General features: G+C 44.1%; 50 protein-coding genes and 4 pseudogenes (2 of these 54 cut by a window edge). 27 read left to right on the forward strand and 27 right to left on the reverse strand.

What is annotated here, in order from left to right; all coding sequences use genetic code 11:
- Positions 1-925 carry the 3' portion of an ABC transporter ATP-binding protein gene (locus ONZ52_RS15030; RefSeq protein ID WP_265219546.1) on the forward strand. Its footprint begins 185 nt before the window's first position, so 925 of the gene's 1110 nt are visible here — the last part of the coding sequence; its start codon lies beyond the left edge, outside the window; the stop codon is at positions 923-925.
- 251 nt (positions 926-1176) lie between these two features.
- Positions 1177-2784 carry a bifunctional UDP-sugar hydrolase/5'-nucleotidase UshA gene (ushA, locus tag ONZ52_RS15035; RefSeq protein ID WP_265219548.1) on the forward strand — a complete coding sequence of 536 codons (1608 nt, stop codon included), beginning with the start codon at positions 1177-1179 and terminating at the stop codon, positions 2782-2784.
- A gap of 111 nt (positions 2785-2895) precedes the next feature.
- Here ushA and ONZ52_RS15040 read toward each other — a convergent pair whose 3' ends face one another.
- The 5 genes from ONZ52_RS15040 to rph all read right to left on the reverse strand — a co-directional run bounded on the left by ONZ52_RS15040 (position 2896) and on the right by rph (position 7729).
- Entirely contained in the window at positions 2896-3405 is a 510-nt protein-coding gene (locus tag ONZ52_RS15040; protein ID WP_265219549.1) for a hypothetical protein, read from the reverse strand.
- A gap of 109 nt (positions 3406-3514) precedes the next feature.
- Positions 3515-5251, reverse strand: coding sequence for a sensor domain-containing protein (locus ONZ52_RS15045; RefSeq protein WP_265219550.1), 1737 nt, complete (start codon positions 5249-5251; stop codon positions 3515-3517).
- Positions 5218-5850, reverse strand: a complete 633-nt coding sequence (locus ONZ52_RS15050) for a hypothetical protein (protein ID WP_265219551.1) — start codon at positions 5848-5850, stop codon at positions 5218-5220. Before ONZ52_RS15050 ends, ONZ52_RS15045 begins: the two co-directional genes overlap by 34 nt.
- 105 nt (positions 5851-5955) lie before the next feature.
- A complete protein-coding gene (locus tag ONZ52_RS15055) occupies positions 5956-6747 on the reverse strand; it encodes a substrate-binding periplasmic protein (protein ID WP_265219552.1) in 792 nt (263 codons plus the stop codon).
- Positions 6748-7009: 262 nt separating this feature from the next.
- Complete coding sequence (gene rph / locus ONZ52_RS15060) at positions 7010-7729, reverse strand: ribonuclease PH (RefSeq protein ID WP_265219553.1); 720 nt, start codon at positions 7727-7729, stop codon at positions 7010-7012.
- A gap of 167 nt (positions 7730-7896) precedes the next feature.
- On the opposite strand from rph, the gene ONZ52_RS15065 reads away from it, so the two are divergent.
- Positions 7897-8763 carry a YicC/YloC family endoribonuclease gene (locus ONZ52_RS15065; RefSeq protein ID WP_265219555.1) on the forward strand — a complete coding sequence of 289 codons (867 nt, stop codon included), beginning with the start codon at positions 7897-7899 and terminating at the stop codon, positions 8761-8763.
- An 86-nt stretch (positions 8764-8849) separates the two neighbouring features.
- On the opposite strand, the gene ONZ52_RS15070 is transcribed toward ONZ52_RS15065, so the two are convergent.
- The 3 genes from ONZ52_RS15070 to ONZ52_RS15080 all read right to left on the reverse strand — a co-directional run bounded on the left by ONZ52_RS15070 (position 8850) and on the right by ONZ52_RS15080 (position 11579).
- Positions 8850-10064: a type II toxin-antitoxin system HipA family toxin gene (locus ONZ52_RS15070; RefSeq protein ID WP_265219556.1), complete on the reverse strand. Its 1215-nt coding sequence runs from the start codon at positions 10062-10064 to the stop codon at positions 8850-8852.
- The gene (locus ONZ52_RS15075) at positions 10057-10398 is read right to left on the reverse strand and encodes a helix-turn-helix domain-containing protein (RefSeq protein WP_265219557.1); all 342 of its coding nucleotides are present in this window, start codon (positions 10396-10398) and stop codon (positions 10057-10059) included. The genes ONZ52_RS15070 and ONZ52_RS15075 overlap by 8 nt, the downstream gene beginning before the upstream one ends.
- 347 nt (positions 10399-10745) lie before the next feature.
- Positions 10746-11579 (reverse strand): ion transporter, encoded by an 834-nt coding sequence (locus ONZ52_RS15080; RefSeq protein WP_265219558.1) that lies wholly within the window; start codon positions 11577-11579, stop codon positions 10746-10748.
- 253 nt (positions 11580-11832) lie between these two features.
- On the opposite strand from ONZ52_RS15080, the gene ONZ52_RS15085 reads away from it, so the two are divergent.
- Positions 11833-11967 carry an entericidin EcnAB gene (locus ONZ52_RS15085; RefSeq protein ID WP_111605904.1) on the forward strand — a complete coding sequence of 45 codons (135 nt, stop codon included), beginning with the start codon at positions 11833-11835 and terminating at the stop codon, positions 11965-11967.
- A gap of 100 nt (positions 11968-12067) precedes the next feature.
- Here the strand turns inward: ONZ52_RS15085 and ONZ52_RS15090 are convergent, their stop codons facing one another.
- The 11 genes from ONZ52_RS15090 to ONZ52_RS15140 all read right to left on the reverse strand — a co-directional run bounded on the left by ONZ52_RS15090 (position 12068) and on the right by ONZ52_RS15140 (position 25474).
- Positions 12068-13624 (reverse strand): RNA/DNA-binding domain-containing protein, encoded by a 1557-nt coding sequence (locus tag ONZ52_RS15090; RefSeq protein ID WP_265219559.1) that lies wholly within the window; start codon positions 13622-13624, stop codon positions 12068-12070.
- Positions 13625-13627: 3 nt separating this feature from the next.
- Entirely contained in the window at positions 13628-14650 is a 1023-nt protein-coding gene (locus ONZ52_RS15095; RefSeq protein WP_265219561.1) for a virulence RhuM family protein, read from the reverse strand.
- A 25-nt stretch (positions 14651-14675) separates the two neighbouring features.
- Complete coding sequence (locus tag ONZ52_RS15100) at positions 14676-17030, reverse strand: restriction endonuclease-like protein (protein WP_265219562.1); 2355 nt, start codon at positions 17028-17030, stop codon at positions 14676-14678.
- A gap of 37 nt (positions 17031-17067) precedes the next feature.
- A complete protein-coding gene (locus tag ONZ52_RS15105; protein ID WP_265219563.1) occupies positions 17068-18984 on the reverse strand; it encodes an McrB family protein in 1917 nt (638 codons plus the stop codon).
- A 9-nt stretch (positions 18985-18993) separates the two neighbouring features.
- Positions 18994-20247, reverse strand: a complete 1254-nt coding sequence (locus tag ONZ52_RS15110; protein WP_265219564.1) for a DNA cytosine methyltransferase — start codon at positions 20245-20247, stop codon at positions 18994-18996.
- A 388-nt stretch (positions 20248-20635) separates the two neighbouring features.
- Positions 20636-20941 (reverse strand): hypothetical protein, encoded by a 306-nt coding sequence (locus ONZ52_RS15115; protein WP_265219565.1) that lies wholly within the window; start codon positions 20939-20941, stop codon positions 20636-20638.
- A gap of 196 nt (positions 20942-21137) precedes the next feature.
- Positions 21138-22388 (reverse strand): type II toxin-antitoxin system HipA family toxin, encoded by a 1251-nt coding sequence (locus tag ONZ52_RS15120; RefSeq protein WP_265219566.1) that lies wholly within the window; start codon positions 22386-22388, stop codon positions 21138-21140.
- Positions 22385-22690, reverse strand: a complete 306-nt coding sequence (locus tag ONZ52_RS15125; RefSeq protein ID WP_265219567.1) for a transcriptional regulator — start codon at positions 22688-22690, stop codon at positions 22385-22387. Before ONZ52_RS15125 ends, ONZ52_RS15120 begins: the two co-directional genes overlap by 4 nt.
- Before the next feature lie 206 nt (positions 22691-22896).
- The gene (locus ONZ52_RS15130) at positions 22897-24189 is read right to left on the reverse strand and encodes a type II toxin-antitoxin system HipA family toxin (protein WP_265219568.1); all 1293 of its coding nucleotides are present in this window, start codon (positions 24187-24189) and stop codon (positions 22897-22899) included.
- Complete coding sequence (locus ONZ52_RS15135) at positions 24179-24475, reverse strand: helix-turn-helix domain-containing protein (RefSeq protein WP_265219569.1); 297 nt, start codon at positions 24473-24475, stop codon at positions 24179-24181. The genes ONZ52_RS15130 and ONZ52_RS15135 overlap by 11 nt, the downstream gene beginning before the upstream one ends.
- Positions 24476-24586: 111 nt before the next feature.
- A complete protein-coding gene (locus ONZ52_RS15140; RefSeq protein WP_265219570.1) occupies positions 24587-25474 on the reverse strand; it encodes a LysR family transcriptional regulator in 888 nt (295 codons plus the stop codon).
- Between the two features lie 96 nt (positions 25475-25570).
- Here ONZ52_RS15140 and ONZ52_RS15145 point away from each other — a divergent pair, with 96 nt between their 5' ends.
- From ONZ52_RS15145 to ONZ52_RS15155, 3 genes are all read left to right on the forward strand, one after another.
- Positions 25571-25888: a DMT family transporter gene (locus tag ONZ52_RS15145; RefSeq protein WP_265219571.1), complete on the forward strand. Its 318-nt coding sequence runs from the start codon at positions 25571-25573 to the stop codon at positions 25886-25888.
- Positions 25889-25968: 80 nt separating this feature from the next.
- Positions 25969-26898 (forward strand): LysR family transcriptional regulator, encoded by a 930-nt coding sequence (locus ONZ52_RS15150; protein WP_265219572.1) that lies wholly within the window; start codon positions 25969-25971, stop codon positions 26896-26898.
- Positions 26899-26972: 74 nt separating this feature from the next.
- On the forward strand, positions 26973-27590 hold the full coding sequence (locus ONZ52_RS15155; RefSeq protein ID WP_265219573.1) for a LysE family translocator: 618 nt from the start codon (positions 26973-26975) through the stop codon (positions 27588-27590).
- Positions 27591-27613: 23 nt separating this feature from the next.
- Here the strand turns inward: ONZ52_RS15155 and ONZ52_RS15160 are convergent, their stop codons facing one another.
- Positions 27614-28423 (reverse strand): AraC family transcriptional regulator, encoded by an 810-nt coding sequence (locus tag ONZ52_RS15160; RefSeq protein ID WP_229676470.1) that lies wholly within the window; start codon positions 28421-28423, stop codon positions 27614-27616.
- A gap of 98 nt (positions 28424-28521) precedes the next feature.
- Between ONZ52_RS15160 and ONZ52_RS15165 the strand changes: the two genes are divergently transcribed.
- Entirely contained in the window at positions 28522-28725 is a 204-nt protein-coding gene (locus ONZ52_RS15165) for a hypothetical protein (protein WP_265219574.1), read from the forward strand.
- Between the two features lie 35 nt (positions 28726-28760).
- The gene (locus tag ONZ52_RS15170; protein WP_346433250.1) at positions 28761-29726 is read left to right on the forward strand and encodes an MFS transporter; all 966 of its coding nucleotides are present in this window, start codon (positions 28761-28763) and stop codon (positions 29724-29726) included.
- Between the two features lie 32 nt (positions 29727-29758).
- On the opposite strand, the gene ONZ52_RS15175 is transcribed toward ONZ52_RS15170, so the two are convergent.
- The 3 genes from ONZ52_RS15175 to ONZ52_RS15185 all read right to left on the reverse strand — a co-directional run bounded on the left by ONZ52_RS15175 (position 29759) and on the right by ONZ52_RS15185 (position 34428).
- Entirely contained in the window at positions 29759-29974 is a 216-nt protein-coding gene (locus ONZ52_RS15175; RefSeq protein ID WP_265219575.1) for a hypothetical protein, read from the reverse strand.
- 315 nt (positions 29975-30289) lie between these two features.
- On the reverse strand, positions 30290-32074 hold the full coding sequence (locus tag ONZ52_RS15180) for a sensor histidine kinase (RefSeq protein WP_265219576.1): 1785 nt from the start codon (positions 32072-32074) through the stop codon (positions 30290-30292).
- A 152-nt stretch (positions 32075-32226) separates the two neighbouring features.
- Complete coding sequence (locus tag ONZ52_RS15185) at positions 32227-34428, reverse strand: GGDEF/EAL domain-containing response regulator (RefSeq protein ID WP_265219577.1); 2202 nt, start codon at positions 34426-34428, stop codon at positions 32227-32229.
- 288 nt (positions 34429-34716) lie between these two features.
- On the opposite strand from ONZ52_RS15185, the gene gmk reads away from it, so the two are divergent.
- The 4 genes and pseudogenes from gmk (at position 34717) to ONZ52_RS15205 (ending at position 38239) form a co-directional block, all read left to right on the forward strand.
- On the forward strand, positions 34717-35340 hold the full coding sequence (gmk, locus tag ONZ52_RS15190) for a guanylate kinase (protein WP_265219578.1): 624 nt from the start codon (positions 34717-34719) through the stop codon (positions 35338-35340).
- A gap of 57 nt (positions 35341-35397) precedes the next feature.
- On the forward strand, positions 35398-35622 hold the full coding sequence (gene rpoZ, locus ONZ52_RS15195) for a DNA-directed RNA polymerase subunit omega (protein ID WP_012072045.1): 225 nt from the start codon (positions 35398-35400) through the stop codon (positions 35620-35622).
- A 61-nt stretch (positions 35623-35683) separates the two neighbouring features.
- A pseudogene (locus tag ONZ52_RS15200) lies at positions 35684-37803 on the forward strand (RelA/SpoT family protein).
- A gap of 49 nt (positions 37804-37852) precedes the next feature.
- Positions 37853-38239 carry a RidA family protein gene (locus ONZ52_RS15205; RefSeq protein WP_265219579.1) on the forward strand — a complete coding sequence of 129 codons (387 nt, stop codon included), beginning with the start codon at positions 37853-37855 and terminating at the stop codon, positions 38237-38239.
- Between the two features lie 95 nt (positions 38240-38334).
- Here ONZ52_RS15205 and ONZ52_RS15210 read toward each other — a convergent pair whose 3' ends face one another.
- Positions 38335-39177: an NAD-dependent epimerase/dehydratase family protein gene (locus ONZ52_RS15210; RefSeq protein ID WP_265219580.1), complete on the reverse strand. Its 843-nt coding sequence runs from the start codon at positions 39175-39177 to the stop codon at positions 38335-38337.
- A 182-nt stretch (positions 39178-39359) separates the two neighbouring features.
- Between ONZ52_RS15210 and ONZ52_RS15215 the strand changes: the two genes are divergently transcribed.
- The 3 genes and pseudogenes from ONZ52_RS15215 (at position 39360) to ONZ52_RS15225 (ending at position 43234) form a co-directional block, all read left to right on the forward strand.
- Positions 39360-40265 carry a hydrogen peroxide-inducible genes activator gene (locus ONZ52_RS15215; protein ID WP_265219581.1) on the forward strand — a complete coding sequence of 302 codons (906 nt, stop codon included), beginning with the start codon at positions 39360-39362 and terminating at the stop codon, positions 40263-40265.
- A gap of 26 nt (positions 40266-40291) precedes the next feature.
- Positions 40292-42373, forward strand: a pseudogene (recG, locus tag ONZ52_RS15220) (ATP-dependent DNA helicase RecG).
- 183 nt (positions 42374-42556) lie between these two features.
- Positions 42557-43234, forward strand: a complete 678-nt coding sequence (locus ONZ52_RS15225; protein WP_265219582.1) for a helix-hairpin-helix domain-containing protein — start codon at positions 42557-42559, stop codon at positions 43232-43234.
- On the opposite strand, the gene ONZ52_RS15230 is transcribed toward ONZ52_RS15225, so the two are convergent.
- Positions 43231-43707, reverse strand: coding sequence for an Lrp/AsnC ligand binding domain-containing protein (locus ONZ52_RS15230; protein WP_265219583.1), 477 nt, complete (start codon positions 43705-43707; stop codon positions 43231-43233). The two genes, ONZ52_RS15225 and ONZ52_RS15230, sit on opposite strands and share 4 nt — an antisense overlap.
- Before the next feature lie 614 nt (positions 43708-44321).
- On the opposite strand from ONZ52_RS15230, the pseudogene ONZ52_RS15235 reads away from it, so the two are divergent.
- The 9 genes and pseudogenes from ONZ52_RS15235 (at position 44322) to phoR (ending at position 53446) form a co-directional block, all read left to right on the forward strand.
- Positions 44322-45345, forward strand: a pseudogene (locus ONZ52_RS15235) (amino acid ABC transporter substrate-binding protein).
- 106 nt (positions 45346-45451) lie between these two features.
- On the forward strand, positions 45452-46624 hold the full coding sequence (locus ONZ52_RS15240; protein ID WP_265219584.1) for an amino acid ABC transporter permease: 1173 nt from the start codon (positions 45452-45454) through the stop codon (positions 46622-46624).
- A gap of 10 nt (positions 46625-46634) precedes the next feature.
- On the forward strand, positions 46635-47735 hold the full coding sequence (locus ONZ52_RS15245) for an amino acid ABC transporter permease (protein WP_265219585.1): 1101 nt from the start codon (positions 46635-46637) through the stop codon (positions 47733-47735).
- Positions 47736-47757: 22 nt separating this feature from the next.
- The gene (locus ONZ52_RS15250) at positions 47758-48537 is read left to right on the forward strand and encodes an amino acid ABC transporter ATP-binding protein (protein ID WP_321160345.1); all 780 of its coding nucleotides are present in this window, start codon (positions 47758-47760) and stop codon (positions 48535-48537) included.
- A gap of 85 nt (positions 48538-48622) precedes the next feature.
- A complete protein-coding gene (locus ONZ52_RS15255) occupies positions 48623-49891 on the forward strand; it encodes an HDOD domain-containing protein (protein WP_265219586.1) in 1269 nt (422 codons plus the stop codon).
- Between the two features lie 6 nt (positions 49892-49897).
- Positions 49898-50458, forward strand: coding sequence for a chorismate--pyruvate lyase family protein (locus tag ONZ52_RS15260; protein ID WP_265219587.1), 561 nt, complete (start codon positions 49898-49900; stop codon positions 50456-50458).
- Positions 50455-51309, forward strand: coding sequence for a 4-hydroxybenzoate octaprenyltransferase (ubiA, locus tag ONZ52_RS15265; protein ID WP_265219588.1), 855 nt, complete (start codon positions 50455-50457; stop codon positions 51307-51309). The genes ONZ52_RS15260 and ubiA overlap by 4 nt, the downstream gene beginning before the upstream one ends.
- A gap of 84 nt (positions 51310-51393) precedes the next feature.
- Positions 51394-52088 (forward strand): annotated as a pseudogene (phoB, locus tag ONZ52_RS15270) (phosphate regulon transcriptional regulator PhoB).
- Complete coding sequence (gene phoR / locus ONZ52_RS15275) at positions 52085-53446, forward strand: phosphate regulon sensor histidine kinase PhoR (RefSeq protein ID WP_265219589.1); 1362 nt, start codon at positions 52085-52087, stop codon at positions 53444-53446. Before phoB ends, phoR begins: the two are co-directional and overlap by 4 nt.
- A gap of 78 nt (positions 53447-53524) precedes the next feature.
- Here the strand turns inward: phoR and ONZ52_RS15280 are convergent, their stop codons facing one another.
- Both ONZ52_RS15280 and cysZ read right to left on the reverse strand, forming a co-directional pair.
- Entirely contained in the window at positions 53525-54367 is an 843-nt protein-coding gene (locus tag ONZ52_RS15280; protein WP_265219590.1) for a response regulator, read from the reverse strand.
- Positions 54367-55146 carry a sulfate transporter CysZ gene (gene cysZ, locus ONZ52_RS15285; RefSeq protein ID WP_265219591.1) on the reverse strand — a complete coding sequence of 260 codons (780 nt, stop codon included), beginning with the start codon at positions 55144-55146 and terminating at the stop codon, positions 54367-54369. The genes ONZ52_RS15280 and cysZ overlap by 1 nt, the downstream gene beginning before the upstream one ends.
- 333 nt (positions 55147-55479) lie before the next feature.
- Here cysZ and ONZ52_RS15290 point away from each other — a divergent pair, with 333 nt between their 5' ends.
- Together ONZ52_RS15290 and oppB are read left to right on the forward strand one after the other, a co-directional pair.
- The gene (locus tag ONZ52_RS15290; RefSeq protein WP_265219592.1) at positions 55480-57090 is read left to right on the forward strand and encodes a peptide ABC transporter substrate-binding protein; all 1611 of its coding nucleotides are present in this window, start codon (positions 55480-55482) and stop codon (positions 57088-57090) included.
- Positions 57091-57210: 120 nt separating this feature from the next.
- Positions 57211-57671, forward strand: the 5' portion of a protein-coding gene (gene oppB, locus ONZ52_RS15295; protein ID WP_265219593.1) for an oligopeptide ABC transporter permease OppB. Its footprint extends 460 nt past the window's final position; only the first 461 of its 921 coding nucleotides appear in the window; it begins with the start codon at positions 57211-57213; its stop codon lies beyond the right edge, outside the window.

Genomic DNA, 57671 nt, shown 5'->3' on the forward strand with positions numbered 1-57671 from the left:
TGCCGACAAAGACGTGACTTATACCAGCCCAAAAGATCGTGATATTGCGATGGTGTTTCAGTCCTATGCGTTGTACCCCAACATGACCGTAGAACAAAACATCTCTTTCGGTTTGGAAATGCGCAAAGTACCAAAAGCGGAGCGTGACGTTGAAGTTCAACGCGTAGCAGAACTGTTGCAAATTAGTCACCTACTTGACCGTAAACCAGCGCAATTGTCTGGTGGTCAACGTCAGCGTGTCGCCATGGGGCGTGCCTTAGCGCGTCGCCCTCAGCTTTACTTGTTTGATGAGCCACTGTCTAACCTAGACGCTAAATTGCGTGTAGAGATGCGTACAGAGATCAAAAAGCTGCATAAAAAGCTTGGAACCACCATCGTTTATGTAACCCACGATCAGATCGAAGCCATGACCTTGGCCGATCGCATCGCCGTCATGAAAGATGGACAAGTGCAGCAGCTTGGTACACCACAAGAAATCTACGATAACCCTGCCAATTTGTTTGTGGCGGGATTCATGGGTTCACCAGCGATGAACTTCATTCCTGCAAAAGTAATCGAACAAAATGGCACGCCAATGTTGGAGCTGGCCACCAGTACCACCGTTGCTCTACCATTTCCTAAACCAGAATCATTAAAAGGTCATGTTGGTAAAACCATCTTACTTGGCCTACGCCCTGAGATGATTACCGAGCCTCAACCACACAAAGAAGGCCAACCTTTTGTGACAACCACGGATGTAGAAGTGGAAGTGACTGAGCCGATGGGTGCCGACACCATGATTCTGACTCGTGTTAATGATGCCGAAATCAACTGCCGTTCTAACCCAATGTACCCAGCTGCTGCAGGGTCCATTATCAAAATGATGTTCGATACGTCAAAAGCCGTGGTATTTGATAAGGAATCGGGCAAACGCCTTGATGCCTAAAAACAGATTGATGTAACTATTTTGCCGTTAAGCAAGCCTGTGGTGGAGTCTATCTCCTAACCACAGGCTTTTTTTTGCCTAAAACCCCCTGTTATTGCACAAATGGTCAAAATTACTGCACAGTCTCTCGAACTTGTCATAAATATGAGATACATTTTAAAAACTGTAATCAAAAAAGCGACATACTAAGTGGCATTTGATTATCTCGAATCAAAGTAATATCGACTTATATCATGTAAAGGAATCAAACCATGAAATTAAACCAGCGTTTTATCACGCATATTGCGGTAACTGGCGTCGCCCTATCTTTGACGGCCTGCTCTATGATGGGACCGCAAAAGCCCGACTGGAAAGAAGACAAAGAATACAAAGTCACCATATTACACACCAATGACCATCATGGTCGTTTTTGGCAAAACAGTAACGGCGAATACGGCATGGCCGCTCGCAAAACTTTGATCGATAATATTCGTGAAGAAGTCGTATTAGACAATGGTAATTCCTTACTGCTGTCTGGTGGTGATATCAATACTGGCGTTCCTGAATCTGACTTACAAGACGCTGAGCCTGACTTCCGCGGCATGAATATGTTGAAATACGATGCCATGGCATTGGGTAATCATGAATTCGATAACCCACTTTCTGTCTTGAAAAAGCAACAAGAATGGGCGGGCTTTCCTTTCCTTTCAGCCAATATTTTAGATGCAAAAACAGGCAAACCACTGTTTGACGCCTATAAAATATTTCAAGTTGACGATTTAAAAATTGCGGTTGTGGGCTTCACCACGGACGATACCGTGAAACTGGGCAACCCTGAGTTCCTTGAAGGCATCAAAATTGAGTCGCCAATTAGCGTTGCCAAAACCCTGATTCCTGAACTGCGCAAGAAAGCAGATCTCGTTGTTGCAGTGACCCACATGGGGCATTACCAAGACGGCAACTACGGTGGTAACGCACCAGGTGATGTCACTCTAGCTCGCACTGTTCCAGGGATCGATGTCATTGTCGGTGGTCACTCTCAAAATCCTTTGTTCCAACCAGACGAACAAAATGGCACCCTTATTTTACAAGCCCACGAATGGGGTAAATACGTAGGCCGTCTAGACTTTGTCTACAAAAATGGCGCCATCGTTTGGTCTGAATACAAACTGATCCCTGTGAACTTGAAGAAAAAAGTCACCACAGCAGATGGCAAATCTGAGCGTGTTTTCATTGAACAAGAAATCCCTCAAGACCCAACGATGCTGGCGATGCTAACGCCTTTCCAAGAAAAAGGGGAGAAAGGGATCAACGTGGAAGTCGGTTCCTCTAATGCAGACTTCGTCGGTGATCGAGATAAAGTGCGTAGTCAAGAAACCAACCTAGGTAACTTGATCGCCTTGGCAATGAAACAAAAAGTGAACGCTGACATTGGTATCATGAACTCTGGTGGTATTCGCGACAACCTAGAAAAAGGCATTGTTACCTACAAGAGCGTATTGAAAGTACAACCTTTCGGTAACATGGTGTCTTATGTTGATTTCAGCGCCACTGAACTAACTGATTACCTTTCTGCTGCCGCAGCAAAAGAAGCAGGTACTGGGGCATTTGCTCAATTTGACGGTGTTTCTTTGACACTAAAAGACGGTAAAGCAACCAACATCATGGTGGCAGGCAAAGCACTGGATATGAATAAGACTTATCGCGTTGCTGTAAACAACTACACAGCTTCAGGTGGTGATGGTTACCCTAAAATTTCTGATCATCCAAACTACGTAAACTCAGGTTATGTGGATGCCGATGTGTTAGTAGAATACATCCAAAAGAATTCACCATTGGATGGCGCGAAATTTGCTCCAACAGGCGCGGTGAAACGTTAATTGCAATGATTTAGTCACCTCACTTAGGTGACTAAAAAGCCCAATAGACAGTAGGCTACTGTCTATTGGGGCTTTTTTATTGGTCATTCTCAGTCAACTGCCGGATTTCCACTACTGCTTTTGATAAGACAAAGACCAAGTTAAAGGTGTTGGTAGTTTTTCAGACTCTAATTTGACAGTAAATAATAGCTCGTTGTCGCTGACTTGTTGCCATGTGTTCGTTCGCTTACCACGCTCAGACTCAAGTACTAGAATCACCGCATCGGTGGTTTGCTGGTAAGTACCTGATATCTCGACACCCTCTTCGTCTTTCTTAATCACTTCGCCACTGGCATTCACTGGTATCGTATCCGCATCAAGCGCATCACACTGCCACTGAAACCGCTCGGTTTGCCAACCTAATACCCATTGCTGACACACCTGCGTCTGTTTCTGTAATACAGGCCGCGCTAAGGCACGAATGAAGAAATTCATTTCCTGTGCTACGTTTTCCACCGCTTCATCCAGTTTCGCTTGCGTATTATCTGCGTCTTGCAACCGCCAGGTTCCCTCCAAACTCAATGCTTGCACACCAGAACTGACTACTATGCTCAATACACTAACACCGATCAATTTATTCACCTTGCTTCTCCTTATTTTTATTGTGAATAGATCATCGCAGAGTGTAAGAGACTTGTAAGGCGCAAAAACGCTCACAATAACTAACATTTAGCGCCAAAAATCAGCACAACTAAGCATCTTGGCACTCAAGGGGAAACACCTCGTTATCTTTTAGGTATAAGGTAGCCAGATCGACTTTGACAGGCTTCGAAAAATAATACCCTTGGTAACGCGTACAATCTATGCGCTCTAAAATCTGTTTCTCAACAAGACTTTCAACCCCTTCTGCTAATACAGACAAATTCATATGCTCGGCCATAGACACTATGGTGTTAACGATCACATGGCTATTAGGGTCAGTCGATAAATCGCGTATAAACGTCTGATCAATCTTCAGTTGATTGAGCGGAAAATGCTGTAAATATCGTAAAGAAGAATACCCCGTGCCAAAGTCATCAACAGAAAAACGAATGCCATATTCTTTCAAACGCCACATTTTTTCTGCCACCGAGGCAATGTTTTCCACCAGCATCCCCTCTGTGATTTCCAGATCGAGCAGGCTCGGATCCACTTGCGTCGTTTCTATTACCGCTACCACTGTACTTACAAAGTCTTCTTGCGCAAACTGATAAGGACTAATATTCACCGCCACACCTTCAAATGACGAAGGAAGCCCCATATCTTGCCAAACTTTCAGTTGGCGACAAGCATTTTCAAGCACCCAACGCCCAATTTCATAGATCAAACCAATTTCTTCTGCCACAGGAATGAAACGCGCCGGTGACACAAAACCAAGCTCAGGATGATACCAACGTAACAAGGCTTCATAACCGATTAACTCACCAAGTTTATTCACTTGGGGCTGATAAACTAAATAGAACTCTTCGTTATGAATGGCGCCATGTAAGGCTTTTTCTAATATAGCAAGATCCGTAATTTGCTGGAGCATTTCTTGGCGGTAAAAACGAAAACCATTGCGGCCCTTTTTCTTCGCCTCGTACATAGCGGTATCCGCTTGTCGAAGAATCTGAGAATCACAGGCATCCCCGAAGGGAAACAAACTGATGCCAATACTCGCAGAGATAAATATATCGGTCTGTTCTAAGCGAAACACTTTAGACAACTGTAACAGTAAGACTTCTGCAAGAATCGTTGCCCTGTGCTGCGCCTCATCATGGTCATTAGCGAGCACAGGCAATAAGAGTACAAACTCATCACCACCAATCCGTACAGCAATATCCGACTCGGATAAACAAGACACTATACGCCTAGCAGCTTCGATCAGAAGGGCATCACCAACATGATGTCCCATTGAATCATTCACATTTTTAAAGCGATCTAAATCAATAAACACTAAACCGCCAACTTGGCCGGTACTACGCGCCTCCGAAATCACCTTATCCAAATGCTGATTCAAAAAGCGTCTATTAGGCAAATTAGTCAAAGCGTCGTAATACGCTAAAAACTTGACCTGTTCTTGATCCTTTTTACGCTGCGTAATGTCACGGAAAGACGCTAAAAAGCGCGCTTCTTCATCCAAATAGATGATGTTTGCACACACTTCGACGGGAAAATGCTCCCCATTGCTACGATGATATTCTGCTTCAAATATCTTAGGGTCGCCTTGAGCACTTTTGGCCCAGTCTTGCAACAAACTGGGCGTTTGTTCTGGATCTATGTCTTGGATATTTAACGTAAGTAATTTAGGCGCGTCATACATCAACAAACGACAGGTTTCATGGTTACAATCGAGTATTTCGCCCTTCAAATTTGTCAGCAACATACACTCACTGGATTGATGCAAAACCGCTTTAAAATACGCTTCTCGTTTGGCTAATTCACTTTCAACTTTTTTCGTTTGTGCCAAAGTGCGGTGATGGTACGAGCCAATATCCCCAGCTCATCTTCCCGAGACGTTTGTTTGAATTGCAATTGCGCAGGGTCGTTTTCTGCTTTTTCTAATAGGCTAAGCTGCCCAATTAATCGTGACAGAGGATGGGAGATCTGTACATAAAACAGCATAAACATCGCCGCACCAAGCAACATAGCCGACAATAACGATGTGCCGATTAAGCGAAAACTACGGCGAATAAAGCCATTGGTCACAGTGCCACTGTCTATGGTGACAACAATGGTTCCGACCTCTAAATCATTATTACGCCTTAAATTTAAACGAAAAAATTTCGGTAAATCGCTAAAAATGTGTTCCGACAACCAGCGAGATGATAAAGGCTCCAGGGGGCGATAAGTACTTGCCAACTCATAGCCCAAATCGTCTTCTAAGCGCGCCGTATGAAAACTATTCGAACGCATTAGACCAGTCAGCACTTTTTTCGCCAAGGTTTCATCCAATGAATACGCGGCTTCCGTTGCCGCATTTTCAACAATTTGCAGCGTTGACATCACCTGCTTCTGAATGGTGGACTTTTCATCCTGCCAATCAAAAAACACTTGAAAGGAACTCATCAACAAACTCAACAATAACAAAAGCACCAGAAGCCCACTTGGCTTGCTGATAAGAAAGGCGTTTACGCAAAGCTAACATAATCCCTCACCGTTTATAGCGCGAACTTAAGGCGCAAAAAATAGCCCGTATTGCTTAAAAATTTCTTCCCTTTTGCCGCTTCGATCGAGTTCTTTCAAACCTTCATTTAATGTATCACGCCACTTTTGAGCATCAGGATAACGTTTACTAAAACAGACTGTATAGTGATCCAATCCCAACCCCTTCACGTCATAAAAACTTAGCCTATCAGCAACGCCCATTTGCTGAGCTTCAAACAGGACGCTGTCACGCTCCGTCATGAAAATATCTTGATTACGCCGTAAGATCAGATTAATCCCTTGCTCTAACCCAGTAACAGAAGAATACGGAATGTTCGCATCCTGCAATATATTAGTTTGTGACCAACCATTCACCGCCGCCACATCAAACCTTGTCAGTATATCTAGACTGGTATTTTCAACATCTAGATACCCTAAACGAGTGACAAATGCGCTCATAGATTCACTCAAAGGCATAGAGAAATAGGCAAATTTCTCTCGCACAGGCACCTTACGGCAAGACACAGCACCTAATACTAGGCCTTCCTCAACATCGCGCATTACCCGTTTCCATGGTCGCAACTCAATACGAACAGAAACACCTTGCGTCGCATAAGCGGCTCGCAATATATCAACGTCCGAACCATAAACAGCGCCAGCATCTGGAAAGTTAGCGGACGGCGGTAAAATAGAAGCGTCAATAATACGTGGCGGCAAGTGGACGGTGTGCAATACAATCTCTTCTGCGTAGCTACGCAACGAAAATGCCGCCAAAACAATAGATGCGCTATAAATCAGAATCCGAGAAATTCTTCTCAAGCCCCCTCCTATCATGCAATTTCGGTCAAAAATCGTCCTAACTTTGGTCAAATATCACCTATAACGCTGTATCACTCAAGCAGTATCCATAATTCATGCTCAGTTTATTGGCAAAAAATAAACCAACATGCATAAAAAGTCACAAAGAGCGTATTAAGAGTCTCTGGCAGAAATACAGATAGAAAATCTATAGGCAAAAAAAATCTAGCCGAAGCTAGATTTTTAGAAATACAGAGAGCCAAGCTTGGCTTAGCCTCTCGACTTATTTATCAAACAAAGCAGCACGCTGAATTTCCATGATTTCAGCGATGCCTTTTCGCGCCACGGCCAACATGCCCATCATGTGCTCATCACTAAAGGCTTCCCCTTCTGCCGTACCTTGGATCTCGATGAACCCACCTTTATCGTTCATGATTACATTCATATCGGTTTCGGCATTGGAGTCTTCTGGGTAATCCAAATCCAATACAGGCACACCTTGATAAACCCCCACAGAGATCGCAGCAATTTGTGACACAATCGGGTTTTGTTTCACCTTCTTATTTTCCACTAAATAGCGCATCGCATCCGCCAACGCCACAAAACCACCAGTAATAGACGCCGTACGAGTACCGCCGTCAGCCTGAATCACATCACAGTCAATCGTGATGGTGTTCTCGCCCAATTTTTTAAGATCCACCGCCGCACGCAAAGAGCGACCAATAAGACGCTGAATTTCTACCGTGCGACCACCTTGTTTACCACGTGCCGCTTCACGATCCATGCGGCTATGAGTAGAACGAGGCAACATACCGTATTCAGCCGTAATCCAACCTTGACCCTTGCCTTTCAAAAAACGCGGCACACCAGAAACCACCGTGGCAGTACAAATCACTTTCGTGTCACCACACTCAATCAGCACAGAACCTTCCGCATGCTTCGTAAAATTACGAGTAATTTTAAGGGGACGTAACTGATCGGCTTGTCTTCCACTTGGACGCATACTTCTCTCTCTGTCGATTAACTAGGATAAAAGCGCAATTATAATGATCTCGGATAAAATTTCGCCCCCAGCGTCGGCAAAACATGACATTTCGCAAGCCTGTTGAAGCCCAGCCCATTGCGCTACAATGTTGCCTTTCATAATTCATCACCATCAAAGGACTCAACATGACAGCAAGCATGACTGCTTTCTCACGCCAAGAAGCCGTATACGATTGGGGGACCATCAGCTGGGAAGTGCGCTCCGTTAACCAGCGCTACCTAGAGCCAAGCTTTCGTCTACCAGAAAACTTTCGTGAGCTTGAGTTTTCTTTCCGTGATGTGCTGCGTAAAAAAATCAACCGCGGAAAACTAGAATGCCAACTGCGCTTCCAAGGCGTCGACAAAGCGGCCACCAACCTGACGATTAACCCAAGTAACGCCCAAGCCTTGGCAAACGCCATCGAAACCCTAGGCACTTGGTTCAAAGACCTCGACCCAGCGAACCCACTCGATATCTTAAAATGGCCTGGTATTCTCAGTGACGAAGGCAATGATTTTGAGATGATGAAAAAAGCCGTCGTCGAACTCTTTAATCAGTCTGTTGACGAACTGATTCAAGTACGACTACGCGAAGGGGCACAGCTAAAAGACATCATCGAACAGCGCCTAGACGCCATCGATGCCATCGTTGTCGAAGTACAAGCCAAACTGCCCACCATCATCGCCGCGCAGAAACAAAACCTACTCGACAAACTGGAAGCGGCTAAAGTCGACCTCGACCCCATGCGTGTCGAAGCGGAAATCGTCCTACTGGCACAAAAAGCCGACGTGGCCGAAGAGCTTGACCGTCTCGCGACTCACACCAAAGAAGTGCGCCGTCAGCTGCAACAAAAAGGCCCCATCGGCCGCCGCCTCGACTTCCTAATGCAAGAACTCAACCGCGAAGCCAACACCCTATCGTCAAAATCCATTGTGGTAGAAACAACGAATAGCGCCGTGGAATTGAAGGTTTTGATTGAGCAAATGAGAGAACAGATCCAAAACATAGAATAAGCTCTTGGGTAAAAATTACCCGTCCAAGAATGTCTTAACCCAATATGACCGATGCCCCTACATTTCTGTACGGGTCGATTCCCATTTTAGCGCAGTGGTATACTTCGTAAGTGCAGCTCAATGGCTTCGATCATCGATTTAGTCAGCGGTAAATGCGCTTTTTCTTTCGCCCATATTTCATGGAAACCTGCCACGGTTTGCTTGGCGGTATCCAACACCAATTTCTCTGGCAACATGGCTTTAGCGGCTAAGTGTGATAATTCATCCAGCGTGAAGTCACTGAACTTTTTGCTACGGCTCACCTTCAACGAGGCGCTATCGTCAGGGATATAGGGAATGGTCGAGACAAAGTCATAGGCAGGCGCAATGGATGCTGTGCGCTTGTCTTTATAAATCACAGACCAATTCTTCAAATGCATATCGGCATTGCCAATGAGGGTATTGAACACCAATCTGCGCGTAAATTCGGCAATGTCTTCGTCTTGACCTTCGATGCCGATAACCTGAGCAATATTCCGCATACTGGCTTTTTTGTATTTATCTTGAGGATAGACACCAAACACTTGTGCAAAGTCCTCAATATGTATCGCTTGGCCATCAACACGATCAAAGCGCTTAATCACAAACGCACTGTCACCATATTTGCCAATCCCATTCGGAATATTCGCTATCTGCTCAATGGGGAGTAGCTGAGTCTCTGGCACATCCATGCCCAGCATTCTAGCCAATTCCATCATCGAATATTCATTTTCTGGCACAGCGTCAAATCGAGACGACGGTAATTTCACTATCCAAGAACCACCTTTACCCGTAGCTGGGATGGTCAAACCGCCGTTTGCCTGTTGTACGGCTGAAAACTTCAACTGTACACCCGCTAATGAAAAACGCATTGGAACATCTATTTTCGTTTCATCGTCAATGTCTTGCTGTACATTAGGCGGCAGCGCTTCGCCATCAGCAGGTTCAATCGTGATCGCACCTGCTAAATCTTGTCCTAACACCCACAATAGAAAAAATTCCCGCGCTGGATTTACACCGGCACGCTCTGCCAAGTAATAACGCATGGTTTCTTCTGGCAAAAGGTTAGAGAAAAACGGAGTTAACTTGGTTTGGGTCGGTTTAAAGTGAGTCAGCAAGCCGCCTAGCGAATCTTTAAAGCCAAGCCCTAACACTGGCCGCGATTCCTCATAAATGTACGAATCCATAAAAGCAAAAAGCGTTCTGTCATTGCCCACGTTGGTGATCGTCGCGATGGGTTCACCGTAGAGCAACACGTTAAGCGTAGAGACATTGTTAGTCATCGTCGTCTTCCTCTAGCTGATATGCAGGCGGTATTGACTCAGCTTCATCGTTGATGCCGTTATTGTTTGGCCCGTTATGATAAGTATCTTGGCTACTTCGAATGATCGACTTGATCGCAGGAATAGACTTTTTAGGCGCGACAAATAGCTCTAAGTCTAGTACACGGGCAAGCGCAATCAGACTCGACATTCTTAGATCAACGCCACCAGACTCGATTTTCGAAATATGGCTTTGCGGTACACCCGAACGCGCGCTCAGCTCTCTCTGGCTAAAGCCCTTACGCTCCCGAGCGTCTCGAAGGCTTTGCAGTATTTGCTCTGTTACATAGCTCACATTGATATGCCTTAATGCATCACTGAAGAAAATTTATATATAAAAACATATCAATTCACGCCACAGAGCACAAGACAATTATCCATAATGATAGATCAAACAATAAGTTTTGATATGTCAATATAGATCAACAGTAACCGTCTTGCCCACTTATCCTAGGCTACCAACAAACTGGTACCCGCATAGAAGAAAGAGACCTATTGAAGAAGTGATTTATACTCGGCAGGAAGGTTGCAACACTTTTATGCGCGTAAAAATGCGATATTTCACACTTTTACGCGCATAAAAGTGTGAAATGAGAATGGATGCTCGCCTGTATTCCATTGCTCACTATCGAGACTTCGTCATTATTCCCTTGGTTTGTTCATGTCTTGGCGCAGAGCTTGTAATTCCTGTTGAAGCTGCTGCATTTGCTCTAGTAACTGTTGCTGGGTAGCCTTTTCCGCGTCTATCTCGTCTTTGATTTCATCGTCGTGCATGGTTTGCACGGCGTTGACGATGACGGCGATAAAGAGGTTCAGCATGGTGAAGGTGGCGATCAGGATAAAAGGCACAAAGAATGCCCAAGCATAGGGGAATTCTTCCATCACTGGCCGCGCGATGCCCATGGACCAGCTTTCTAAGGTCATCACTTGGAACAAGGTATACAGGGAAGCGCCTAAGCTGCCAAACCAGTCAGGAAAGGCCTCACCAAACAACTTGGTGACCATCACCGCCGCCACGTAATACACCAGCCCCAACACCATGGCGATGGACAACATGCCATTTAGAGATTTGATTAACGCTCCGACAATTTTTCGCATCGACGGAACAAACGTTAATACGCGCAACACACGCAAGACTCGAAGTGCACGCAATACCGCAAACGGCCCACTGGCAGGGACTAAGGCGATACCCACAACAATGAAGTCGAACACATTCCAACCATCTTTAAAGAATGCGAAACGATGCACCACCAAACGAATCCCCAGCTCAATCACAAACACCACCAGAATCGCCTTGTCTAAGGCCATTAAAAATGGGCCAACGTTTGCCATTACCTCTGCCGAGGTTTCTAATCCGAGTATCACCGCATTGATTAGAATTAACGCCAACAAACTACGCTGTATCGTCGAATTTTCAATAAACGTCTTGAGACGCTGACGAAGAGAATTCGTTGGAACCACCGATGTACTGGGCATGCGCCACCTCAATGCTAGATTATCCCAAGAGTGGGTTAAATTGACGCCATTCTATGCCAGAGCTAGGATAGGTCAATCTCTTTTGATGTAAATACATGGGGCTGTTTAAGGATTTTTCCATAAGATTTTCAGTCAGAAAGAAAGCGCAAAAATCGGTAAAACCCTTTATCCTAAGTTAAATCAAAATAGTGAGTCGTTCTTTACAAAACTTTTTGGTAGTGTGTAAAGACTCCAAACAAAAAGAGGTTTGAACATGAAGTTTCCATTATTAGTCATTGCCGTAACACTGGCGTTAGCTGGCTGCGCAAATACTTGGGAAGGCGTGAAAGAAGACTCATCAAAAGCCTACGAGAGCACAAAAGAAACGATTCATAAAGCAACGGAATAAACCGTTCTTTTAAGTAATAGCCGCATTTTAAATGCCCGCTTCTACGCATGGCAGAAGCGGGCATTTTTCACATACAAAGCCTTTCAGTAAAGCGTTTTCTCTATTTAGAAACAAGCTTCTTACCTAGCTCAGTTAAGCGATATTTTTGCAAACGGCTTTTGGGTTTGTCTGGGACAGTCATTTCAATTAAGCCCTGTTGAATCGCCGCTTGTTGGTAATATTCCCTAAAGTGTTTTTCATCTTTCAAACCCAATACGACCATCAATTCCGACCGACCCATTTCACCATGTAGCATCGTTAATAGACGTCTAACTTCGGGGGTAACTTCGGGGGTGACTTCGGGGGTGACTTCGGGGGTGACTTCGGGGGTGACTTGCGGGGTCGTTTTTTCAACCTCAGTAAATCCCTCATGAATAGGCAAACGAATTAAGAAATAGCTGCGATCTTCATCGGTTTCAAAAACGGGTGTCGGTGAGGCATTGGCATTCATTACACGCAATATTTTAGGAACACCAGTAGAGCGTCCCTCGGTTAAATCCAGCTCTTTTAAAAACTCACCAATGCGACGATTACGATAACGCCGGCTCACCGCCTTACCTGCCTGTAAATCAGCCAATCGGATAGATCTATCAGGACCAGGGAAACTCAAAACAACCAGCTCTTTAGCATCGATACGAATTTCAATTGGCTCTCGTATTTCATAAGAACGATGATAGACCGCATTCACCACCGCTTCTTCGATAGCCGCTAACGGATAATTCCAAAAACGCTCGGCTTCTGGTCGGTCTGGGTGCTTAATAACCGCCTCTTTGAGGTAATTCCGGCCAATATAATCCAAAGCATCGCTCGTAATACGACCAAGTGGGCCTTTGAATATTTTCTCTTCAAAGCGGTCACCACCAGCGCCATCGGGGAAATACACCACATCAATCTGAGTAGCGGGGAAAAACTGATCCGGTTGCTCATTAAAAAATAATAAACCCACATTTTTCGGAAAAGCCATCTCCGCAGGCCCGCCAACCACATTCATACGACGACCCAAGGCTTCGATGTCCAGCTCACGAGCCTCGTTAGCTAACTCACTGTTAATGTCGTGCAAAAAATCGCGAATCAGATAGGGAGAAAGATCATTCAGTGTGGCGGTTTGTCTATAACGGTCATCAAAGGGAACCGTTGCTGCTAAGCTCAATAACTCTCGTTCATTTTCCCCAGAGGCTTTCACCGTACTGGTATGCTTACGCAGATAATAAGCCCAGTCACTTTTCTTGCCACTTAAGCTGGTTTTGGCTTTATAAGGCCGCGATTCTCCACCCGGCGCCCATAACACCAAAATGGTTTTTCCTTGGATCTCGTAAGTCGCCGTTAACGGATGAAAATGTGGCGCTATAGCGGAGTGACCAAGGTTCAATAACTCTTTTTGAATGGCATCGATTTGCGCAGACTCTACACCAACAGGAGGCAGCTTAGGTTGTCCATTCTCTTCTGCAACACCAATGACCACATAGCCGCCACCCAAGTTATGAAAATCGTTGGCGAAAGCGCATAAGGTATGCAAAACCACTTCAGGATTCCAACCTTCCTTGTACTCAATACGCTCACTTTCAACAGTACGCCGGCGCAGTAAATCGTCAATATTTATGGGAAGTTTAGGCGTCATGTTTTACTTATCCCCCGATCCTTCACTCTCAACCTTTTTGATCATCTTATCGAAGTCACTTTCAAATAAACGATCCTGTACGACTCGATACTTCTCAAATTCTGATTCCGCAAAGTCTTTGGCGATTTTCGCACGGATCGATCCGGCATTAGTCAAAATATCTCTATCATCAAACTCTAAGAACATATCCAACCGCTTCGACCAATCTTCCATCGTCATGGGAATATTGCGTCTTGCACGACTTTCCGCTAAATCAAGATACGCGTTGACGATCAGCCCTAACGACTGAAGCTCATCCTGACTGAGATAGTTTTTAGCTACGCCCACATCGGTTTTTAACACCTTTCCTTCTGGTCCTTTCGCCCAATGAGTCAGCCCCATATTTGGCTTACTGCTATCGGCTCTCGCTTTGATCAACTCGGCGGCAGTCTGTCCATGAATCGCAAAATGCAGTTTGTTTTGCACTGTCGCAAAAAAGGATTGAGTCGTTGGCGCATTTTTATTGTAATCAACACTGGTTGCGTAAATATCGGTGATCTTCTGATAAAAACGTCGTTCAGAAAGGCGAATTTCACGAATTTCTTCCAGCAAGCGCTCAAAGTAATCTTCACCCAGAAAGCTTCCGTTCTCCATGCGCTCTTTATCGATCACATAACCCTTGATAGAAAACTCTCGCAATACCTGAGTCGCCCACTGACGGAACTGAGTCGCTCGCACAGAATTCACGCGATAACCGACAGAGATAATGGCGTCTAGATTGTAATGCTGCGTATTATAATTTTTACCGTCAGAAGCAGTTATCCGGAATTTCCGGATAACTGCTTCTTCATTGAGTTCGGCTGATTGAAATATATTTTTGAAATGCTCACTGACCGTTCGCACATCAACATCGAACAGCTCAGCAATCAGCTTTTGGGAAAGCCAAATAGTGTCTTCTTCATAACGGGCCTCAATGCTCTGCTCACCAGATTGACCAGTAAAAATCAAAAACTCAGCCGTACTATTACGGATTAACTTGGTGGTCATGGCACATCCTTAACATGATTTAACTTTACCAACTCAGATCAAATTCAGCATAGAGTTGCAAGTCATCCTTAACATCGTCCCAATGCGCAAACTGCGACAAATACTCCGCTTTGGTCAGTTTGAATTGGAAGCTCTCAACGTATGGTTTTTCTATCTCTGCACTAAGAGCAATTGGCGAGCCAACGAATTCAAATAGCCAATAATGACGGTTATCAGTGCTTTCCTTGCCTGTTAAGCTTCTATCAATATCATGCCTTGGTAAAAGTTTTACATTTGCAACACGATATAAGTATTTACCAACTTGATGCTCCGTATTTTTTTCACGAACAGTAACAATGACATAACGGATTTCACGAACGATGTTTCTATGTACGTTTTGCCGATTAGTCGCTACAAGTTGCGTGTGATATCCCTGTAGCTTTCCTGTTCTCGCTTTTTCTAGATAGTCATCGTCACGTTCTATTTCATTAATGGGGGCAATCATAGTTAACCCATTGTGCCTCACGGTATTTACTCCATAAGGCGTGATACGCGCAGCATCTTCCACAAAATAGTAATCGTTTGATGGAATCTTTGGATAAGCAAACTCGGCTTTTCTATCGCAAAGTTTTTGCGTTAAATAATCGCGCAACCAATGATTATGTGAAACCTCAGAATCTTTACTAGGCAACAAGGCAAATGCCCCGATACCAATCTCTTTAATAGCCTCTTCGTAAGGATTTACTTGGTCTTTTTGGTTATCAAAAAAACCAGGGTATAAGGCAAAAGCACCCATAACAGGGCGACTTTTTAATGGTGACTCATACTCAAAACGATGCTGATGAATAATAGCGTCTCGGTATCGATGCATCTGATTAAGAGCATCCTCGGGGACACCATCTTTGTCTTTGAATTGTTGTGTATCAATGCGATATTTAGCATCGAATAAAATAAAAAATGACTCTTTATTCGCCAAAGTAATACGAAGCACAATATCTGGGCGTTGCTTAGCGAGCCATGTTCGATTAGTTATGCCGCTTGGCGTAAAAGAAGGTTCATGAGCAAGCTCTACTGTCATACTGTCGCTTTCTCGAAAGAACACAAAGGCTGCTGCCATTTCATCATCTGGAAGCTGTTTTTCGAATTGCACTTGTTTCAAATGATTAAGCGTTCGCTCTTTCTCTATAAACCCTAAACTCTTAACAATGGACATTACCTCAATAAAACACCAAACCTCATAGATATCCGCCACTGACTTGATCGATAACTGAGATTCGCCATTGTCTTGATTGAGGTAATGTTTCAATTGCTGCCAGACTTTATACACCTTTGAATAACCAGCGCCTTGTTGCAAGACTTTGGAATCAGAACTGAGACCTTCAAATGTTCCAATTTCACGCCAAAGCTGGTGCTGACTCACTTTACCAATTTGCTGTCGCCACCGTTTTAGGACAAGTAAGAAGGACTCAGATACTTTGGTTTCTTTTTCATTGTCAATATTCTGGATCAATTGCGCTAAGTTCGTCTTGATGCGCTTTAACACCATTTTTATAAAACGGTTTTCTGGTGTGTCTACATGTAGACGTTTGTAACCGATACGCATTCGTCTAGTTGAACGCTTCTCTGCAATTAATTCTTTTGCCAGCTCTTGCTGCTTAGCGGTTACTTTTTTATTGATACGGTCTAATTTTTGGTCTTTATCAAACGACTGCAAACGGTTATGAGGTGCGTTGATGATTCGCTTCAACCCCTGATTCAGCTCTGTGACTAAACGCTCAAATTGAGCTAACCAAAACAACTCAAACTTTTCTGGCTGCTTGTGTGATTTCCCCTGAGACTGTGTCGTTTTTCCGCTGATGGCATAGCGCCAAAAAGGATAAATCTCGTCTATCTTCTGATTCATTAGCCCGAGATCTTCGTTCATCACCATCTTTGTCGCAAAAATAGTGAACTGAACAGGCACTGACTTTCTACCGTCATTCGTTTCGTAATTAATATGGAAAACACACTTCCCTACATCATTACCAAAGTTCAACATGGCCTGTAAGGTGTTTCGTCTTGGGCTTGGACTAAAGCTATCTTCAATTAAACGATACTTATGGCTAACAGATGGTGAGTTCTTCAGCACATGCGAGGAAAATTCAATATCAAACCAATATTGACGATTTTCAAAAAAGAAAGGTTGAGTCAGTTCAGTTAACTTATCGTCATCGCCTGAATTATCCTGAGCTAGGTTTCCATCAATCAATACCGCAATGCTTTCACCATCTGGTAGAGGAACGCCTCGCTGCAAGTACGTGCGTTCTAGCTTAGAACGCGGTGAGCGCAAACTTTCACAAGAGACATACAACTCGAAGTCATCATGTTTAAAATAAAGGGTTTCACGTGTGTTTTTCGCCATTCCTTAACTACCATCCGAATCACATTTTGCGGTCTAATTAAGGCCAAAAAGACGTAAAGCCATTCGTTAATTGCTTTTGCATCCGTTCAATCTTTGGTCGAGAACGACAAGGTGTTGTAAGAACGTGTTCAGGACTTCCCTGTTTCTCACGTAATAAATCCGGTCGTGTTGTTTTCCATATAGTCGCTAATTGTGCTTCTAGTGTAGTAGACAGTTGTACCAGTACATTGTTGCCTGAATTACTGGTCAGTTTATCTTCATCACCCTCTATGCGTGGCAACACTTTACACATTAGGAAGTCATCGAATACAGCCGCTAATTCCACATCATTTTTTGGCGCAAAGCTTATAACAGACAAACATAATTCATTGAATGCGCGGAATGCCAATTCAAACGGGGTATTTTTTAATACACCATTAACAGCATTAAAGAAGGTTTTAGTTTTGCTTGCGTCACTATCTGCTTCCACCGACTCAAACAAGGCCATGGTCGCTTGACTATGAATAGGGTAACTCAGCGTTTTGGCTTTTACGTCAGACTCAAAAAACGCATTAATATCGTTTGGAAAGAATTCACCAAAATCGAAGGTTAAGGCTCGGTCGATCACTTTACGGGAAAAGCCATGAGTGGTTTCGTCCATGTTCACCGTACCTGCGACAATCAGGTTAAACGGAATCGCAATCCCATGCGTTAAGAAATACTGCCAAATGTCATTCTCACGTGACTCAGACAAATCCAACCCTAAATCTTTAGCAAGCAATTCTGAAGGTTTAGAGTCTTCACCTACATCAATATCTTTATCCAATGCACGGAAAAGTTCACCTTTGATCAGCGGATCACATTCATAAATGTAATCTCGATCACTACCTTCTAGCGTTTTTGGATCGTTCCAGCAGCGCGTTTCAAGAATGGATAAATAGTCAGAAAAGTACTGCTCAACAGGTGCAAGATTCATTTCATCAAGACACAACCAAAAAGGACGAATGTCATTTAATGGTTTGCCGCGCCAGTCAGAAGGCAAATCCTTATCAAATTCAATTTCATCTATTACTTCTTTCCACGCTTGCACTATGAAACGCAGCACATCGGTAGCCACATACTCAGGTTTCTTCCCAAGACGTGAAACATAACCCAATAAATCGCTGGGTTCATGCCAATCAGGACGAACAGGGACTAAACAATAATTATCCCCTCTCCCTCTTTTCGATGCTGCGGCCTGCTCCCGTACAAAGCGAGTTTTACCTGTACCAGATATGCCAGCTAAGAGCAGAAAGGGTTTGGATAAACCAACAAAACTTAATGAAGCATCACTTCTAACTGTTAAATTTTCTGTTTTCGCAACACTATATGCCTCATAAACATTCTTATAGGTTATTGGGTTTTGACAAAGGTCATATACGAGTCTTCCAAATATACTAGATGATGCATCTGGTAAGTTAATTTCTTTTAATATTACGGAACCAAAGCAATCTCTTGATCCTCTTGGTTTACCTTGATCGTTAATTAATCGTTTGGAACCTAGCCTGAATGTTGAATCATCCTTATCCAAAAACTTTGAGAAAAGGTCCAAATCATTTTCTGAGTCAAAATGATTACTTAATTCTTTATTAGCTCGAATGTTATTTTTTATTTGCTCTGAATTACCTAGAAGACTGTTAGCATAGGGTCTTAGATTTTCATATATCTCAAAATACTTAAACAACTCACTTGCAAACTCATACATTTCGCTAGCAAAAACAAAATATTGATTAGGAATCAATGCATAATTGGCAGGTTTATCGTCCGACTCTCTATCCGTAATTGCAAATGACGTGTAAGTATCAAAGCCATACCCAATAGAACCAAGCTGCTTATATAGCTCCCTTTTTTGGCCAGAAGTTAATTTATAGTCAAAAAGTTTAGCGTTATTAACTAAAGGATGTTCTAACTGTATTTCATCAAGTTTTCTTAACATATTATTCCTTTATTCTATGTGTGAAACGATGCACTCTGCCAACGCCCTTACTACATTAACTGTAACACTGTTACCAAATTGCTTATAAGCTTGGACTGTAGAATCACTATACTCAAACTCATCAGGAAAACCCTGTAATCTTGCAGCTTCTCTAGGGCTGACTTTTCTTGGGTTTTTGCCATGCTGTTCAATTAAAACCTCACTGCCATCTTTGTAATACCTAGCAGATAGAGTATTTGTGTAAGGAGAATCTTCGTTAACAATCCCATATCCAAAACCTTTACCATTGATCTTATTCTGCATCTTTCGTCTTTGATGCCCTTCCCACAATCGATCAGAAATAGTTAGCTTTGGGTTAGGATTGGCTTCTAATATGTCTCCAACTCTTGTATCAGACTCCATCGACTCTGGATAATCAAAATTGTCAATCTCACCATCTTTCCAAAGTATAATATAAATTCTTTGTCTATTCTGAGGTACGCCAAAGTCTATTGATTTCAATACCATTGATTTGGCTAGATTCTGAATCTCTTTGGTACTGCCGTTTTCAATAATACTCTTAGGGATATTACAGCTGTAACCGATGTTTGTAAGTGTTTTTAAAATAACTTTAAGTGTATGACCTTTATCGTGGCTTATTAGCCCTTTTACATTCTCCAAAACTGCAAAACGTGGGTTCTTCTCTTCAATAATTCTGGCTATATCATGAAATAGAGTCCCTCGAGTATCTTCAATGCCAAGCTTTAAACCCGCATGAGAAAAGGGCTGACAAGGAAACCCAGCAAGTAAAACATCATGGTCTGGAATAGATTCAGGAGAAATGAGAGTGATATCACCAAACGGGAATTCACCATGATTCTTTTTATATGTAAGCTGTGCATGTTTATCAAATTCTGAAGAAAAAACACAAGTGCCACCAGCTTGTTGAAAGCCCAGTCTTACTCCACCGATACCAGCGAACAAATCAATAAATCGAAATGATGCGTTTTCTAGTGGTTTAAGTTTTAAATGACCAAACACCTCATTAAAAAAGCTTTTTCTATCTTTAAGCAATCCGTTAAGACTTAAAGAAAACTCAATATCAATTCGGAGCTGATTAGGATCGACCTGCGTATTGTCACAATAAAACTGGCTGTCTGTCGCAATCGCATGAACCCACTGGTCTACAACCGCTTGTACTTCCGTGCCCTCCGGTGTGTGCTCTAAGACTAAGGGCCTGATGAATTCTTCCACTTGCTGAAGTACACTGGTCTCACTTTTCATTATTTATTACTACTAAAAATTCTTGATGAATGGCTTTAAAACAAAGCATTTTGAAAACTCTGTATAACCAATTGTGTTTTTTATGACTTAGGACTACCAAGCCCCTGCTCATCGGCCATATGGGTAAACCGGCGACAGACCAACATGATCGCCTGATCGCACATTAAGTCAGCTAGGGCTAACATTGCCTACATGCAATGTACTAAAACAGAGCCAGACGCAATAATACGCCAACCAAAGCCGGATTTTTATAAAAACCGAGAATCTTATCAACTGATGATAAATGAGCAAGCCTAATGTAAGATTTTGCGAAAGAACACTGACTAAATGCCGAAGTCCACATAGCGCTCAAAGAAGAAGATGGCGCTACAATCCACTCTAGGGGTAATCACTGCATTTCTCTCACAAATCCAATCATCGCGCTTGACTCTTCGGATTTGAAAAGATCAGCAACTTTATGATCCGTATAGATTTCTGGATAAGCTTCATCCCCTTCGTTAATCGCTTTGCACACCGTGTAACGAGGGCTATCAGGGTCTTCTCGTTGGACTTTGTCTTTGTGTTCCACCCACAGTGTGTAGTATTGATCCTTCACTCGAAAATAGAACGAGGGACAAGTGTCATTCTCATAGCTGCAATCTTTTAACGTCACGGGTAGTTCGCTTGACTTAAAACCCAGTTCAAATCGGCTCATTATCTCTCCTTAAAACACCAATACACTGTATATAAAAACAGTATAAATGTTTTGAGTACTTTTGCTAACTTTTTGTAACTCTCACAACGCGCTATATGATCTATTCTGTCTATCGCTTAGCAGCGCATCACCATAGAGAGGTAGTCATGTCGAAATTCTCTCACTTTTTCGACATAAAAAGAGCAAGTTCTATAACTCAAACATTAAACGCTTCTTGCTTAGCAAGCTGTTCGCTGCGGCGGATGCCGAGCTGGTTGGCGATGCTTTGCCAGTGTTTCACGGCACCTAGCACTTCATCGTAGATGCGGGTCGCTTCGTCGCGGTCTAGGCGGAAGAAGTCGATCACGTCGAATGCTAGACGGTAGTCAAGTTCATTAGACACATCAGTGATGTTTAGGTGCAACCCTTGCTTACCAACGATGGGGTTCAGGTCATAAGCGGGTGATAGTTTCCAGCCTTTATGTGTCAGTAAGAATCCGTGATTTCTTAAATGATCGTCTGTATTAGACACCGCGATGTTAAACACAATTCTGCGCCATAGTTGGGCTAGGTCGGTTTTGGTTTGCGATCCGCTGGTTGTTAAGAATTCTGCAATTTCTAAATAGCTTGCTCCGTCTGAATGCTCCCCATCGTAGTATTGTAGCTGTGTCATGGCGGAGGAAAAATGCACTCGCTGCGTGCCGATTCGGTCAAACCGTTTGGTGATAAAAGTATGATGTTCAGAGGAATATCGACGAATTTCACTGGGAAACATATCTACGCCAGCGGCTTGAGCCAGTTCGTAGCAGACCATTTCCCAAGCCCCCACATCGAAAGCATCACTTTGATTGGGAAATTTGGCAATCCAAAGGTGATCATTCTCGTCCGTCACGCACGCTTTTGGTCGAGCACCGCCTAAAGATGAGCCAGGAGAAATCAACATTTTTAGCCAGCGATAATATTCATCGCTCTCAATATTGTCGTCTTTTTCTATTTGGAGAGCGGCATATTCCAACTCTCGTAGAGAGGCCATAGGCGGTGCAGCAAACTCGCTGTTGTTATCTAAAAAGTCTGTCGAACCAGCGAGTTTAAAGCGAATCCCGCCCATTCGATAAGAGTCATGTACACCTAATAAATAGTCTAATTCAGTGAGTCGACTCGTTGTCCGTAAGCCTTTATTAAATTCAATGGCGGCTCGTCGCTGCATGAGAATGCGACCCCAACGATCCGGCGATGAATCCAAAAATGCGCGGAAGTTTTTATCAGGTGAATCGTTATACAGTTCACCATCATGAAGCGTTAGTAGTGGATCTATCTGCAAGCGATAATCCGATGTTAGAAAGGCTTTATCGTAAGCAAAGCTAAACACACCACCTCGGCTGCTTTCTGCGAACGTCAGCTGCCCCAATAACAAAGGCGGGTCGATAGGCATCCAATGAGCATAAACATCCACCACTCGACGGCTCATTTCCTGCCCTCCAGTAACTTAATGTTTTGCAGCTTAACACCTACTTCGTCATGGGCTGCCAGTGTCGAGAAATTGTCCTCCATACCAAGCACGGCCATGACTTTAATATAAGTGCCAATCGCCACACCCGGATCACCCGCAAAGACTTTGTTCACTGTTTTGTTATCAAACCCTGTGCGGTCACAAATCAATTGCTTGGTAAAGCCTCGCCGTTTAGCCGCCAACAACAAATCTTCACCGAACACACGCAAGACCTTGAGTTGTTTAGGAAATAACACTCGATGCATATCTCTCTTGGGCATTTTGTTTATCCCTATTTAAAAGTAGGACTGTATTCCTATATTTTTGACTGTTATGGGAATATAGTCCTATAAAGAACAAAAATCAATGTACAAGAAAACACCTCTAATTTCATAAAACTGGTACTGTATTCCCATATTTAAGTCTATTATGGTAATACAGTCCTATCTTGATAAGCCTTTCTGTACAGTCAAGATTTCGTATCGGTTCATTCCCCCAACAAGCCTTTATTATCTTGCCAACAAGCATCCAGTTGTTTCTCAATCAAGCGCACGGTATCGGGTTTCACGCCCAGTGATAAAGCGGTTCTACGAAAATCCGAGAGAGATTCTATGATTTCTTCTATCGCTTGTTGAGCTTGTGCCCAGCTCGCAAAACTGGCGCTGGAGGCGAGTTTTTGAATGACTTTTAAGGGCGGTTGCTTGCCATAGCCCATAAACGAAGTGGCTTGTTCGCCAAATGGGTGTGGGCTAAAGGTGACATCGTAAAAGGGTGCTGGCAGCCAAGCGCCTTTGTCGTCTTGTAAGAAGCCCCAATTTTTACTGTGGTCGTCTTGGTTACAGGCAAATAAGTTAAACATGGCACGACGAAATTGCATTTGCCCAACCATAGGCGACTTACAAAGGTGGCGGCTCAACTTGATTAAGTCTTCGTAGTCTAAACTAGGCTCTCGAAAGTCAGCGTCTAATAAACCACAAGCACTGTGCATATGCAGACGCCCCAACGTTCCTTTTTTGTTTAGCACTCTGTCGAAGCGTTTTAAAGCCAACCAATGGCTGGCACCGGACTTCTCTGGCGCTTCGATGAGTTTCCATTCCTGTGGTTGCAACCCTGCTTTTGCTGCTAATGAAAGGTAAGCAGCTTCACATAAGCCTTCTTCATGGCCCAGTGCTAAATTTTTTGAGGTGAACTTTACTAACCAAGCTTCGTCATTTTTCTGGGCTTGGGTCCGCCACTGAGTTGGTTGGTTTGGGTCAAGATACACTTGCGCTTTTGGTCTTGCGCCACCTGAACTACCTGCAGCGACTAAAGCGGACAATACCGCTTCTGTTTGCCCATCGAATAAGCTTTGCGCTTCTAGGCCAAGCATATGAATATCGATATTGGAATCATCGTATTGTTTGAAGTCTGACTCAGGGCTGAATGAGAGCGCGCCCATGGCCGAATCCCCTACAAACGCCAGCCTGTCCATGGCTGTAATTTGTGCAGGTAAAATATCATGCTGACGAAACACTCTGTCTTGTAACAACAACCCCCAACCATCGGGTAAGCTATCGCCAAACACGCCATGAATGCCGTGGTGAGGCGCTTTTGGTGCCCGCTGTAAGTCTGTATTAGGCTTAAGAGTAATCGGCGATAAGTTTCCAAATTGCTGAAGATAGTCAGCCTTGTACTGAAAAAAAACGCCTTGTTGATTTTGCGCCAATACACCAACATCTATCCTTTCTCCTGTTGATAAAGTGCGCTGAACAAGCAGTTTTTGAATGGGTTTAAAAGCCATCTTTCAGCACCTCTTCAATGGACGTCGGCATGCTGGATTGATTATTTTCTGTATTTTGAGTCAACGCAAAGAGCCGCGACAGTTCATCTAGGCTTTGCCAAAGCAGTAATAACTGACGAAAGGAAATCTGCCCTGTCAGTTCGAACTTTTTAATAGTAGGCGCGGGCACGCCACTGCGAGCGGCTAATGCATCACGAGACAGTTTTTCTTGCTCTCGCCGCTTACGAAGATGCGCCGCAAAAGCGTGCTGTACGTCGCTGTCATCCAGTAATAGGAAATGACTCATAGAAACAACCATCCATAAAAAAATAGATACAGTAGTGTCTATTTTAGTCTAATTTTAGGTTTTTTGGACATTATTATGTCTATTTTATAATTTCTTATTCTTTTTCTTTGTCTAACGCTCAGCAGAAAAGGCGTTTTTTAAGGCATCAAACAGCCATTGATGGGCGGGGCCACGTAAGGCGCCTTTTTTGCAGACTAGGTCAACGGGGACAGACCAGGGTTTGTGGTCGAAGGCGACGTCTATTTTTTGTAATAAGCCGGTGTGCACAAAGGGTTGCACCAAGGACAAAGGCAGGTAAGCCCAGCCGATTTGTTGTTTCACTAAGGCCAAGACACTGTAGTTGCTTGAGCACCACCAAGCGTTTGGTGTCATGCTAATGAGCACTTGTGATTCTCGCTTTTGCTGCCCTCTGACGGCAATTTGCCGATAGGGCATGAGGTCTGATTCGGATAGTCGTCGCAGGGCCGCTAAGGGAAAATCAGCATGGCACACAGCGACAAAGTCCACACTGCCCACGTAGCAAAAATCCACTTGTTTGTTGGCTTCTACTTCTGAAAACATCACACCGATGTCAACGTTGCCATCCGCCACCGTTGCGATAATGTCAGGAGAGGCCAACGACATCAGGTCAATTTCGACATGAGGGAAGGCTTGTGCAAATAAGGCCAAGATGGTGCTTAAATACGGTGTTAACAGAGCGTCGTCGACGGCGATCGTTAAGGCGCCTTCTTCATGGCGGGTAATGGATTCGGCAATCTTTTCGAATTCATGGGACTGAGCTAACAAGGCTTTCGCACTGCGCAGTAAGCGCTCCCCTTCTGGCGTGAGTTTAGGGCTGCGGGAGGTTCGATCAAACAATTCAACGCCCAAGTCTATTTCTAAATTGTTAATCCCATGACTGACCGCTGACTGCACTTTGCCGAGTTTTCTCGCGCAGGCGGAAAAGGAACCCAGCTCGGCAGATAACACCAACATATTAATTTGTTCTAGACTCAACATATGAATTTTTTCGATGGTTATTAACTTTTAAATATCATAATTATTGATAGTCTAGCCTGCAAATAACGTTGTCTTCAACATATTAAGGAGTAAGGCATGAGTTGGGTGTATTTGTTGTTGGCTGGATTAACGGAAATCGGCTGGCCCGTCGGGCTAAAAATGGCGCAGTCTGGTGGCTCAAAAGTATTGGGCATCGCCATGGCGATTGGTTTTATGGCGGTGAGTGGTACTTTGCTTTGGTTGGCGCAAAAAGACATCCCCATGGGGACCGCCTATGCCGTGTGGACAGGAATCGGCGCATCAGGCACTTTTTTGGTGGGCATTTGGTTTTATGGCGATGCCACGTCTTTACTGCGTTATATGGGAGTATTGTTGATTATTCTCGGTGTGGTGGTGTTGAAGTTTGCCCATTAAGCGGGACGATGCGCCTTGCGTTATGATGGGTAAAGCCGAAAAATACGCCAAACACTTTGCCAGCCTGTGAGCATAACGACATGATTCATCGTATTAACCTAAATTTGTTGCGTTCGTTAAAGGTGCTACTGGAAGAGCGCCACGTTAGCCACGCGGCCGATAAACTGAATCTGACACAATCGGCGGTGAGCCGCCAACTCAGCCAACTCAGAAGCCTGTTTGCTGATCCCTTGCTCATTCGCGAAGGCAATACGCTGATTCCTACACCCAAGGCGTTGCAGCTGCAAACGAAGCTGGCCCTTTGGTTTCTGGAGTTGGATGATTTGCTAGTGGAAGAGGCGTTCGAGCCAGCAAAGTGGCATGGCGAGTTTGTGCTCTCGTCCAGCGACTATGTGGCGCAGTATATTTTGCCTGATATTGTCGAGGCATTGGCGATACAAGCCCCTAACCTCTCGCTGCAATATCGCTTATGGCAACCAGATTTATTGCCTTTGCTTGCCACCTCCGATATTCAGTTGGCGTCGAGCATGTCGCCAACACAACCAGAAGGCGTGTCTTCTGTTCAAATAGGCGAAGACGCTCCCGTTTGTGTGATGAGTGAGGCTCACCCTTTGGCAACGCAGGACACTCTGAGCATTACCGATCTACTCGCCTATGCTCATATTAAAGTGATCGGTGGTGGCGACAAGGACAGTTACGTAGATGAGGCATTAGCCAAGCTAGAAAAGCCTCGCCGCTTTGCGCTGAAAGTGCCATTTTTCTATGCGGCAGCGCAATCACTGTGTCAAAGTCAGCATCTTTTGGTGATTCCTGAACACATTGCTCGAAATTTAAAAAACCACTTTTCTCTGATCTATAAACCGCTTCCCATCACGACACCACGTCATAAGTACTGGCTGATTTGGCATGCAAAGTATGATAACGACCCTTCTCACCTGTGGATGAGAAGTCTCGTTTTGCAGGTGATGTCGAAAGCCGCTTATTCTATTGGCTATGATTCAAAATCATAAGCACCATGAGAAAAGATGATTTCATATAATACCAAGAGCTTGCTAGTCTGCTCCCATCATAAAGGAGCACGCGTATGTCACTGTCTATTTGGTTTTCCCTGTTTACCATTTGTTTGCTTGGTGCTATGTCGCCAGGCCCGAGCCTCGCAATAGTCATCAAGCACAGTCTAGCCGGCGGCCGAGCAAACGGTTTGGCCACGTCTTGTAATTTCCACGCGACAGGCATTGGCTTATACGCGCTGATCTCCATGCTTGGCTTGGCGGTGATTTTCCATCAACTGCCTTTACTGTTTCTGATCATCAGTTACGCGGGGGCAGCGTATTTGGCCTACCTTGGCTTTAATGCCCTGCGCTCCAACGGCGGCATTGCAGCTAAGTTAGAATCAGGCACTCGCGTTAGCCTGTTTCAGTCTGCTAAAGAAGGTTTTCTGGTCTCGATTTTAAGCCCCAAAATCGCCCTATTCTTTGCGGCGTTATTCAGCCCTTTTGTGGCCGAAGTCCATCAGATCAGTGGAAAAATGCTCATGGTGGCGACACCTTGGCTGGTGGATGGCCTTTGGTACACCTTGATTGCGTGTCTGTTATCGAATGCGCGTTTCTTAGAGAAGTTGCGCAGCAAAGCCATGTGGATTGATCGCCTATCTGGCTTGGCGTTAATTTTCTTGGCGCTGTATATTCTCACGACGGTTTAAACGAACCATGACGTAGCGCTCTGTCATTCCTTCCCCCATCGCTCAATCCGATATTGCCTGGGGGATTTGCCTAAGGCTTTTTTAAAAAACGTGATAAAGGCGCTGACGGAATCATATCCAAGCTCTTCGGAGATGGTTTGGATAGGCAGATTAATGGCAAGCTTTTGCAAGGCTAGAACGATATGCAATTGGCTGCGCCATTGCCCAAAGGTGAGCTGCACATGGCGTTTGATCATACGCGCTAAGGTACGTTCACTCATGGCGAAGTCACTGGCCCACTCGCTTAAAGTACGCTTCTCATTCGGTCTGGCAATGAGTTCGAGCGCAAGGCGATTCAAGATAGGCTCATCGGGAATAGGAAAATCAAACTCTTCTCGCTCCAATTGAAGCAATTGATCAATCAGTACATCTACCAACCGATCCGTCACGGGGTCGGTCTTTTCATACTCCTGTTGTGTATGCAGATGCAAAATTAACTCACGCACAAAAGGCGTGATCGTCAAGGTACAGGCAACATCTGGCAAAGATAAATCCGTGCTGTCGACAAATAACATGCACACATCCGCATTGGGTGAAATTTGGTTACGATGCATGACATCACTCGGAATCCACACCGCACAACGAGGCGGCACAAGCCACATTTTGTCATCAATGAAGCTGGTCACCACGCCGGTTAATGGCAGCACAAGTTGCGCTTTTTTATGATGATGCCATGGGGTCTCTTCACTGTGCGGTACCGATTGAGAACGCAATACCAAAACACGATGGGGATAGTGATCGGCAAAGCAAAGATCGGTGAGCGATTCAAAAATGCTTTTGTCTGTATTTCGCAATTTATTGTCCAAGTCTCTTAATTCAGTAAGCAGCGTAACGCATATAATAGCGAATCGGCAATATTTCCTAGCAACCGCTTTTAATATGAATGGACAGCATGAAACGATTACAACGATTAGCACAGCACGATGCGGCTTTTTTACTCTTATTTATTTTCTTGGTGGCATTGAGTTTGCGCGGCCCAGTCACGGGATTGCCGCCGTTATTAGACAGAATCAGTACGGATCTCAACCTCAGTAATTCGCAATCTGGTCTACTGACTAGCCTACCCTTGTTAGCGTTTGCTTTTTTGCACCGGTAGCGTCTTGGCTGACTCGGCATTTTACCATTGAGCGCATTCTCGCTTCGGGTGTGGGTCTGATTGCCCTTGGCATGATCATTCGCACGTTTGGCTCAATCAGCACCTTGTATATCGGGGCGATATTTATTGGCGCGGGGATTGCCATCGGTAATGTGTTGTTACCGAGTTTGCTGAAACGCGAATTTCCTCAATACGTGGTTCAGCTCACGGCGATTTATGTACTGATGATGAGCATCGGCGGCTTTTTGATGTCGAGCCTTGCGGTGCCGTTGAGTTTGTATGCGGAACAGCCAAGCTTTGACCTGCCAATGAGTGGTTGGTCGTTTGCTCTGGCCTGTCAAAGCTTGTTGATTCTGTTACCTTTGGTAGTGTGGTTTAGCTGCAAAATTACCCAACACCAAGCGCCGCAAACCGGGAATGTCGAAGTGGCCACGTCCGTTTGGCGCTCTGTCACTGCATGGCAAGTGGCTGGTTTTTTAGCGGTCAATTCTCTGGTGAATTATGTAGTGGTGGCGTGGGTGCCCGCTATTTTAATGAGCAACGGTTACACCGATTCAACGGCGGGGTTGTATCAAGGTTATTTGCAATTGGCAGGAGCGGTTCCTTCACTGATTTTAGCGCCGTTTATCAATCGCTTAGGCAGTCATAGACGCCTCTGCTTGATAGCCACTGGATTAACGACATTAAGCTTGGCTGGCTTTTTGTTCATTCCAAGTTGGTCTGGGGTTTGGTCTGTGTCTTTTGGGTTTGGCGTCAGTATGGGGTTTATCTTGGGCTTGTCTTTTGTCAGCTTACGAACCAACAGCCCAAAACAGGCGGCAGCGCTGTCTGGTATGGCGCAGTTGATCGGTTACACGCTCGCAGCCATTGGCCCTGTATTGATTGGTGCCCTGTACGATTGGCAGCAATCATGGACAGCATCGCTCTATGTCATGTTAAGCATTGGTTTAATCTGGATGGCATTGGGCTGGATGGCGAGTCCAAAACCAAACCGTTCATAGCCCAAGGCGAAGTATAAGCTTGAGTCGGACGGCTAAAGCACCATAGCATCACACAGCGTGTGGCAAACACTCCAAAACAGTAACGAATCAAACGTACCACTAAGGAAGTACAAACAACGACGGATACTGTCATAAGGCCCAAAATGGCGAACGACGGCGTAGCGACCACCAGCTAAGGTACTGTTAATGACGCCGTTCTCATTGAAAGCTCTAGAAAAGGATTCTGGGTGATCGAATTTCGCGCTCATGACAATATCAATGATGCACTTTTTTCCATAAACACTAGCTCATAGGATGCTCTTTTTAAGCGTAGCTGCTAGACGCACAAACACCCATAAAATGCGTAAACTGTCGGTGAAAATGGTATTTAGAGAAACAGGCTACATCACATAACGCTTCGACGATAAGATCATCGTCTAAATGCTTATATATGTAATCACATACCGCCAGTATGCGCTTTCATAATGCTTTATTGATCGCTCGTTCCGTCTGTCAATTCATTGAGTAACGACAGAATAACCTGTTTACAACAAAGGAGGCATGACAGAAGTTGCTAAAATTCGTCAGCTCGCTGACTCCTCATCTTCATGCTGTTTTAGGGGAATTGTTAGGGTAAATGTCGTTCCAACACCTAACTCAGATACCACATCGACTCGCCCTTTCATCAGTGCATTTACCCACTGACTCACTAGGTGTAACCCTAGTCCTGTATGTTGATTGGTTCGACCCGTCGTGGTGAAAGGATCAAAAATATGCTCTTTGATTTCTGACGAAATGCCTATGCCATTGTCGCTAATAACAAGAATGAGGCTATCTTGTTCTTTTTTAGCCGTAAGGGTAATAACGCCTTTATCCAATCGCTGGAAAGCATGGTCTAACGCATTATCGATAAGGTTTTGAATAATTTGAGACATGGCCCCAGGGTAACCTAGCATCTCGATGCCTTCTGGACAGTCAGCATCAATACGCATATCAGGACGTTTTTTTAGAATCGGTTTATAAGTAAACAAGATGTCATCAACGACATTATGAAAGGAAAAGGCTTGCACATCCTGAGCGGTCCTGTCGGACACAATGCGCTTAAAACTAGAAACCACATCCAAAGCACGAACAAGGTTTTTTTCCGCTATTAACAATGACCCATCCATTTTTTCAAGACCATCAGAAGGATGCTGTTTAGCTTCCTTATCTAACCAGACTTTACATGAAGATAACGCCATTCTGACGCCTCCAAGCGGTGTATGCATTTCATGAGCTAAACCCGCCACCATCAGTCCTAAAGAAGATAATTTGCTACTTTCTACTAGCTCGTCCTGAAGATCCACTAAGCGCTTATTCGTTAGATTCAGTTTACGGTTAACCTGCTCCGCTTGTGCTTTTTCTTGCTGAACCAGTTTAAGTAATCGATAGGTCTCAAATTGAGCTGTAGTTTGCCGCCAAACCAACCATGCTATCAAAACAAAGAAAACGCCTGCTATACCAATAATGCTAAAGATTAACCTCGCTCGCCAGGCAGAAAACTCTTCATAGTTAGAGCGTGCAATAAAATACAAAGATGGCGTTTGTGAGTTCTGAACATCTGCCTCTTCGTCTATATGCAGCTTCAATAGACTCCACAAACGGCCATCATCAAAAACTCGCTCTAATCCATCCACTACATCCATTTCTTGCCAAATAACCGGAAAACGCGTTTTGATATTAAAGCTCAAGTTATCAGGATGAAGTATGCCGCCCCATTCGAGGTTTTTGTCGGCTGCTAAAACCCAATCGCCATTGGAATCTAGTATTTCTAAATACACACCGTCACGGCTAAAAGTCCGAATAAGCTCAAACAGTTTGCTCAAATCATAATTCACCACCAGAATCCCTGGTATTTCGCCATTCACTCTGATGACACCACGAACCGTTGGCTGAAAAGGACGGACGATTTCTTTATTTTCAATGTTCAAATCCAAAGAAGAAATATAGACCTCGTTGCTGCTATCTGGCGCATGTTGCACATAATGCCGATCTGATTTGTTTTGTAGCTGGCCTTCTGGCACACGATAGATAACACCCGCTTGAGAGTTGATTCGAATGTGCTCTTGGCCATCTGGCATAATCCAGCGAACTTGGGAAATAAGACTAGATGTTCGAGCAAATTGATTGAATTCATCCACCACCTGAGCCTCCCAATCAGCGGGGATTGTTGTTTCGTTCTGTGATAATGACAAGCCTTGAACAAGGGCTGAGTTTTGAGAAGCGGCATTCTGAGAAGATAGGCGAGCATTAATGCTGTTGTGTAACAGCAACGTAACTCGCTTAATATGCCCCATTTCACGGCTAAAAACACTGGCACTACGAGACAATACTTCTGATTCATTCCATGCTAACTGGCTAATTTTATTGTCTAAAAAAACGATAACTGCCCCAACTAAGCAAAACTATAAAAACAAAAATACCCGACAGATACATGCAAAGTAATGATTTTTGTGACATCCGTTTACCAAAAGCCATATTGTTACAAGCCCGCTTTAATCCAACTAATTGTATCGTCTAATGACATAGGTTTAGCAAATAAGTAACCTTGGCCATCCTCACAGCCCAAAGCCAGCAAATGCGTTTTTTGTTGCTCAGTCTCAATACCTTCAGCAATAACACTTAACCCCAAAAAGTTTCCTAGTTCGATGATCATCTTCAGTATTTCCCAATCTTTCTCGGATTCTTCCATGCGCCACACAAAGCTGTGATCAATTTTGATAGTTGAAACCGATAAAGTAGATAAATACGCTAAAGAAGAATAGCCCGTCCCAAAATCGTCGATATTGACTCGTATACCTAATGCTTTGAGGTTCGATAAATGCTTGTTAATATTAGTTTTTTCTTCAATGATTTGGGACTCAGTAATTTCTAACTCGATCATTTCATTCGACACACCTTCTTCTGCAAGCAGTCGTTTAAAGTTTTCGAAGTAATTAGGACGAATGATTTCATTGCCTGCAACGTTCACAGAAATAGGTACGTTAATACCTAAATTTTTAAGTGTATTAATCGCTTCACAAGATTGCCGCAACATCTGCTGATCCAATTTATCAATCAGACCACTGCTCTCAGCTAGCGCAATAAATTGATCTGGCGGAATAAACTGCCCATTTTTATGCACCCATCGCGCCAAGGCTTCAAATCCAATCAGCGTGTTATTTTTTAAGCTAAATTTAGGCTGAAAATAAGCGTGGATCTGATTATCCGAAATGGCTTCTCGTAGATCTTTTAATAACTCATAACGCCCAAACATTTCCGACGCAAGGGTTTCAGAAAAAGCCAAGTATGACACTCTCTCGTATTTTGCTCTTTCTAAGGTACTTTTTCCGACACTGACTAATTGTTCTGGCTCATAATTAGGAAAGTCTGAAAATTTCACCGAGCTTACGGTCAAATCAAGAGAATGTAAGGAGTTTTCAACTTCAATGCTGGTATGGATAATATTCTCGAGTGACGTTTCATTGTAATCCTGATCGTCATACACAATCAGTACCAACGTATCTCGCTCAAGCAAGGCAATATCGACCGCTTTATCAAAGAAGTGGTTCAAATAATCGTACAGAGAAAGCGTTAATTGATCACAATATTTAGACCCTAAAACAGACTCTGTATAAGCTAAATCTTCCACGTAGAGCATCAATAAAGTCGCTTTTTGACGCTCCCACGAAAACATATTGTGTATTTCACGAACCAGCCAGTTTTTATTATGGATCCCTAAAGTAGGCTCAACATAAGCCAGATTGGTTAGTTTATTATGCAAGGCAACATTGCGGAAACCTGCACTGATATTCTCACAAAAGACCTGAAGTAAATTAATTTCATTGACGGCAATATTTCGATCTAGCTTTACCACCACCATGTATTCGCGATCTTCTAACTCCTTATTAGAGAAATACAGCACAGAAAAGCCATCCTGAAACACATGACTTTTTTGTGTATTGGCTAACGCCACAGCGTCTCTTAAAAAGCTCTCTTGGATTACTGATAGAAAATATTGATGAATATGAGACGAAAACTCCCCACAAGCAGCAACAATTAAGGCCTTCTCTAAATGTTCTTCTTCTGGGTGGAAAAAGCACACTATGCCGCCGCTGCTCATTTTTAACAGTAAGCCAATTTCTTCCAAAATAGAGCGTGTATAGTCGGTAATGTCGTTCTTTGATGCGATTCGTTGACTGGAAGCCAATAACAATTGCATACCATGACGAGCCTCTTTCATATCAGAAAGGTGCTCCCAAGTACGCAAGTTACTTAGTACGATAGTTTGTAAATGCGCCTGAGTGAGGTCAGATTTGCACCAATAGTCATCGATATCGTATTGACCAATAAGATCGTTAACTGGGGCCATACCTGGTTGACCAGTTAATAAAACAATGCGTACCAAATCATTGCCAATAACGTCACGAATCGTCCGGATTAAGCGTAAGCCAGCGACATCAGTTTCCATGACAACATCAAGAAACATAACCGATATATCAGGATTGGCAGCGATAACTGTCGCGGCTTCACTCGCAGATGATGCGGTCAGAAACTCCACCTGTTTATCGTCATAATTAAGCGCACTAAGACCATTCATCAGCGCTTCTTGGTAATCAGGGTCATCTTCAACGGATAAGACTTTGCAATAGTTTCTTCGTGTAGAGGTTGCTTTCAGTGAATTCTTTTCGTAGGGTAAATCCATTGTATTTCCCTTCCTTGTTTTAGCATTTATCTGTTGGATTCATATCATTCAAGCTTAGTCATGTTTATAAAAAATGCATCTGGAACAAAAAAACTTTGTAACGAATTATTAATGACCACTGAATTAATAGAATGTTGTCAGCTAAAATCAAAACTCGGCTTGAACACTCGACAACATCCCTGTCAAAAAGCGCCAATATCGTCAATAATACTCAACTCACTAGCAGGCATTTTGTTTGTGATATAGTAAAACGCAACAAAGTCAAAAAAGGCGGATTAAAAGAACCTCATGGACAAACATAAAGGCAATTTATTCATCTTATCGGCTCCTTCTGGGGCTGGTAAATCGACCTTATACAAAGCACTTCTTAGCCAAGATTCACAAGTACGTATTTCCATTTCTCATACCACACGTGCACCGCGAGCTGGTGAAGAACATGGTCGAGAGTATTACTTTATCGATGATGAATCCTTTTTGGATATGATTGCGGAAGACGCTTTTTTTGAACACGCTCAAGTGTTTGATAATTACTATGGCACCTCAAAAGAATCGATTTTTGGCATGTTAGAGCAAGGCCTTGATGTGATTTTAGAAATCGATTGGCAAGGTGCTCGACAAGTCCGCCAACTTTACCCTGATGCCATCGGCGTATTTATTTTACCGCCCTCTTTGGCCTCTCTCGAAGAACGTCTTCGCAAACGCGCGACCGATTCCGATGAAGTTATTCACCGACGTATGGCAAAGGCCGTCAATGAAATGTCTCATTACCATGAATACGATTTTGTGATTGTGAATGACGATTTTGATACGGCGCTTGCAGAAATGTCGTCCATTTTTATGGCCATGCGCTCCAAAACCCCTGTTATGCAGCAAAAATATGGCAATCTTATAAATGATCTCTTGTCATTATAAGAAGCCGTTCAGTAGAATTACCCTTGGAAAAATAGATAACCGAACACAGAGGTCAAAATGGCTCGAGTTACCGTAGAAGATTGTTTAGAAAACGTTGATAACCGCTTTGAACTAGTGATGGTCGCATCAAAACGCGCTCGTCAACTTGCGACTGGCGGCGAAGACGCAAAAGTGCCTTTAGAAGGCGACAAAGTGACTGTAGTTGCACTACGTGAAATAGCGGAAAACCTAATCAACGCAAAAAATGTTGATCAGCAAAAACGCCCATTGCACGAGTTTTAATCTCTATGGTGTCGCTCATTGCAAATTGTCGCGCTTCTTTTTTGCCAATGTGAGGTGAGCGATGTATACCATTGAAGATTTAGCACTGACATTGAGTCAGTACTTACCTTACGAGCAAGTCTCTAAGGTAAAGCGAGCTTACTATTATGCCGAGCAAGCCCATGATGGGCAGCGGCGCAAAAGTGGCGAGCCTTATGTCACCCATCCTCTCGCCGTCGCCGAAATTCTCTCTGAACTTCGAATGGATTGTGATGGTTTGACAGCGGCCTTACTGCACGACGTAATTGAAGATACTGGTATTAGCCGAGAAGCGCTCACTGAGCAGTTCGGTGAAGGTGTCGCCGGTCTGGTGGATGGCGTAAGTAAACTTACCCATTTGGAATTCAACAGCCAAGTCGAAAAACAAGCCCATAACTTCCAAAAAATGGCCATGGCCATGGCCGATGACATTCGCGTTATCTTGGTGAAATTAGCGGACCGTTTGCATAACATGCGCACATTGGATGCCATGCCAGCAAATAAAAAGCGTCGTATCGCTCGCGAAACCTTGGATATTTACGCGCCCATTGCCAATCGCTTGGGTATGTACAATGTTAGGGTTGATCTAGAATCCCTCGCTTTTCAAGCCTATTACCCAATGCGCGCGCGCATGTTACAAAGAGCCATCCATAAAAAGTATGGCCAGCAGCGCATTAAAGACACTCAGAAACTTGAAGATACGATTCGCTCCGAATTGGCCGCAGACTATATCGAAGCCAGCATCAGTGTTCGCGAAAAGCATATTTACAGCATTTATCAGAAGATGGACAAGAAGCGCCGTTCTCTGGATGAAATCATGGACGTCATGGGTGTGCGCATCGTGACCGATCGCCATGACAGCTGTTATCGAATTTTAGGCGTGATTCACGCCCTCTTTAAACCCATCGAAGGCCGCTTTAAAGACTACATAGCGGTTCCCAAATCCAATGGTTATCAGTCTCTACACACCACGGTGTTGGGTGCTAATGGTATACCTATGGAAATCCAAATTCGTACAGAAGAAATGGATTTGGTCGCCAATAATGGTATTGCTGCGCATTGGGCTTATAAAGTCAGCGGCTCCTCAAATATGCCAAGCAATCACGATCGCGCGACAAAATGGGTGAAAAGTTTATTAGAAATTCAACAAAAAGCACGTAACCCCGTCGAATTTGTTGATAACGTGAAAAGCGATCTGTTCCCTGACGAGGTGTATGTTTTTACTCCAAATGGCCAAATCATCGAGTTACCTTCAGGGGCAACACCCGTTGATTTTGCCTATGGCGTCCATACTGAAATCGGCAATACTTGTATCTCTTGTCGTATCAATCGTCGTCTCGCGCCATTAAGCACACAGCTTGAAAGTGGGCAGACCGTCGAAATTATCACAGCCAAAAACGCCCAGCCAAATGTGGCTTGGTTAAGCTTTGCGATTACGGGTAAAGCACGCACCAACATTCGTCATTATTTGAAAGACAAACAGCGAGAAAACGCCATTTCCATTGGTCATAGGCTACTCACTCGCTCTCTTAATGCCTTTAAAACCAATATCGATGAATTGACCGTTGAGCAAATCGCGCAGGTGCTGACCAACCACCAGCTCGCCACCATGGATGACTTACTAGAATCCATCGGTAAAGGCCGCCATGTGGGCTATCTGGTTGCCCGAGAGCTGTTCCCCAACATTGATGAAGATACCTTGGTGACCCCGAAGTCCTTTAAGGTGAACGGTTCTGAAGGGATGCTGATTTCCTATGCGAAATGTTGCTCCCCGATTCCCGGTGATCCGATTGTTGGCTATGTCCAAGTTGATAAAGGCATTATTATCCACCACCTTAATTGCCCGAATGTTCAGGACCATTTGTCGAGTTCCCTGAACGTTTTATTCATATGGCATGGGGCAAAGAAATCGAAGAAGAGCTACACATTAGCCTCATCGTCACTTATATCAACGAACGTGGTGCGGTGGCGAAAATCGCCAGCTCAATCAGCGACACAGACTTCCAAGTGTCAAATCTCGATATTATTGAGCGTGGCCGAGTCAGTCGTTTACGGTTAAGCATTACTATCTCCAGTCGCGTTGGCTTAGCCGATGTAATGCGTCGCATAAAAGCTGTTCGTTGTGTCGAGAAAGTCACAAGGGAAACCATTGTAGGGCGTTAATTGGCCTTTATTTACTGTTTACTGACCTTCTAAAATAGGATGCTCATTTATGTCAAAACAAGTCATTCACACTGAAAACGCACCGGCTGCTATCGGCCCATACTCACAAGCCGTTCGTGCTGGCAATACTGTGTATTTGTCTGGTCAAATTCCTTTGGTTCCTGAAACCATGGAAGTCATCAGTGAAGATATCGTTGAGCAAACAACACAAGTCTTCAAAAACTTACAAGCCGTTTGCCAAGCAGCGGGTGGTTCTCTAGAGAACGTAGTGAAATTTAATATTTTCATGACCGATCTAAGCAACTTCGCCACCGTAAACGAGGTAATGATGCAGTTCGTTAAGCAGCCTTACCCAGCACGCGCAGCAATGGGCGTTCGCGCTTTGCCAAAAGGCGTTCAGGTAGAAATCGAAGGCATCATGGTGTTGGAAGACTAATCTCTTCAAACCCATGCTTGTCACGTAAAAAAAGAGGCCGCGGCCTCTTTTTTTATTATGGCGACCTTGTACCTAATCACTAGCGCACTGCTGATTTATCGCGTCCTGTTAAATTCACGCAACAACTCATGATAGCCCACCACGTAACTCGGATAACGCGGCACCCAACCTTGTGATAAAAGGTATTGGCCCTGTATACGCTTTCCGGATACTGGAACAAATTGATTACTCTCTTTTACGGCCACCCTTGCACCTAGACAGGTTGCTAACCAAAGTTTCACTTCCCACATAGAAACCGGTGTTTGATCGGTCACAATCACCTGTTTGGGTAAGTCTTTCCCCTCAAACGCTATGTTGGCTAAGGTTACCAGTGCTGATACCACATCGTCCCGATGAATACGATTGGTCCAACTGTTGGCTTCCCAATCCTTTTCACTTAGTACCGTCTCTAATAATCGAAATCGCCCTGGACCATAAATACCGGAACAACGCACCGTCACACTGGGCAATACGGCAGCAAGCGCCTGCTCGGTTTCAAGCAATACTGTCGCCGTTGCTGATGAAGGGATAGCGGGCGTTGTTTCATCAACCCACTCACCTTGATTTTGTCCGTATACACTGGTGCTGGACACAAAAAACACTTGGGGCGGTTTCACCAGGGTTTTATATCGACGAATCAACACTTGCGCGGTGTCAAAATATGCGGCTCGATACGCGTCTTCGTCACGACCATTGGGGGTCATAATCAAGAAAACCACATCCACATCAGGTAAGTTGCCATCTGTCATGCTCAGTAGGTCACCAGTGATCCCCACCACGCCTTCTGGGAAATGGGCTTTTGTACGACGAATTCCCGTCACCTCATGACCGTTTTTCACCAATTCAGCGGCTACACCAGAACCTAAATCACCGCAACCTGCGATCAGAACCTTTGCCATTAACCTTCTCCAAACTACGTTAAACGCGAACGCTATAAAACTTTTGCCGCACTACTGTGTGGAATACTGACAGATATTCTAAGGAAGAAATACTCAGCAATAAAAAAGGAACGAGTATACTTTATCAAAATATGTATTATCATAGTTATTAACAATGAAAAAGCTTAAGCAAAAGGTGTGTTATGACATTAACGGAATTGAAATACATTGTAATGCTGGCAGAAAAAAAACATTTTGGACAAGCAGCACTGGATTGCCATGTGTCACAACCGACTCTTAGCGTCGCCGTCAAAAAACTGGAAGACGAGCTAGGCGTGGCGATTTTTGAGCGCAGCAAAAGTTCAGTTTATGTCACACCGCTGGGGGAACAAATTATTACCCAAGCAAAGCGTGTACTGCATCAAGCCAATACCATCAAAGAACTCGCTTCGTCGGGAAAGAACCAATTAAAAGGCCCTCTCAAAGTCGGTGCTATTTTTACCATTGCACCTTACTTGTTTCCTTTTATGATTCCGTCTTTGCATAAAATCACCTCAGGCATGCCGTTGATCATTGAAGAAGACCTCACGGAAAACTTACGCCCTAAACTACGTAATGGAGAATTAGATGCCATCATCGTGGCGCTGCCTTTTCGTGAACCGGATGTGGTAACACAACCCATTTACGAAGAAGAATTCATGGTGCTGATGCCGAAATCGCATCCATGGACCAAATTGGCCAGCATAGATACAGATCAGTTATCAACTGACAACTTGTTGTTACTCGGTAAAGGCCACTGTTTTAGTGAGCAGGTACTGGAAGCTTGTCCTTTGGTTAACGAAAACGAGTTTGGCGACGGCCGCACTATCGTTAACGGTAGCTCATTAGAAACCATTCGCTACATGGTCGCATCAGGCTTAGGCGTCACTGTGTTGCCTAAATCGGCGGTGATGAACATTAATCATGACATGCTAGAAGTCAGACCTTTTACCGCACCGGCCCCCAAACGTACCGTGGCATTAGCTTGGCGAGCGAGCTTCCCACGTCCTAAAGCGATTGAAGCCGTTAGCCAGTCTATCCGTGATGCTTGTAAGCAGCTAGACCTGTAGAACAATTGGATTTGTAGAGAGTAGGCATGACCGATGGATTAGACACTCAAGACGTTCGTGAGCTAAAGGGTGTTGGCGATGCGATGGCGGAAAAACTGGCAAAGCTGCACTTGAACACAGTACAAGATCTGCTGTTTCATCTGCCCATCCGCTATCAAGACAGAACACGTGTGGTTCCTATAGGGCAACTGCGCTTTGGCGATGAAGCCGTTATCGAGGGCCAAGTCACAGGCGCTGAAATCAAAATGGGCAAACGTCGTAGTTTACTGTGTCGTATCAAAGATCACACTGGCACCTTGTGTCTGCGCTTCTTTCACTTTTCCGCTGCGCAAAAAAAGCAACTGGAAGCCGGTAAACGAGTACGCTGCTTTGGTGAGATTCGCCGTGGCAGCACAGGATTTGAAATCTATCATCCTGAATACAAGATCATTGGGGAAGACGAAACACAAGAAGAAACCGCACAACTGACACCGATTTACCCACTGACGGATGGTTTGACACAAACGAAAATTCGTCAACTTTGCGCACAAGCCTTAGAACGTTTAACACCCTACAATTTACAAGAGTGGCTGCCTGACGAGATACGCACTCAATTCAGCCTTCCTCCTCTGGTTGATGCCATTCAGTTTCTTCATCATCCATCAAGAGAGGCCAATCTAGAGTTACTCAAATCTGGCTGTCATCCAGCACAATACCGACTATCGTTTGAAGAACTCATGGCGCACCAGCTTTCTCTAATTGGCAAACGCATAAAAGCCAAACAAGATGCTGCCATCAAAGTACAAGCCGCAGGTGAATTAAGCCAACGGCTCTTGCAACAGCTTCCCTTTTCACCAACTAATGCGCAGCAACGGGTTTTTCAAGAGATCCTTAACGACCTCGGCTCAGGTCATCCTATGCTGCGTTTGGTTCAGGGCGATGTAGGCTCAGGGAAAACCTTAGTGGCGGCGTTGGCGGCGGCGTCTGTTGTACAGGCTGGCTACCAGGTTGCCATTATGGCGCCCACCGAAATTCTAGCCGAACAACACTATATCAATTTCACTCAATGGTTTGAGCCGCTTGGACTCAAGGTGGCGTGGATGATCGGTAAGCTCAAAGGCAAAGCCAGAGAAAAAGAACTCACTGATATCGCATCTGGACAGGCTCAAATTATTGTTGGAACACACGCTTTGTTTCAGGATACCGTAGAGTTCGACCGCCTAGCCTTAGCGATTATCGACGAACAACATCGCTTTGGCGTACATCAGCGCATGGCGTTGCGCGAAAAAGGCATGAAACATGGCTTCCAGCCTCATCAATTAATCATGACAGCCACGCCGATTCCACGAACCTTAGCCATGTCAGCCTATGCGGATCTGGACTGCTCCATCATTGACGAGCTGCCACCTGGCCGAACACCAGTGAACACCATAGTGGTATCCGATCAACGCCGACAAGAAGTCATTGATCGTGTGAAAAGCGCCTGCGAAGAAGGCAAACAAGCCTATTGGGTCTGTACCTTGATTGAAGAATCTGAAGCCTTACAATGCCAAGCAGCTGAAGACACCGCCATTTTGCTACAAGAACAGCTTGGCAAGCTTCGTATTGGCTTAGTCCATGGGCGTTTAAAAGCCCAAGAAAAAGCGGACATTATGGCAAAATTTAAAGCGGGCGAGATTCAACTACTGGTGGCGACTACGGTGATCGAAGTCGGTGTCGATGTACCAAACTCCAGTCTCATGGTGATCGAAAACCCAGAGAGACTTGGCCTTGCTCAGCTGCACCAATTACGTGGTCGTGTGGGTCGAGGGCAAACCGCCAGCCATTGTGTGCTGCTTTATAAATCCCCATTAGGGCAACAAGGCAAAGAGCGGCTTTCCACCATGCGTGAGACCAGCGATGGTTTTAAAATCGCTGAAAAAGACCTGGAATTACGCGGCCCTGGTGAATTACTCGGCACCAGACAAACTGGGCCTCTGGGAGTTTAAGGTCGCAGACTTACAAAGAGACAAAGGATTGTTGGATGATGTACAAAAAGCCGCGGTAATATTGCATAGCCGCTACCCAGCCGCCATTTCCCCCTACTATCACGATGGCTACCCAATCATGATCAGTACTTGAACGTCTAAATGCTACTTGAGCGTCTTCTATTCTTGACTCGAAGCATCGTAACCTCAATTTAAATCGACCAGCAAACGGTATTTGCTTGCACCTGAGTAAAATTTAATCAAAAATTACGCAATGCAAAAAGCCCTTAAGAAAAGGGCTCTAAGTGCTTTATCACTTAATCGATTCGCCAATAAGGAAAGAACATGGACTCTTTACATAAAGCTTTTCAGGATACGCATTTAAATTTGCAGGGATGTGGCTATCGAATCGAAAATGACCGTATTCTTATTTTTGTTCATCGTATTGAAAACAATAGAGCGGAAGAAAACCTCAGCGGCACCCTACAGTTACAGTTATGTGCATTCCCGACAACTTCCGATCATAGAACAACAAAGACGATTCTTGCCTCGACGACAATTGGCGAAATAAAAGGCCAGCACTTCCTTGGTGATTGCTATTACGATCTGATTTTTCAGCAACCTCCCGCTGGCTCTTGGTCCTTGGCCCTGCAACTAAGCGAATGGAATGGCGTCGATTATACCTTGTGCGATTCCGTCTATTTTGAAAACCACTATAAAAGCGTCATTCCCTCTTCCGATCCGATACATCTTGCCAATAACCAACAAGAAGATGCCCAGGCACCCACACCCAAAACACCAGAAAAAGTCGAAAATATAAAAAAAAACACTGGCTATTCAGATGGTTATCTCGCCATTAATAAAGCAAAAGTAGACAAGCTATTAAGCGTGAAAGGAGTGCCAAAGAAAGTACTGGAGAAATTAGTGAAAGAACGGCCGTTTCAATCCGAAAAAGCCGTTCTCAATGTCAAAGGAATGGGTCCAAGCATGTTAAAAAAAGTGCTTGCCGCCATCCCTGTTTAGGGAATATTAACCACTGTGGTATTTTTAACTTCTTCCATGGCAACGTAAGTACGCGACTCTCGAACATGGGGTAGCGTTAACAGGGTCTCTCCCAACAAAAGACGATAAGTATCCATATTAGATACACGCGCTTTCAAAAGGTACTCAAAGTCGCCGGCAATCAGATGACATTCCAAAATTTCAGGAATCTCGGTGACAGCGGCTTTAAATTCATTAAATCCTTCTGGAGAGGTTGTTTTCAAACGAATCTCCACAAAGACAAGCAATCCAGCATCCACTTTTTTGGGGTTCACCAAAGCACAGTAGCCCGTAATGTAACCATTACGTTCCAAACGACGCACCCGCTCCAAACAAGGCGTCGCACTGGTCTCGACTCGACTCGCTAACTCCACATTAGATAAACGACCATTAATCTGTAATTCTCGAAGAATTTTTTTATCTAAACGGTCAAGCGGTTTTGCTGAGTTATCCATCTGATGTGGATCTCCTTTACATGACTTTAATTGATATCAAAGGAAGGTAGAAAATATGTTTTCTAAGTCTACCACGCAGATTACAGATTATGGAAAGTGCTTTATTCAATATATTGTGTATGGGTATTCAAATTAAGCACAGTAAATCTCAAAACAGCACCAAAATGATGCAAAAAATTCATCTAGCACAAAAAAGATCCACCGCTTCTACAAATCGCCCTATATTTGTGCGCAAAGACAACCTACATTTGTCTGCAGAGCCTTGTTTTTACTGACTTTAATGAAGACTGTGAGTCAACTAATTAAGTAAGTAGACAGCGTCTTAAACTCCCAAAAAGTGCAAAAAACAAGTATCACACACCTCTTTTCTGACATTTTATCCTTGACTACTCCTTAAAAGAGTAATTCTATAGGGGAATGTGATGACCTTTTAGAAGAATCGTCTACATATACCTAACAACAAGAATAATCAAATGTTGGCACTAAGCTTGCTTAATACTTAAACGGAATCGCTAATAATATAGTCATTCGCAGATCGTGGAATCTGAAATTAAGAATTTAGTAAGATCAAGATAACAACATATATAAAACAACCGCCTGGGAGGCTCAATATAATGAAATCGAATGTTGGTAAACTACTGTCTACAGCAGCAATCGCCGCTACAATTAGTACTGGCGCAGCCGCAGCAACGCTTGACGATGTCAAAGCGAAAGGTTTTATTCAATGTGGTGTTAGCCAAGGTGTTCCTGGTTTTTCCAATGCGGATTCAAACGGTGAGTGGTCTGGTATCGACGTAGACGCTTGTCGTGCAACAGCGGCCGCTATTTTTGGCGATGCGCAAAAAGTAAAATTCACCCCCACTGTCTGCTAAAGAGCGTTTCACGGCTTTGCAATCTGGTGAAATCGACATCCTTGCTCGTAACACAACTTGGACCTACACTCGCGATACCTCTTTGGGTCTAGACTTCACCGCGGTTAACTTCTACGACGGCCAAGGCTTCATGGTACGTAAAGATCTTGGTGTTGAATCAGCAAAAGATCTTGATGGTGCAACGGTTTGTACAGAGCAAGGTACTACCACAGAATTGAACATGGCGGATTTCTTCCGTAAAAACAAATTGTCTTACGTTCCTGTTGTTGTGCAAAAAGCCGATGAAGCGCTATCTGCTTACTCATCTGGCCGTTGTGATGTTTTCACAACAGACAAATCTGGTCTAGCAGCTCACCGCTCTAAACTATCTGATCCATCCGCTCACGTTATTCTTCCAGAAACGATTTCTAAAGAGCCTCTAGGTCCTGTGGTTCGTCACGGTGACAACCAGTGGAAAGACATTGTCACTTGGGCAATGTTTGTTCAGGTAAACGCTGAAGAGATGGGCATTACATCTAAAAATGTTGCAAAAATTAAAGCTGAGACGATTGACCCTGAAATCAAGCGTTTGCTAGGTGCAGAAGGTGACATGGGTGCGCAACTTGGTCTACCTGCTAGCTGGGCATATGACATTATTGCTAAAGTTGGTAACTATGGTGAAGTCTTTGAGCGTAACGTAGGTCCATCTACACCTGTAGGTCTTCCTCGTGGTATCAATAATCTATGGACTGAAGGCGGTGTTATGTACGCGCCACCAGTACGTTAATACCTAAAAGCAATCCGCTTCGGGTATTTACCCAGCGACTAGGCTGTCGCTGGGTTTCTCCCCCTTTCTTACACATCTGACGAGCATTTCATTTGCCTGAATTAAGATGAGCAATAAAACAAAACCTAATAACAGCTTATTGAATGATGCCGGCACTCGTGCCCTCATTTTTCAACTATTGCTTTTGAGCGTTGTGGTTTTTGTTGGTTATTTTCTTTTTACTAACCTGCAAAACAACCTAGATAATCGAGGAATTTCCACTGGTTTCGCCTTTTTTAATGAACCAGCTGGCTTTCCAATTCTCATTCACCTAATTGAGTACACAGACTCTGGTACTTACGGACGAGCTTTTGCCGTCGCATTAATCAACACGTTTGTTATTTCTTTACTTGGTATCGCACTAGCAACCGTCATTGGTGTTGTGATTGGCCTTGCTCGTCTCTCCAATAACTGGTTAGTGGCAAGATTGGCGACTGTTTATGTAGAAACATTACGTAACCTGCCATTGCTACTACAAATGTTCTTCTGGTATTTTGCCGTTTTAGCGGCTTTACCCGCACCAGCAAACAGCTATGAGTTCGCGGACTTTCTACTTAATAAGCGTGGTATTTACTCACCCAACCCCATTTTCCAAGACGGTTTTGGTGTGGTTATTGCTGGCTTTATCCTGTCTATTGTGGCGGCAATCGCTTTGGTTATCTGGGCAAAAAAACGCCAAACCAAAACAGGCTTGTGGTTTCCAGCCTACTGGTCATCATTAGGCTTGATTGTCGGTATTACTTTCTTGGCTTTGGCCATTTCCGGTTTCCCGATTGAGTTCGATGTTCCAGAAAAGAGCCGTTTCAACATCACAGGCGGCATGGTACTTCCACCTGAGTTTGTGGCAGTGCTTATCGCTTTATCCACCTACACAGGTGCGTTTATCGCTGAAATCGTTCGTGCAGGTATCTTGTCGGTTAACTGGGGACAGACAGAGGCCGCGCGTTCACTTGGTCTTCGCGATAGCCTTACTCAACGTTTGATTGTATTACCACAAGCGCTACGAGTTATTATTCCACCACTCACCAGCCAATATCTAAACTTAGCGAAGAACTCTTCCCTAGGGGCAGCTATCGCTTATCCTGAATTGGTGTCCGTGGTTATGGGTACAACGCTAAACCAAACAGGTCAGGCGATTGAAACCATTGGTTTGTGTATGTTGGTTTACGGTTCATTGAGTTTAACGATTTCAATGTTCATGAACTGGTATAACAAAAAAATGTCATTAATTGAGCGCTAGGAGGCAGATCATGGCTATTGAATTTAAACCATCACCCAGCCTGCCACCACCAGTTAACTCGGTGGGAGCCTTGGCATGGCTACGTCAGAACCTATTGTCGTCGCCGCTTAACGTTTTGCTGACGTTATTCAGTCTCTATGTGTTGTATTTACTCGTGCCACCAATTATCGAGTGGGGCGTGATTAATGCGACTTTTTCAGGTGACTCTAAAGCCGCGTGTACGGGTGGTGGAGCCTGCTGGGCTTTCATCGGTGTGTATTTTGAACAGTTTATGTATGGTTTATACCCATCAGAAGAAACATGGCGCATCAATTTATCCTTGATCCTTCTTGTTTTATTGGTGGGGGCCTTTGCCATCAAAACCATCAATAAGCTGTACCTTTCTCTGGCGATTATTCTGGTTTACCCTGTCGTGGCTTACTTTCTGTTCGCTGGCGGTGTATTCGGTTTAACCGTGGTAGAAACGTCTCTTTGGGGTGGATTGTTTTTAACGACATTACTGGGTGTAGTGGGCATTGTTGCCTCCTTCCCTCTTGGTGTATTACTTGCCCTTGGTCGTCGTTCAGACATGCCAGTGGCAAAGTCTGTCTGTGTGGTTTTTATTGAAACCATTCGTGCGGTACCGCTCATTACGATTCTTTTCATGGCCTCGGTCATGATTCCGCTGTTCTTACCAGACGGTATGAATTTCAATAAGTTAATGCGTGTTTTAATCGGTATTACTCTATTTTCTGCCGCTTACATGGCGGAAGTTATTCGTGGTGGCTTACAAGCTATTCCGAAAGGGCAATACGAAGCAGCCGATGCGATGGGATTAACCTATTGGCAATCAATGATTCTGGTGATATTGCCACAGGCACTAAAACTCGTCATTCCAGGTATCGTCAATACCTTTATCGGTTTATTTAAAGATACGACCCTAGTGTATATCGTCGGTATGTTTGATTTATTAGGACGTATCCAAGCCGCCAACCATGATGCCAACTGGTTAGGAACCACGGTTGAAGGCTACGCCTTCGCTGGTTTTGTTTATTGGATTATCTGCTTTGGAATGTCACGTTACAGTATGGCAATCGAACGCAAGTTAGAAACCGGACACAAGCGGAATTAGTTAAGAATTTGAGGCCTTTACAATGACAGATAGAAACATGGCACTCGCCCAACTTGAGCCGGGCGAAGAAGCAATCATCGAGTTTATCGATGTGAATAAATGGTACGGTGATTTCCACGTACTAAAAAACATCAACTTTAGTATTAAGAAAGGGGAACGCATCGTTGTGTGTGGTCCTTCTGGTTCGGGCAAGTCGACCATGACACGTTGCATCAACCGTCTAGAAGAACACCAAAAAGGGATTATCTCTGTCGATGGCGTTGAAATGAACGACAACCTAAAAAACATCGAAGCCATTCGCAAAGATGTGGGTATGGTTTTCCAACACTTTAACTTGTTTCCACACTTATCCATTTTGGAAAACCTGACCCTAGCGCCGATTTGGGTTCGTAAAACCCCCAAAAAGGAAGCGGAAGAAATGGCAATGCATTACTTGGAGCGAGTGAAAATCGCCAACCAAGCATTGAAATATCCAGGCCAACTATCTGGTGGACAACAGCAGCGTGTCGCGATTGCTCGCGGTCTTTGTATGCAACCTCGCATTATGTTGTTTGATGAGCCAACGTCTGCCCTTGACCCTGAAATGATCAAGGAAGTATTAGACGTTATGATTCAGTTAGCCGAAGAAGGCATGACCATGGTGTGTGTAACACACGAAATGGGCTTTGCTAAAACCGTTGCTGACCGAGTGGTCTTTATGGATGCCGGAGAAATTGTCGAAGCGAACAAGCCTCAAGAGTTCTTTGATAACCCTCAACACGATCGTACGCAAATGTTCTTAAGTCAAATTTTGAACCACTAGACAGAACGAAAGCGTTAAAATCTGTTATATTGACAAAAGCCCCATAAGGGGCTTTTTTATGCCAGTCATCTAACAGAGAAAATGTATGGAATCATCACCAGATCGTCAGACAAGCCAAAAGCTACGTGTTGTACATTTAGCGGATCATACTGGCCGTCTGCAAGTCATTTTCCCTGAAAGTCATATGTTGGATATCTCTGCCATATCTCGACTTACGAAACGCCGCTTTGAGCCAGTCACCAGTGCCCATAAATCAGGTGATCCTTTAATTAAGCCAAATACAGTAGCAACCATTTTAGATGCCAGCCTATTAAAAGAAGCCAGCGTTTCGATTCGAACCAAAGCAGATGAGCAGTATAGAGACATCAACACATCAGAATTAACAAACATGTTTTCTGGGCCATTGAATCGTTTTGAGAACATATCCATTCACAATGAACTCATCAAGCGACCCGTAGAAAATCACGAAAACGACGAAGAACAAATACTTCAAGCACTTGGACGTTTTCAATCTATTCGGCTCAAACAACGTTTAGAAGAAACCCTCGAAATTCCTCCATTACCGGCGTCCTCTCACCGAATTATTCGTCTTTCAACGGACAAAACAGCTGGAACCGATGAATTATGTGAGGTCATTGCATTAGACCCAAGTTTGGCAGCTCAAGTGATTAGTTGGGCCTCATCGCCCTACTATGGCGCTCCTGGTAACATTGAATCGGTCGAAGACGCGGTTATTCGTGTCTTAGGCTTTGATATGGTAATGAACCTAGCTCTGGGACTGTCTATGGGAAATGGTTTCCACCTACCAGAGGATGGCCCGCGTCACTATGAAGATTTTTGGCTAGGCTCGGTGTCTAATGCGGTTTTAATGGAATCGTTGGTAAAGGCCATGCCTGCGCAGAATCGCCCTAAACTAGGCCATGCCTACCTTGCTGGTTTGCTCCATAACTTTGGTTATTTAGCCATCAGCACGATTTTACCACCACATTTCTCTATTTTATCACGCTATCAAGAAGCGAATGCACACCTTCCTTCAGAACTCATTGAAATGCAAATACTGCACTTTACCAAAGAGCAACTTGGATCTTGGTTGCTACGCTACTGGAGTCTACCGGACAACATTTGGACAGCGATTCGTTACAGTAAAAAGCCACATTATTATGGCGAGCACGCATTGTTGGCCAAATTACTTTATATTGCCTATCAGTTACGTAATGAAGAAGACGTCGAGCCTTCTGTGTTAGTCGAGGTGGGACTAACACTGGAAGAGGCACTGACATGTCGAGACAAGATTTATCAATCTTCTACCGAATTACATAAAATGGTCGCCCTGATCAATAAAATGAACGCTTAGCTTGTTATGACTATCATGAACCCATTAGCCGCCCAACAATTTAACTATCGTTGGTGTCCGATTCATCGGGTAAATAAAACTAAGGTTCCCAAAGCGATCTGGCCATGGTTAATGACTAAAGCGTCGTTAACCGCGGCCCTACAATGCCTTGGCAAGCTGGATGTCGAGGTTATTGAAGAAGTTTGGGGCACACCTACCGCTCGAGAAAAAAAGCGCTTAAAGTTACGTCCCAGAGAAGCCGCTCGAATCCGTACGGTTTTATTGAAAGTAGATAACAAAGCCGTGATCTATGCTCGCTCTATTATTCCGGCTCGGTCTTTACAAGGCCACTGGCGACAGGTAAAACAGTTAAAAAATAAACCCTTAGGTGGTTATTTGTTTCAACACAGATCGCTCATTCGCAGTAACATAGAAATCACTCAGCTGCCAAAACGTATGTTTCCCGATCAGCAGAATGCCTTGTGGGCAAGACGTTCCGTATTCCATCAATATGGCCCTGGAATATTAGTCAATGAAGCTTTTTTTGATGAAATTAACCAGCTAACACCACCGTTTGGATTGTTATGAGCAAACTTAAAGACTACGCAGACTTAACTCGATTTAACCGCCCTATAGGCTCTTTGCTGCTGCTTTGGCCAACACTGTGGGCGTTATGGCTGGCGGCCGATGGCTTACCACAATGGCATTTAATCCTCATTTTCGTGCTGGGCGTTTTTAGCATGCGCTCTGCGGGATGTGTCATTAATGACTACGCAGATAGAAAAGTTGACGGTCATGTGGAGCGCACCAAACATCGCCCATTACCATCGGGTCGAGTATCAGAAAAAGAGGCACTTACCTTATTTACTGCTCTCTGTGTTTTAAGCTTTGTTTTAGTACTGTTTACTGACATGCGAACGATTCTGCTGTCATTTGTGGGGCTGGGGCTTGCTGCACTGTATCCCTTTATGAAACGATATACTCATCTGCCTCAGCTTTTTTTAGGACTGGCCTTTTCTTGGGCCATTCCTATGGCTTACAGTGCACAGGGCGGCGACCTCACCGATCCGCAATTATGGATGCTGTTTGTGGCGAATTGCTTTTGGACTATTGCTTACGATACCTATTATGCAATGACGGATCGTCCCGATGACGTAAAAATTGGCGTAAAATCAACGGCCATTTTATTTGGTCAATACGATTTATTTGTCATTATTTGCCTGCAAGGACTAACTTTGTCCTTACTGACATGGATTGGCTTATTAGCAAAATTACAGTGGCCATACTTTGTATCGCTCGTCATCAGTATCGGCCTATTTTATCAACAATGGAGGCAAGCAAAAGACCGTGATCGCCAAGCGTGTTTTCGCTCCTTTTTAGACAATAACCGTGTTGGTTACTGCCTCTTTATCGGTCTTGTGACAAGCTATTTTCTGTAATATATGGCAAAGTTGTGACAGTGTCATTGAATTGTCACATTTGCTCGCTTTAATGAAACCGTTCCTGAGATGAGGATAAATCCTGTGACCGGTAAAAAAGTATTAATAATTGACGACGAATCTTCCATACGTGAAATGATTGCCATTGCCCTTGAAATGGCAGGCTATGAGTATCTGGAAGCCGAAAATATTCAACAAGCGCATGAGATCATTGTGGATCACCGTCCAGACCTCATTTTGGTCGATTGGATGATGCCTGGCGGAAGTGGTATAGAGCTAACCCGCCGACTAAAAAAAGACACCACAACGGCTGAAATACCGGTCATTATGCTGACTGCCAAAAGCGAAGAAGATAACAAAATTCAAGGTTTAGAAGTGGGGGCTGATGACTACATCACCAAACCCTTCTCTCCTAGAGAATTGGTCGCACGACTAAAAGCCGTACTGCGCCGCGCTACCCCTCAAGGCGTTGATGAGCCAATCGAGATAGAAGGCTTAATGCTTGATCCTATTAGCCAACGCGTTACCATAGGCACTCGTCCTTTGGATATGGGACCAACAGAATATCGTCTACTCAAATTTCTCATGACTCATCAAGAACGAGCGTATTCAAGAGCTCAGCTGTTGGATCAGGTATGGGGTGGAAATGTCTACGTTGAAGAACGTACCGTTGATGTTCATATCCGTCGCTTACGCAAAGCCATTGGTAGCACTCATGATTTCTTGATACAAACAGTCCGGGAACTGGCTACCGCTTCTCAGCAAAAAGGTCTTTATGAAAACAATTTGGCGAAACACCATTATCGCGTGGCTTGCTGGTTTAACCGCCAGCATTATCATTGGCCTAATTCTTGGGCACTTGTTGGGTGTTTTGCTTTTGTATGTATTAGGCTCTTTATACTGGCAGCTGTATCAGCTGTATCAGTTCCATGATTGGTTGCGCCATTCTGGCCGAGCAGCACCACCCGAAGCCAGTGGTATCTGGGGCGAAGTCTTTGACGCTGTCTATCGTCTGCAAAAAAAACAGCGTAAATCCAAACGCCGGATGCGCCAAGCCCTAACACGAATCGAAAGCTCCACGACCGCTTTAAAAGAAGGCGTTATCATGGCAGATAACCAAGGTAACTTAGAGTGGTGGAATAACTCTGCGGCGCATTTTTTTGGTTTACAGCGCCCAACAGATCGCGGTCAAGCAATCACCAATATTGTACGTAATCCAGATTTTTTTCGTTACTTTAGTCAAAAACGCTTTGGTGAACCGCTAGTCATAAAGTCTCCCGCCAAAGAAGGCATGTACCTAGAAATCCAGACTACATTGTACGACAAAAACGATCACCTCATTTTTGTCCGCGATGTCACTCGACTGCACTTACTAGAACAAATGCGCAAAGACTTTGTCGCCAACGCCTCCCATGAGTTAAAAACACCGCTCACCGTGATAAAAGGGTATTTAGAAACGTTAGAAATGTTCAAAGACAGTCTGCCGAAAAGTATGCAAAAAGGCATTGTTAACATGTCTGAACAATCTGAGCGCATGGAACAACTGATTGAAGATTTGCTATTGCTATCTCGTTTAGAAAGTAACGACAAACGCGAGGAAAATCAGTGGCATAAGGTGTGTGATTTAGTTAAGGCTATTCAAAAGACGGTTACGCCTATTTTGACCGATAAACACACAGTGTCTCTGACAATCCCAGAAGATGCCCGCTTATATGGTTCTTATAAAGAACTCTACAGTGCTTTTTCGAACCTCATTGTTAACGCCATTAAGTATTCGCCAGACGGTGGTGAGATTGCCATAAAATGGGAATCCAGTGAGTTTAACGGCGTTTTTTCCGTCAAAGACAGTGGCCTAGGTATAGAACCAAGATACATTCCAAGACTCACGGAGCGCTTTTTCCGGGTAGACAAAGGGAGAGGGTCAAAAACTGGTGGAACAGGTCTTGGCTTAGCCATCGTAAAACACGTGTTATTACACCACGACGCCAAACTGCAGATTCACAGTCAGCCAGGCTTCGGCAGCACGTTTTCTTGTCACTTCCCAGCGAATCGTACCCGAAACGATACGATTCCTGCGCTGCCTCTTCCTACGGATGAAAGCACAAATACATCCAATACATTGGGCATTGAAAAATAAAAACGTTGTCAGCATAAAGGCCGACCTACAGGGGATTAGTTATTTGTAGGTCGTGATTTTATACAAACAAACGACAAATCATAAGCTATCAAACAGCTGAGCAATAAAAGCCTCTTTGTCGCTGTCTTGATCGATCAAACTCAACACCACAGTTAAAAACGTCGAATCATGTTTCTTCTCCGTCGTGGCGACCGATTGAACATAGTAGTTTAGACGATTTACCTTGCCATTGAATTCCAAATCCAAAACGGCTTGTCCCAGCACTTGCGGCACAACATCATCGCTCTTAATGAACATAGTGGCTTCTGTTTTGCTAAAATGCACAATCATGCAGCGAAACTGTTTGCCTTCAAAGCGGACCAAGGTTGGGATTTTAACATCTTTAACCGATACCGCTGGCGCGTCGGGATGAGTAAACTTAGTCGCTTGAACAGGAGCTGCGGTTTTTCCAGCCCCCATTAATACATCCAACGAAGCAGAACTGACACCGCCCGGTGAAGATTCACGAGGCTTTTGTGACGATAATTTGCGCTCAATTCCGTGTTTTTTCGCGGCCGAAATAACCTTATTAATCAATTGCTCACTGGAAAACGGCTTGCCAAGATAATCCGTCACACCAGATTGAACGGCTTCCACCACATGGCTTTTATCGCCTCGGCTGGTAATCATCACAAAAGGCACATCTTCTTTTTTGTACTTGGGTTGCTCTCGACACCATTTAAGCAGCTCCACTCCAGTCATTTCGGGCATTTCCCAGTCACACAACACCATATCGAACTGAACCTTAGACAATAATTGTTGTGCCTTGCGACCATTTACCGCCTCTTCAATTTCCACCGCCGGAAACTGCTTACGCAAGGTTCGTCGGATCAAGTCACGTGTAAAAGAAGCATCATCTACTACCAAAATTTTTAACGACATCACAAAGTTCCATTAGTACGATCTAACAAGGCAGAAAAATCCCCATGCTCTGATCTAAAAACCGAAATCCACAATAGTGTAGCTGCAACAACAGCAATCGGCATAACGAATAGATTAAAGAAAGGAATCGTCAAACTGACCATCACTATCCCGCCAAATGTCCAACATAACAAAGGTTTGGAACGTAACGCCATTCTCATGTCATGAAATTTCACTTTATTATTATCAAACGCGTAATCCATATACTGCAGCGATAACATCCAAGCGGAAAAAAGCAACAACAATACAGGGGAAATAACATTAACTAGAGGAATAAAAGATAATAATAGCAACAAAATAAAGCGCGGCAGAAAATACAGAATTTTCTGACATTCTCGCTGCAAACTGCGACCAATAATTGCCATGATAACGCCCGCTGTCAACGTTTCGTCAAAGACTCTTCCGGTTTCTTTTTCTTCAACCTTTTCAGCCAAAAACGCCATAAATGGTGCCGCTAGAATATTGACCCCTACCGAAAAACTGTAAAACAACAGCACGGTAATAATGGCGCCAAAAATAATATAAAACAGCCAATTTAAAAATGACACCCACTCAGGCACGTATCCCATAGCGTAACTTAATAGGTCTTGAAAATAACCAAATGCCACCATATAAATCAGCGCCATTAAGAAAAAATTGGCCAATAAAGGGGCTAAAATAAACAACCTTAAATCTTTCGACAAAACTAAGGGAAATGCTCTTAAAAAAGCCCCCGCAGCTTTAAACGGGTGTGTAATCACGATGCCAAGTCACTCCTAAAGTTAGACCTTTTTTAAATGTATCCAATAGAGACACAGAATACCATGAGGACTTTCATGGCTCCACAAAGCCTTTCAAATTGATGATTCTTAAATAGATTCTTCAATGCCTTCAAGCCTCCTTTAACATTTCCATCACTCTTTAATAAAGCTGACATTTATTAGACGCATAACCTGATACGCAATTTCGATTGTGACCTTTTGTAAATTGGTGAACTATGAAAGTGTAAGACGAATACGAGCCAGTGCAGGTATCGCGTCTGACTATAAAAACAGCACATACATAAAAACTAACTAACAAGGGACATTATCAAAATGAAAAAGACATTACTCGCCAGTGCCATCATGGCTACTTCTTTCTTCGCTCTGCAAGCTCAGGCTGCAGACGTGCCGGCTGGCGTAGAATTAGCAGCCAAACAAGAACTCGTTCGTGGTGGTGGTTCAGAACCTGCGACCATGGACCCTCAAAAAATGGAAGGAACGCCTGCGTCTATTCGGGCCAAAGATTTATTTGAAGGCCTGTACAATCAAGACGGCGACGGCAACCAGGTCCCAGGCGTCGCGACAAGCTATGATGTTAATGACGATAATACACAATATACTTTTCACCTACGCAAAGACGCTAAATGGTCTAATGGCGACCCAGTTACCGCTGAAGATTTTGTTTACGCTTTCACACGTGCTGTAGACCCTAAATTGGCCTCTCCATACGCATGGTTCATGGAAATTCCAGCCATCACAAACGCGACTAAAATCATTGCTGGCGAAGCAGATCCTTCTACTTTGGGCGTAAAAGCTCTAGATGCCCACACATTCCAAGTCACGCTTGAGCGTCCTGTCCCTTACTTTGTAAAAATGACCTCTCACCAAACTATGTTCCCTGTGCCTAAAAAAGTGGTCGAGAAATGGGGTGATGATTGGACTAAACCAGAACACATGGTATCCAACGGCGCGTACAAAATGGACGAGTGGATTGTTAATGAAAAGATGGTTTTTTCCCGTAATAGCCATTATTGGAATGACGCCAAAACCATTATCAACAAGGTAACCTACTTGCCTATTGAATCCCCTAATGCCGAACTAAAACGCTTCCAAGCGGGTCAAATGGATTTGAGCTATGAGCTACCCAATGACCACTACAAACAGCTAATGCGTGACATTCCTGATGAGGTTGTGGTGACACCAAAACTGGGTACGTATTATTATCAATACAATACAACCAAGGCTCCATACAACGATGTTCGAGTGCGCAAAGCCTTGTCTTACGCTATCGACCGTGACGTAATCACCAAATTTGTGACTGGCACAGGCGAACTTCCAGCTTATTCGTTTACCCCAGAAGTAGTAAACGACTTCTCACCAGCCACGCCAGAATACGCTACTTGGACACAAAAAGAACGTAATGAAAAAGCGAAGGCCCTGTTAGAAGAAGCGGGGTACACACAAAGTAACCCACTGTCTTTCAGCTTGCTGTACAACACTAACGAAAACCATAAAAAAATCGCCATTGCGATCGCGTCTATGTGGAACAAAACCTTGGGCGTCAACGTTACATTGGAAAACCAAGAATGGAAAACCTACCTAGAAACGAAAAAACATCAACAATTTGATATAGCACGTGCTGGCTGGATCGGTGACTACAACGAAGCCTCCACCATGCTAGACCTTCTGACCACTACCCATGGTAATAACGATGGTAAATACAGCAACGCCGAATACGACAAGCTTCTAACCGAAGCACGTACCATGCAGAACCCAGCTGAGAACTACAACAAAGCAGAAGAAATCGCCATTGAACAAGACATGGCCGTAGCGCCTATTTATCAGTACACCGAAAAGCGTTTGGTAAAAAGCTATTTAGGGGGTTATATGCCTAACCCAGAAGATAACGTCTATGCGCGTGATATGTACATCATCAAGCACTAATTTTGGTGTTGTTGTTCTATGTTGAAAATTCTCCTCAGCACTTCGGTGCTGAGGATCTCTTGAACTCCTGCAGGTTTTTTGTGTTGGCCGTCACCCAGTGCAACGAATCCGGTAATTTTTATGCTGACATTTATCTCAAAACGCATTTTAGAAGCCATTCCAACCTTATTGATTTTGATTACGGTTTCATTTTTCTTAATGCATTCCGCTCCAGGCAGCCCATTCTCCAGTGAACGCACGTTACCGCCAGAGGTATTGGCAAACATCAATGCGAAGTACCACTTAGATGAGCCAGTGATTAATCAATATTTTTACTATCTTGGCGGCTTACTTCAAGGCGATCTAGGACCCTCTTTTCGTTATAAAGACTTCACCATTAATGAACTCATCGCACAGAGTTTTCCCGTTTCGGCAGAAATCGGCATTTGGTCTTTTCTTGTTGCCCTCTTGATCGGAGTAGGTTGCGGAATTATCGCAGCACTGCGCCAGAACTCCTGGTTAGATTACAGTGTGATGGGCTTTGCTAACCTAGGTATCGTGTTGCCAAATTTTGTTCTGGCTCCTTTGTGTATCCTATTTTT

Source organism: Marinomonas rhodophyticola (genome assembly GCF_026113935.1).
GTDB classification, from domain to species: domain Bacteria; phylum Pseudomonadota; class Gammaproteobacteria; order Pseudomonadales; family Marinomonadaceae; genus Marinomonas; species Marinomonas rhodophyticola.

Bases quoted from the DNA above. Each gene is read 5' to 3' on its own strand.
- ubiA (WP_265219588.1), top strand. From the start codon at position 50,455: ATGAGCAAACTTAAAGACTACGCAGACTTAACTCGATTTAACCGCCCT.
- phoR (WP_265219589.1), top strand. From the start codon at position 52,085: ATGAAAACAATTTGGCGAAACACCATTATCGCGTGGCTTGCTGGTTTA.
- ONZ52_RS15150 (WP_265219572.1), top strand. From the start codon at position 25,969: ATGATTCATCGTATTAACCTAAATTTGTTGCGTTCGTTAAAGGTGCTA.
- ONZ52_RS15215 (WP_265219581.1), top strand. From the start codon at position 39,360: ATGACATTAACGGAATTGAAATACATTGTAATGCTGGCAGAAAAAAAA.
- ONZ52_RS15185 (WP_265219577.1), bottom strand. From the start codon at position 34,428: ATGGATTTACCCTACGAAAAGAATTCACTGAAAGCAACCTCTACACGA.
- ONZ52_RS15205 (WP_265219579.1), top strand. From the start codon at position 37,853: ATGTCAAAACAAGTCATTCACACTGAAAACGCACCGGCTGCTATCGGC.
- gmk (WP_265219578.1), top strand. From the start codon at position 34,717: ATGGACAAACATAAAGGCAATTTATTCATCTTATCGGCTCCTTCTGGG.
- ONZ52_RS15135 (WP_265219569.1), bottom strand. From the start codon at position 24,475: ATGAGTCATTTCCTATTACTGGATGACAGCGACGTACAGCACGCTTTT.
- ONZ52_RS15145 (WP_265219571.1), top strand. From the start codon at position 25,571: ATGAGTTGGGTGTATTTGTTGTTGGCTGGATTAACGGAAATCGGCTGG.
- ONZ52_RS15245 (WP_265219585.1), top strand. From the start codon at position 46,635: ATGGCTATTGAATTTAAACCATCACCCAGCCTGCCACCACCAGTTAAC.
- ONZ52_RS15230 (WP_265219583.1), bottom strand. From the start codon at position 43,707: ATGGATAACTCAGCAAAACCGCTTGACCGTTTAGATAAAAAAATTCTT.
- ONZ52_RS15250 (WP_321160345.1), top strand. From the start codon at position 47,758: ATGACAGATAGAAACATGGCACTCGCCCAACTTGAGCCGGGCGAAGAA.
- ONZ52_RS15210 (WP_265219580.1), bottom strand. From the start codon at position 39,177: ATGGCAAAGGTTCTGATCGCAGGTTGCGGTGATTTAGGTTCTGGTGTA.
- ONZ52_RS15070 (WP_265219556.1), bottom strand. From the start codon at position 10,064: ATGACTAACAATGTCTCTACGCTTAACGTGTTGCTCTACGGTGAACCC.
- ONZ52_RS15240 (WP_265219584.1), top strand. From the start codon at position 45,452: ATGAGCAATAAAACAAAACCTAATAACAGCTTATTGAATGATGCCGGC.
- ONZ52_RS15280 (WP_265219590.1), bottom strand. From the start codon at position 54,367: ATGTCGTTAAAAATTTTGGTAGTAGATGATGCTTCTTTTACACGTGAC.
- ONZ52_RS15140 (WP_265219570.1), bottom strand. From the start codon at position 25,474: ATGTTGAGTCTAGAACAAATTAATATGTTGGTGTTATCTGCCGAGCTG.
- ONZ52_RS15155 (WP_265219573.1), top strand. From the start codon at position 26,973: ATGTCACTGTCTATTTGGTTTTCCCTGTTTACCATTTGTTTGCTTGGT.
- rph (WP_265219553.1), bottom strand. From the start codon at position 7,729: ATGCGTCCAAGTGGAAGACAAGCCGATCAGTTACGTCCCCTTAAAATT.
- ONZ52_RS15225 (WP_265219582.1), top strand. From the start codon at position 42,557: ATGGACTCTTTACATAAAGCTTTTCAGGATACGCATTTAAATTTGCAG.
- rpoZ (WP_012072045.1), top strand. From the start codon at position 35,398: ATGGCTCGAGTTACCGTAGAAGATTGTTTAGAAAACGTTGATAACCGC.
- ONZ52_RS15125 (WP_265219567.1), bottom strand. From the start codon at position 22,690: ATGCCCAAGAGAGATATGCATCGAGTGTTATTTCCTAAACAACTCAAG.
- ONZ52_RS15120 (WP_265219566.1), bottom strand. From the start codon at position 22,388: ATGAGCCGTCGAGTGGTGGATGTTTATGCTCATTGGATGCCTATCGAC.
- ONZ52_RS15260 (WP_265219587.1), top strand. From the start codon at position 49,898: ATGACTATCATGAACCCATTAGCCGCCCAACAATTTAACTATCGTTGG.
- ONZ52_RS15165 (WP_265219574.1), top strand. From the start codon at position 28,522: ATGAAACGATTACAACGATTAGCACAGCACGATGCGGCTTTTTTACTC.
- ONZ52_RS15090 (WP_265219559.1), bottom strand. From the start codon at position 13,624: ATGACGCCTAAACTTCCCATAAATATTGACGATTTACTGCGCCGGCGT.
- ONZ52_RS15095 (WP_265219561.1), bottom strand. From the start codon at position 14,650: ATGACCACCAAGTTAATCCGTAATAGTACGGCTGAGTTTTTGATTTTT.
- ONZ52_RS15255 (WP_265219586.1), top strand. From the start codon at position 48,623: ATGGAATCATCACCAGATCGTCAGACAAGCCAAAAGCTACGTGTTGTA.
- ONZ52_RS15130 (WP_265219568.1), bottom strand. From the start codon at position 24,189: ATGGCTTTTAAACCCATTCAAAAACTGCTTGTTCAGCGCACTTTATCA.
- ONZ52_RS15175 (WP_265219575.1), bottom strand. From the start codon at position 29,974: ATGAGCGCGAAATTCGATCACCCAGAATCCTTTTCTAGAGCTTTCAAT.
- ONZ52_RS15085 (WP_111605904.1), top strand. From the start codon at position 11,833: ATGAAGTTTCCATTATTAGTCATTGCCGTAACACTGGCGTTAGCTGGC.
- ONZ52_RS15115 (WP_265219565.1), bottom strand. From the start codon at position 20,941: ATGAGCCGATTTGAACTGGGTTTTAAGTCAAGCGAACTACCCGTGACG.
- ONZ52_RS15065 (WP_265219555.1), top strand. From the start codon at position 7,897: ATGACAGCAAGCATGACTGCTTTCTCACGCCAAGAAGCCGTATACGAT.
- ONZ52_RS15050 (WP_265219551.1), bottom strand. From the start codon at position 5,850: ATGAGTTCCTTTCAAGTGTTTTTTGATTGGCAGGATGAAAAGTCCACC.
- ONZ52_RS15290 (WP_265219592.1), top strand. From the start codon at position 55,480: ATGAAAAAGACATTACTCGCCAGTGCCATCATGGCTACTTCTTTCTTC.
- ONZ52_RS15105 (WP_265219563.1), bottom strand. From the start codon at position 18,984: ATGTTAAGAAAACTTGATGAAATACAGTTAGAACATCCTTTAGTTAAT.
- ONZ52_RS15100 (WP_265219562.1), bottom strand. From the start codon at position 17,030: ATGGCGAAAAACACACGTGAAACCCTTTATTTTAAACATGATGACTTC.
- ONZ52_RS15080 (WP_265219558.1), bottom strand. From the start codon at position 11,579: ATGCCCAGTACATCGGTGGTTCCAACGAATTCTCTTCGTCAGCGTCTC.
- ushA (WP_265219548.1), top strand. From the start codon at position 1,177: ATGAAATTAAACCAGCGTTTTATCACGCATATTGCGGTAACTGGCGTC.
- ONZ52_RS15110 (WP_265219564.1), bottom strand. From the start codon at position 20,247: ATGAAAAGTGAGACCAGTGTACTTCAGCAAGTGGAAGAATTCATCAGG.